Origin of the sequence: Halosimplex carlsbadense 2-9-1 (assembly GCF_000337455.1) — an archaeon.
In the GTDB taxonomy this organism is placed as follows: Archaea; Halobacteriota; Halobacteria; order Halobacteriales; family Haloarculaceae; genus Halosimplex; species Halosimplex carlsbadense.
Genome location: NZ_AOIU01000045.1, coordinates 57,672 through 112,915, shown reverse-complemented (window position 1 = coordinate 112,915; position 55,244 = coordinate 57,672). Strand labels below are relative to the sequence as shown.

Annotated in this window: 55 protein-coding genes and 2 tRNA genes (1 of these 57 only partly in view); 20 read left to right on the top strand and 37 right to left on the bottom strand. The window is 70.0% G+C overall.

Going from position 1 to position 55,244, the window contains the following annotated elements; genetic code table 11:
• Positions 1-163: 163 nt before the first annotated feature.
• The 11 genes from C475_RS20000 to C475_RS19950 all read right to left on the bottom strand — a co-directional run bounded on the left by C475_RS20000 (position 164) and on the right by C475_RS19950 (position 13,169).
• The gene (locus tag C475_RS20000) at positions 164-1,354 is read right to left on the bottom strand and encodes a DHH family phosphoesterase (protein WP_006885721.1); all 1,191 of its coding nucleotides are present in this window, start codon (positions 1,352-1,354) and stop codon (positions 164-166) included.
• A 150-nt stretch (positions 1,355-1,504) separates the two neighbouring features.
• A complete protein-coding gene (locus tag C475_RS19995; protein WP_006885720.1) occupies positions 1,505-2,413 on the bottom strand; it encodes an SDR family oxidoreductase in 909 nt (302 codons plus the stop codon).
• Positions 2,410-2,832 carry a DUF5791 family protein gene (locus C475_RS19990; protein WP_006885719.1) on the bottom strand — a complete coding sequence of 141 codons (423 nt, stop codon included), beginning with the start codon at positions 2,830-2,832 and terminating at the stop codon, positions 2,410-2,412. Before C475_RS19990 ends, C475_RS19995 begins: the two co-directional genes overlap by 4 nt.
• 83 nt (positions 2,833-2,915) lie before the next feature.
• Positions 2,916-6,065: a DUF7286 family protein gene (locus C475_RS19985; protein WP_152436550.1), complete on the bottom strand. Its 3,150-nt coding sequence runs from the start codon at positions 6,063-6,065 to the stop codon at positions 2,916-2,918.
• Positions 6,062-6,949, bottom strand: a complete 888-nt coding sequence (locus C475_RS19980) for a DUF7284 family protein (protein WP_006885717.1) — start codon at positions 6,947-6,949, stop codon at positions 6,062-6,064. Before C475_RS19980 ends, C475_RS19985 begins: the two co-directional genes overlap by 4 nt.
• A complete protein-coding gene (locus C475_RS19975) occupies positions 6,940-7,332 on the bottom strand; it encodes a DUF7285 family protein (protein ID WP_006885716.1) in 393 nt (130 codons plus the stop codon). Before C475_RS19975 ends, C475_RS19980 begins: the two co-directional genes overlap by 10 nt.
• Positions 7,310-7,786 carry a DUF7283 family protein gene (locus C475_RS19970; RefSeq protein ID WP_006885715.1) on the bottom strand — a complete coding sequence of 159 codons (477 nt, stop codon included), beginning with the start codon at positions 7,784-7,786 and terminating at the stop codon, positions 7,310-7,312. Before C475_RS19970 ends, C475_RS19975 begins: the two co-directional genes overlap by 23 nt.
• Before the next feature lie 34 nt (positions 7,787-7,820).
• Entirely contained in the window at positions 7,821-9,605 is a 1,785-nt protein-coding gene (locus C475_RS19965) for a hypothetical protein (RefSeq protein ID WP_006885714.1), read from the bottom strand.
• Positions 9,605-11,569: an ATPase, T2SS/T4P/T4SS family gene (locus C475_RS19960; protein ID WP_006885713.1), complete on the bottom strand. Its 1,965-nt coding sequence runs from the start codon at positions 11,567-11,569 to the stop codon at positions 9,605-9,607. Before C475_RS19960 ends, C475_RS19965 begins: the two co-directional genes overlap by 1 nt.
• Positions 11,570-11,990: 421 nt before the next feature.
• Complete coding sequence (locus C475_RS19955; protein WP_006885712.1) at positions 11,991-12,479, bottom strand: DUF7311 family protein; 489 nt, start codon at positions 12,477-12,479, stop codon at positions 11,991-11,993.
• 3 nt (positions 12,480-12,482) lie between these two features.
• Positions 12,483-13,169: a DUF7310 family coiled-coil domain-containing protein gene (locus C475_RS19950; protein ID WP_006885711.1), complete on the bottom strand. Its 687-nt coding sequence runs from the start codon at positions 13,167-13,169 to the stop codon at positions 12,483-12,485.
• 80 nt (positions 13,170-13,249) lie between these two features.
• Between C475_RS19950 and C475_RS19945 the strand changes: the two genes are divergently transcribed.
• The 4 genes from C475_RS19945 (at position 13,250) to C475_RS19930 (ending at position 16,507) form a co-directional block, all read left to right on the top strand.
• Positions 13,250-14,335, top strand: a complete 1,086-nt coding sequence (locus tag C475_RS19945) for a tubulin/FtsZ family protein (protein WP_006885710.1) — start codon at positions 13,250-13,252, stop codon at positions 14,333-14,335.
• A gap of 69 nt (positions 14,336-14,404) precedes the next feature.
• A complete protein-coding gene (locus C475_RS19940) occupies positions 14,405-14,695 on the top strand; it encodes a DUF5789 family protein (RefSeq protein ID WP_006885709.1) in 291 nt (96 codons plus the stop codon).
• Positions 14,696-14,842: 147 nt separating this feature from the next.
• Positions 14,843-16,006, top strand: a complete 1,164-nt coding sequence (locus tag C475_RS19935) for an inorganic phosphate transporter (RefSeq protein WP_006885708.1) — start codon at positions 14,843-14,845, stop codon at positions 16,004-16,006.
• A gap of 75 nt (positions 16,007-16,081) precedes the next feature.
• Entirely contained in the window at positions 16,082-16,507 is a 426-nt protein-coding gene (locus C475_RS19930) for a universal stress protein (RefSeq protein ID WP_006885707.1), read from the top strand.
• A 34-nt stretch (positions 16,508-16,541) separates the two neighbouring features.
• Here C475_RS19930 and C475_RS19925 read toward each other — a convergent pair whose 3' ends face one another.
• Both C475_RS19925 and C475_RS19920 read right to left on the bottom strand, forming a co-directional pair.
• Positions 16,542-16,982 carry a hypothetical protein gene (locus tag C475_RS19925; RefSeq protein ID WP_006885706.1) on the bottom strand — a complete coding sequence of 147 codons (441 nt, stop codon included), beginning with the start codon at positions 16,980-16,982 and terminating at the stop codon, positions 16,542-16,544.
• Between the two features lie 186 nt (positions 16,983-17,168).
• Positions 17,169-18,311, bottom strand: coding sequence for an acyl-CoA dehydrogenase family protein (locus tag C475_RS19920; RefSeq protein ID WP_006885705.1), 1,143 nt, complete (start codon positions 18,309-18,311; stop codon positions 17,169-17,171).
• Between the two features lie 135 nt (positions 18,312-18,446).
• On the opposite strand from C475_RS19920, the gene C475_RS24725 reads away from it, so the two are divergent.
• A complete protein-coding gene (locus C475_RS24725) occupies positions 18,447-19,391 on the top strand; it encodes an excalibur calcium-binding domain-containing protein (RefSeq protein ID WP_204366199.1) in 945 nt (314 codons plus the stop codon).
• A gap of 479 nt (positions 19,392-19,870) precedes the next feature.
• Here the strand turns inward: C475_RS24725 and C475_RS19910 are convergent, their stop codons facing one another.
• Positions 19,871-20,752 carry a winged helix-turn-helix domain-containing protein gene (locus tag C475_RS19910; protein WP_006885703.1) on the bottom strand — a complete coding sequence of 294 codons (882 nt, stop codon included), beginning with the start codon at positions 20,750-20,752 and terminating at the stop codon, positions 19,871-19,873.
• A 132-nt stretch (positions 20,753-20,884) separates the two neighbouring features.
• Between C475_RS19910 and C475_RS19905 the strand changes: the two genes are divergently transcribed.
• A complete protein-coding gene (locus C475_RS19905; protein ID WP_006885702.1) occupies positions 20,885-21,877 on the top strand; it encodes an aldo/keto reductase in 993 nt (330 codons plus the stop codon).
• Positions 21,878-22,090: 213 nt separating this feature from the next.
• Here C475_RS19905 and C475_RS19900 read toward each other — a convergent pair whose 3' ends face one another.
• Complete coding sequence (locus tag C475_RS19900) at positions 22,091-23,443, bottom strand: hypothetical protein (RefSeq protein ID WP_006885701.1); 1,353 nt, start codon at positions 23,441-23,443, stop codon at positions 22,091-22,093.
• Positions 23,444-23,533: 90 nt separating this feature from the next.
• Positions 23,534-24,394 carry a 3-hydroxyacyl-CoA dehydrogenase family protein gene (locus tag C475_RS19895; RefSeq protein WP_006885700.1) on the bottom strand — a complete coding sequence of 287 codons (861 nt, stop codon included), beginning with the start codon at positions 24,392-24,394 and terminating at the stop codon, positions 23,534-23,536.
• Positions 24,395-24,666: 272 nt separating this feature from the next.
• Between C475_RS19895 and C475_RS19890 the strand changes: the two genes are divergently transcribed.
• Positions 24,667-25,473, top strand: coding sequence for a class I fructose-bisphosphate aldolase (locus tag C475_RS19890; RefSeq protein WP_006885699.1), 807 nt, complete (start codon positions 24,667-24,669; stop codon positions 25,471-25,473).
• A complete protein-coding gene (locus tag C475_RS19885; protein WP_006885698.1) occupies positions 25,470-26,375 on the top strand; it encodes a class 1 fructose-bisphosphatase in 906 nt (301 codons plus the stop codon). The genes C475_RS19890 and C475_RS19885 overlap by 4 nt, the downstream gene beginning before the upstream one ends.
• Before the next feature lie 30 nt (positions 26,376-26,405).
• Here the strand turns inward: C475_RS19885 and C475_RS19880 are convergent, their stop codons facing one another.
• The gene (locus tag C475_RS19880; protein WP_006885697.1) at positions 26,406-28,853 is read right to left on the bottom strand and encodes a hypothetical protein; all 2,448 of its coding nucleotides are present in this window, start codon (positions 28,851-28,853) and stop codon (positions 26,406-26,408) included.
• Between the two features lie 180 nt (positions 28,854-29,033).
• Here C475_RS19880 and C475_RS19875 point away from each other — a divergent pair, with 180 nt between their 5' ends.
• Positions 29,034-30,893, top strand: coding sequence for an acyl-CoA carboxylase subunit beta (locus tag C475_RS19875; protein WP_006885696.1), 1,860 nt, complete (start codon positions 29,034-29,036; stop codon positions 30,891-30,893).
• A gap of 194 nt (positions 30,894-31,087) precedes the next feature.
• Here C475_RS19875 and C475_RS19870 read toward each other — a convergent pair whose 3' ends face one another.
• Both C475_RS19870 and C475_RS19865 read right to left on the bottom strand, forming a co-directional pair.
• A complete protein-coding gene (locus tag C475_RS19870; RefSeq protein ID WP_006885695.1) occupies positions 31,088-31,411 on the bottom strand; it encodes a hypothetical protein in 324 nt (107 codons plus the stop codon).
• Between the two features lie 250 nt (positions 31,412-31,661).
• The gene (locus C475_RS19865; protein ID WP_006885694.1) at positions 31,662-31,880 is read right to left on the bottom strand and encodes a hypothetical protein; all 219 of its coding nucleotides are present in this window, start codon (positions 31,878-31,880) and stop codon (positions 31,662-31,664) included.
• 703 nt (positions 31,881-32,583) lie between these two features.
• Between C475_RS19865 and C475_RS19860 the strand changes: the two genes are divergently transcribed.
• A complete protein-coding gene (locus C475_RS19860; protein WP_006885693.1) occupies positions 32,584-33,531 on the top strand; it encodes a nucleoside hydrolase in 948 nt (315 codons plus the stop codon).
• 199 nt (positions 33,532-33,730) lie between these two features.
• On the opposite strand, the gene C475_RS19855 is transcribed toward C475_RS19860, so the two are convergent.
• From C475_RS19855 to C475_RS25205, 3 genes are all read right to left on the bottom strand, one after another.
• A tRNA-Val gene (locus tag C475_RS19855) sits at positions 33,731-33,805 on the bottom strand.
• A gap of 166 nt (positions 33,806-33,971) precedes the next feature.
• Entirely contained in the window at positions 33,972-34,217 is a 246-nt protein-coding gene (locus tag C475_RS19850) for a DUF7120 family protein (protein WP_006885692.1), read from the bottom strand.
• 90 nt (positions 34,218-34,307) lie between these two features.
• Positions 34,308-34,973 carry a hypothetical protein gene (locus C475_RS25205; protein WP_193366326.1) on the bottom strand — a complete coding sequence of 222 codons (666 nt, stop codon included), beginning with the start codon at positions 34,971-34,973 and terminating at the stop codon, positions 34,308-34,310.
• A 470-nt stretch (positions 34,974-35,443) separates the two neighbouring features.
• Here C475_RS25205 and C475_RS19840 point away from each other — a divergent pair, with 470 nt between their 5' ends.
• From C475_RS19840 to C475_RS19830, 3 genes are all read left to right on the top strand, one after another.
• Positions 35,444-35,992, top strand: a complete 549-nt coding sequence (locus C475_RS19840; protein WP_006885690.1) for a type IV pilin — start codon at positions 35,444-35,446, stop codon at positions 35,990-35,992.
• 6 nt (positions 35,993-35,998) lie between these two features.
• Entirely contained in the window at positions 35,999-36,571 is a 573-nt protein-coding gene (locus tag C475_RS19835) for a type IV pilin (protein WP_006885689.1), read from the top strand.
• Positions 36,572-36,787: 216 nt separating this feature from the next.
• Positions 36,788-37,333, top strand: a complete 546-nt coding sequence (locus C475_RS19830) for a type IV pilin (protein ID WP_006885688.1) — start codon at positions 36,788-36,790, stop codon at positions 37,331-37,333.
• Positions 37,334-37,425: 92 nt separating this feature from the next.
• Here C475_RS19830 and C475_RS19825 read toward each other — a convergent pair.
• From C475_RS19825 to C475_RS24530, 4 genes are all read right to left on the bottom strand, one after another.
• A tRNA-Ile gene (locus C475_RS19825) sits at positions 37,426-37,499 on the bottom strand.
• A gap of 123 nt (positions 37,500-37,622) precedes the next feature.
• On the bottom strand, positions 37,623-38,198 hold the full coding sequence (locus C475_RS19820) for an FxsA family protein (RefSeq protein ID WP_006885687.1): 576 nt from the start codon (positions 38,196-38,198) through the stop codon (positions 37,623-37,625).
• A gap of 201 nt (positions 38,199-38,399) precedes the next feature.
• Positions 38,400-39,377, bottom strand: coding sequence for a magnesium/cobalt transporter CorA (gene corA / locus C475_RS19815; RefSeq protein WP_006885686.1), 978 nt, complete (start codon positions 39,375-39,377; stop codon positions 38,400-38,402).
• Positions 39,374-39,544, bottom strand: coding sequence for a hypothetical protein (locus tag C475_RS24530; protein ID WP_006885685.1), 171 nt, complete (start codon positions 39,542-39,544; stop codon positions 39,374-39,376). Before C475_RS24530 ends, corA begins: the two co-directional genes overlap by 4 nt.
• 121 nt (positions 39,545-39,665) lie before the next feature.
• On the opposite strand from C475_RS24530, the gene C475_RS24525 reads away from it, so the two are divergent.
• A complete protein-coding gene (locus C475_RS24525; protein ID WP_006885684.1) occupies positions 39,666-39,839 on the top strand; it encodes a hypothetical protein in 174 nt (57 codons plus the stop codon).
• 42 nt (positions 39,840-39,881) lie between these two features.
• On the opposite strand, the gene C475_RS19810 is transcribed toward C475_RS24525, so the two are convergent.
• The 3 genes from C475_RS19810 to C475_RS19800 all read right to left on the bottom strand — a co-directional run bounded on the left by C475_RS19810 (position 39,882) and on the right by C475_RS19800 (position 42,628).
• A complete protein-coding gene (locus C475_RS19810; RefSeq protein WP_049931050.1) occupies positions 39,882-40,529 on the bottom strand; it encodes a DUF6517 family protein in 648 nt (215 codons plus the stop codon).
• A gap of 78 nt (positions 40,530-40,607) precedes the next feature.
• On the bottom strand, positions 40,608-42,092 hold the full coding sequence (cysS, locus tag C475_RS19805) for a cysteine--tRNA ligase (RefSeq protein WP_006885682.1): 1,485 nt from the start codon (positions 42,090-42,092) through the stop codon (positions 40,608-40,610).
• A 62-nt stretch (positions 42,093-42,154) separates the two neighbouring features.
• Positions 42,155-42,628, bottom strand: a complete 474-nt coding sequence (locus C475_RS19800; protein ID WP_006885681.1) for a DUF7523 family protein — start codon at positions 42,626-42,628, stop codon at positions 42,155-42,157.
• A 134-nt stretch (positions 42,629-42,762) separates the two neighbouring features.
• On the opposite strand from C475_RS19800, the gene C475_RS19795 reads away from it, so the two are divergent.
• The gene (locus C475_RS19795) at positions 42,763-43,638 is read left to right on the top strand and encodes a CbiX/SirB N-terminal domain-containing protein (RefSeq protein WP_006885680.1); all 876 of its coding nucleotides are present in this window, start codon (positions 42,763-42,765) and stop codon (positions 43,636-43,638) included.
• A gap of 15 nt (positions 43,639-43,653) precedes the next feature.
• Here C475_RS19795 and C475_RS24085 read toward each other — a convergent pair whose 3' ends face one another.
• Entirely contained in the window at positions 43,654-43,812 is a 159-nt protein-coding gene (locus C475_RS24085; protein WP_006885679.1) for a hypothetical protein, read from the bottom strand.
• Between the two features lie 103 nt (positions 43,813-43,915).
• On the opposite strand from C475_RS24085, the gene C475_RS19790 reads away from it, so the two are divergent.
• On the top strand, positions 43,916-44,260 hold the full coding sequence (locus C475_RS19790; RefSeq protein WP_006885678.1) for an ArsR/SmtB family transcription factor: 345 nt from the start codon (positions 43,916-43,918) through the stop codon (positions 44,258-44,260).
• A complete protein-coding gene (locus tag C475_RS19785; protein WP_006885677.1) occupies positions 44,257-44,595 on the top strand; it encodes a DUF7521 family protein in 339 nt (112 codons plus the stop codon). Before C475_RS19790 ends, C475_RS19785 begins: the two co-directional genes overlap by 4 nt.
• A gap of 38 nt (positions 44,596-44,633) precedes the next feature.
• On the opposite strand, the gene C475_RS19780 is transcribed toward C475_RS19785, so the two are convergent.
• Complete coding sequence (locus C475_RS19780; protein ID WP_006885676.1) at positions 44,634-45,743, bottom strand: outer membrane protein assembly factor BamB family protein; 1,110 nt, start codon at positions 45,741-45,743, stop codon at positions 44,634-44,636.
• A complete protein-coding gene (locus C475_RS19775; RefSeq protein ID WP_006885675.1) occupies positions 45,740-46,765 on the bottom strand; it encodes a M48 family metalloprotease in 1,026 nt (341 codons plus the stop codon). Before C475_RS19775 ends, C475_RS19780 begins: the two co-directional genes overlap by 4 nt.
• A gap of 217 nt (positions 46,766-46,982) precedes the next feature.
• Between C475_RS19775 and C475_RS19770 the strand changes: the two genes are divergently transcribed.
• Positions 46,983-48,224 (top strand): DR2241 family protein, encoded by a 1,242-nt coding sequence (locus tag C475_RS19770; protein WP_006885674.1) that lies wholly within the window; start codon positions 46,983-46,985, stop codon positions 48,222-48,224.
• A 48-nt stretch (positions 48,225-48,272) separates the two neighbouring features.
• On the opposite strand, the gene C475_RS19765 is transcribed toward C475_RS19770, so the two are convergent.
• Both C475_RS19765 and C475_RS19760 read right to left on the bottom strand, forming a co-directional pair.
• On the bottom strand, positions 48,273-48,851 hold the full coding sequence (locus C475_RS19765) for a DUF7524 family protein (RefSeq protein WP_006885673.1): 579 nt from the start codon (positions 48,849-48,851) through the stop codon (positions 48,273-48,275).
• A gap of 50 nt (positions 48,852-48,901) precedes the next feature.
• A complete protein-coding gene (locus tag C475_RS19760; protein ID WP_006885672.1) occupies positions 48,902-49,096 on the bottom strand; it encodes a methytransferase partner Trm112 in 195 nt (64 codons plus the stop codon).
• A gap of 133 nt (positions 49,097-49,229) precedes the next feature.
• Here C475_RS19760 and C475_RS19755 point away from each other — a divergent pair, with 133 nt between their 5' ends.
• Positions 49,230-49,409, top strand: a complete 180-nt coding sequence (locus C475_RS19755) for a hypothetical protein (RefSeq protein WP_006885671.1) — start codon at positions 49,230-49,232, stop codon at positions 49,407-49,409.
• Positions 49,410-49,467: 58 nt separating this feature from the next.
• On the opposite strand, the gene C475_RS19750 is transcribed toward C475_RS19755, so the two are convergent.
• Together C475_RS19750 and C475_RS19745 are read right to left on the bottom strand one after the other, a co-directional pair.
• Positions 49,468-50,577, bottom strand: a complete 1,110-nt coding sequence (locus tag C475_RS19750; protein WP_006885670.1) for a glutamate-cysteine ligase family protein — start codon at positions 50,575-50,577, stop codon at positions 49,468-49,470.
• A gap of 223 nt (positions 50,578-50,800) precedes the next feature.
• Positions 50,801-52,186 (bottom strand): adenylosuccinate synthase, encoded by a 1,386-nt coding sequence (locus C475_RS19745; RefSeq protein ID WP_006885669.1) that lies wholly within the window; start codon positions 52,184-52,186, stop codon positions 50,801-50,803.
• A 294-nt stretch (positions 52,187-52,480) separates the two neighbouring features.
• On the opposite strand from C475_RS19745, the gene C475_RS19740 reads away from it, so the two are divergent.
• The gene (locus tag C475_RS19740; protein ID WP_006885668.1) at positions 52,481-52,786 is read left to right on the top strand and encodes a hypothetical protein; all 306 of its coding nucleotides are present in this window, start codon (positions 52,481-52,483) and stop codon (positions 52,784-52,786) included.
• 21 nt (positions 52,787-52,807) lie between these two features.
• Here C475_RS19740 and C475_RS19735 read toward each other — a convergent pair whose 3' ends face one another.
• Positions 52,808-55,244, bottom strand: the 3' portion of a protein-coding gene (locus C475_RS19735; protein WP_006885667.1) for a DUF7527 domain-containing protein. Its footprint extends 191 nt past the window's final position; the window shows 2,437 of its 2,628 coding nt (coding positions 192-2,628); its start codon lies off the right edge, out of view; it ends in the stop codon at positions 52,808-52,810.

The window sequence follows — 55,244 nt, the reverse complement described above, 5'->3', positions numbered from 1 at the left end:
GAAGCACCCGAGAATATCCCGGTCAGCGACCGCGAGCGGGTCGAGGGCTTTCAGCGGTTGCTGTCTCCGCCGAGTGCGGTCGAGACACCGGCGAGCGTGAGGCGGGGCTCGGATCACGACTGGCGAACTTGCCGCCAGCCGTCGAACTAGGCAGGAAAAACACCTAGATCTCGCCGGCCATGGCGTCGAACAGGCGGTCGACGAACTCCTCGCGGTCGAGCCCGTCGCCGGGGCCGAGGCCTTCCATATGCTCGACCGACAGTTGACCGCCGCCCATGCGGGCGTGGCCGCCGGCGTTGGCCATGGGGATCTCGTCGACGACGGCGCGCAGCGTCTTGCCCATGTGAACCCGGTCGTCGCGCGAGCGGCCGGACAGATGCAGCGTGTCGCCCTTCTGGCCCATCACGACGACGGCGGTGACGCCCTCTAGTTGGCTCAATTCGTCGGCGGCCTGGGGGATGGCGTCGGCGTTGGAGACTTCGCCAACGTCGGCGACGGCGAAGGCGTTGCGCACGTGGCGCTCGTTGATGGCGCGGGCCTTCACTTCGAGCACCTCAGCGTCGACCTGGGGGTTAGCGATGCGGTCGAGGCGGTCCTCGTCGATGCCGTCGTAGAGGTAGGCCGACGCTTCGAACTCGGCGGCCGAACAGCCCTTGGTCAGTTGCTTCGTATCGGACTGGATGCCGTAGAGCAGGCCGGTAGCGGTGTCGGAGGGGAGGACCCGGTCGTCGTCGTCGCCGAGTTCCGCCTCCGCTTCGGGGGCGACGGGCTCCCAGCCCTGCTGTTCGAGGTACTCGGCGAAGATGCTGGCGCAGGAGCCGTGGTCGGGGCGCACGTCGGTGAAGGTCGAACCGGTGCCGTCGCCGGGGTGGTGGTCGACGACGGCGAACGGGTCGACCGAGTCGGCGCCGGCGAACCCGCGGGGTTCGTTGTGGTCGACGAGGACCACGTCATCGGCGATGAGGTCGCCGGCGGTATCGACGCGGTCGAACTCCAGGTCGAGGACGGTCTCGAAGGCCCGGTTCTCCTGGTGGCGGATCTGGCCGGGGTACTGGAGGTGTGCGTCGACGCCGGTCGCTTCGGCGAATTCGCCGACGGCGAGCGCCGAGGCCATGGCGTCGGGGTCGGGATTGGGGTGCATCAGGACCGAAACCTCGTCGCGGCCGGCGAGGTGACCGACGAACTCCGCGCCCGGAGTTCGGCGTAGGCGCCGGATCCCCCACCAGAGCGCGACGAGTACGACGAGCAAGCCGACGACGGCGGCCGCCAGGACCAGCGGGTCCCGCTCGGCGACCGCCGCGGCGGCGTCCGCGGGCGCGACCGCCCCGACGCCACCCGCGGCTGCGTGTGGCATACCCGGCCTGTCGCCTTCGAGGGTCAAGTAGTTTCTCACTGTCTCACTGCTCGCCGGATCGGCGAAAATAACGGCAGAGAACGGCTGATAGGCAAAATAAAGACACGGCGTCTCCGTGACACCTCGGACACCGAATACGTTCGACCGGGGTCAGGCCGTCCCGTCGTCGTCCGCGAGATACGCGTCGACGGCCGCCCGGTACCCCTCCCGGTAGGTCGGGAACGCGAACTCGTAGTCCAGCCCGCGCAGCTTCTCGTTCGAGACGCGCTTGCTCGTCCGCAGTCGCCGCTCGACGGTCTCCGAGAGGTCCTCCGCGGCGAGTCGGTCCTCGATCGTTCGCTTGGGCGGCTCGGCCTCGCCGCACTGGTCGGCCAACCAGTCGGCGAACTTCCACTTCGAGACAGGCTCGTCGTCGACGACGTTGACGGCCTCGCCGCGGGCCAGGTCCGATTCGAGCAGGTAGCGCACCGCGCCCGCGGCGTCGTCGCGGTGGACCATGTTCAGGTACCCCTCCGTCACCGGCCCCTCGACGTACCGGTCCAGCCGATAGCGGTCGGGGCCGTACAGCCCGGCGTAGCGGGCGACCGTGCCGTCAACTCCGTACTCTGCGGGTCGCTCGACGGCGATCCGCTCGGCCTCGGCCAGTACTTCCGTCTTCGGGGTCGTCGGCTCGATGGGCGTCGCCTCGTCGACCCACTCGCCGTCGTGGTCGCCGTATACGCCCGTGCTCGACGTGTACACGACGCGGTCGGGCGCCGATTCACGGCCGCAGAAGTGGTCGATTGCGGTCTTCAGCCCCTCGACGTACACCTCGCGGGCGGCCTCGGCGCCGCGCCCGCCGCTGCTGGCCGCGAAGACGACGGCGTCGGCGTCGGGCACCGCCGTCAGCGCGTCGCCGTCGGTCACGTCCGCCTGCACGCCCGCGAACCCGGCCGACTCGATGGACTCGACGCCCGACTCGGAGCGGCGGACGCCGACGACGTCGTGGCCCGCGTCCGTCAGCTGCCGACCCAGTTCGGTCCCGACGTAGCCACAGCCCAGGATAGCGACGCGGGTCATCGGGCTTCGAGGAAGCGGTGGATCGCCGCGTACTCGGCGAGCGTGATCGGGTACCGCCCCTCCACCTTCTGCTGGATCTCCTTGGGGTCCATCTCGTCGTCCAGCCCCGCCGCGACGGCGTCGACGTCGACGACCGCGGTGGTCATCCCCATCAGGAGGATATCCAGCGCTTCCAGTTTGATCGTCTCGCCGTCCGGGCGGTCGGGGTCGGTCGCTAGCACCGCCGCGGCGGCCTCCAGCGTCAGCTCCGGCTGGTCCCCGGCGGCGATCGCCTCGACGACCTCGGGGTCGACGCCCGACCGCGAGACGACCGTGTCGATCCCCACCGATTCGACCGTCTCGGCCAGTAGTTCGCCGTACGCGCGCCGTACCTCCTCGGGCGACCGCTCGCCCACCGACTCGAATTCGCCTCTGAGCATACCCGCTCTTCGCGGTCGGCCTACAAGTCAGTGTCACTCTCCGTCGCGCCCCGGTTCGCCTCGGCCGACGGCGCGACCCGCGTTCACCCACCCCCGCCGTCGGCCTCGGTCCCGTTGATCGACAGCGGATACGTCTCGCCGGTCCACGGCCGTTTCCGTGGGTCCGGCCCCGGTTTCGGCCATCCCTTCGACTGTTCGATGGAGTTGCCGTCGATGTCGCCGACGCCGGTACCGCCGGCCGGGACGACCACCGTCACCGCCGTCCGGGTCGTGAACTTCACCTTCGACGAGCGACCGAGTACCTCTCCCCTCCCGTCGCCGTCCAGGTCCAGCGTCGCGTTCCCGCCGTCGCGGACGTACTGCAGCGACGCGTCGCCGACGGCGGGCGTCCGCCGCGGGACTTCGACGGCGAAACGGGCGTACTGACCGCGCACTGTCACCGACCAGACGTTCGTCGTCACGGCCCAGTTGCCCAGCGGCGGCGCCAGCGGCAGTCCGGCCGGGATCTCGGTCACCGACTCGTTGAGCCGCTCGGCCGCCACCTCGGAGACCTTCGACTCGACGGCCTGCCCGACCACGTCCTTCAGGCCGGCCGTGAGAGTCGTCACCGCTGGTCCGGACACCTTCCCCCGTTTCGCCTCCAGGGCGTCGTACAGGCCGGTCCGGAGTTGTACCCGCACCCGGTCGCGCCGTCGTGTCGTCCAGTCACCGTCGGTCCGCCGCGCCGCCGCGGCGACGATCGGCTCGACGACCGACCCGTTCGCCATCGCGAGCGCCCGGGCGTCCAGCGAGCGCCACCGGTCCAGCCCCGCCTCGACGACGGCCTCGTGGTCGGTCGACAGATTGCCGACGCCCGCCGACTCCAACTCCGTCGCCAGGTCGGCCTCGACTGCTTCGACCGTGTCGTTCAGTTTCACCCGGAGGCGGTCGCGACGTTCCCTGACGGTGGCGTTCGGGCGGTACGCCAGCGTCCGGTTGGCCGCCCGGAGCGCCCGCGCGGCCGTCGAGAGACGGCGCTCCCGGCTCGTCCCGCCGGGCAGGAGCGCGCTCAGCGCCACGTCCGTCGCGTCGGCGTAGGGGAGACTGAAGTAGTTCACGTTCCGGGCGGTCAGCGGGTTCGTCTCGTTCTCGACGGCCGCGACCTGCCCTGGCGTAACCGTCGCCAGCGTCAGATACGGCGGCGCGCCGTCGACGGAGTAGTCGAGGGCCGGCCCGTCGCCGCTCGGCCCGGTCCCGCTCGCTCCGCCTCCGCCGCCCGGGCCGGCGTCGCGCTCGTCTGCCCGCCGGGCGTCGTAGCTCGACCGCAGCCGCGACAGCGACGGCCCGCCGACCGTCCCGATGGCGCTCGCGAACGCGCTCTCCCGGTCCGCCCGCCGGTCCGCCCGCTGCTCCACCCGGTCGATCACAGACGAGAGGTAGCGCCCGCGGACGGCCGCGCGGGCCTTCGCGGCGACGCTGTCGTACGTGGCCGGCGCGTCGACGAGGTCCGCGCGTCGGTCGCGCAGCTTCGCGGCCAGCTTCGCGGCCGGCGTCGCCTCGTAGGTCCCCATCCGGCCCCGCGCGACCGAGACCGACGCCTCGCGGAGCGTCTGCCGCAACCGGATCAGGTCACGGGAGACCCAGCGGGACACCTCTCCGGGCCACTCGCCGTCGATCCGCGTCGGCGTCTCCGAGAGCGACCCCCGCGCCGCGCGACCGGCCAGCGCGTCCGGGCCGCCCGCGAGCCCGACCGCGTCGCGGACCCGCGGCGGCACGTCGGCGAGGTTCGGGCCACCGAACCGCCCACCTCGCTCGTGGACCGACGGGATCGGACGGTCGGGCGCGTGGGGGCTCGGCGCGTGACGACCGACGACGGCCACTCGGACGCGCTTCGTTTCGGTGGTCGTCCGGGTCGTCGAGTTGAACGAACCGTTGTGATACCACACCGCCCGCCGCTCGTGGCGCAGCCGGACGGTCCGGTCGTACGTCTCCAGCCGGTGGTACCCCGACAGGTCCGAGACGGTCGGCCCGCCCGTCGCGTTCGACACGCCGGCCACGTCGGTGTCGGTCGACTCGGCGCGGAACTGCCAGTCGTCGCCCGCCGGCGGACCCGGTCGGTCCGGCCTCCCGCCCGCGGCCCGCTCGGTCGCCGCGAGCGTCCGAACGTCGGCGCCGTACACCGAGTCGATCGTCCCGTTGATCTCGCCCTCGCGAACGAACTCGCGAAACGCTCTGTCCGCCGAGAGCCCGACGGAGACGGTCACCGTCTCGTTCGGCGGTGGCGCGTCGGTCCCGCCCGTGGCGAGTCCCGGAACGCCCGCGCTTTCGGTGGGGCCACCCGCGGTCCGGATCCCCTGCTGGAGGAGTTTGCTCGTGGAATCCTTGCTCGGGCCGTGGGCCGCGACCACCTCCTGTAGCCCGACGCGGGCGATCGCGGTTCCGAGCGCGTCGCGGCCGTCCGGGTCGCTCGCACCGAAGACCGACCGCTGCTCGTCGAGTACCGCCCCGTTCGTCGTCAGCTCGACGTGACGGTTCGCGACGACGTTCTCGACCGGCGCGCCCCCGTACTGCGCGTAGCCGCGCGCCCAGGCCACCGCGTAGAGACGGACGGTCAGCCGCTGGCCCAGCCCGGGTTTCGAGACGCCGCGTTTGAGCCGTTCCTGGTAGGTCTCGACGCGCTCGTGGACGGCCAGCACCGGCGTCGGGACGACCACCGAGAACGAGCGGCGTTCGGTGCCCACCGCGTGACCGTTCCGGGTCGCCTCGACGGTGACGTTCGAGAGCCAGACCCGGAGCTCCGTTCCGTCGGGACCGGCTCGTTCGACGCTCACCCGATCCATCGCCGCCCGAAGCGCCTCGGGCGTCGGCGTCGGTGCCAGCGACGCGTTCGCCCGCACCCCGCGGTGCGTGCGCGCGACCGTCCGCAACCGCTCCCGTGCGGCCAGGTATATCCGGATCTTCAGCGCGTCCCTGAACGCGGTGTCCGGATCGAGCAGTTCGCCCCATCTGTTGTTCGCCGGTGCCAGGACGGGGTCGCTGGCTGCGGCGACGCCCGCCTCGGCGACGGCCGTCCGGACCGCCGCGCGGGCGTCCGCGGTCGTCCGCTCGACGGCAAGGTCGACCGCCGGCTCGGGCGTCGGTTGCGGACGGTCGACCGCGCTGGCGAACAGCGCGCTCGATACCACCAGCAGGACGCCGACGAGCGCGAACGGGACGCGGCCGCGCGTCCCGACTTCGAACCCGTTCCGGCTCACTCCGACCACGTCCTGACGACGATTCGGACCCGACGCGCTCGCACCGCCGAAGCGGCCGCTGTCGGCGAGTCGTATCGCCGCTTCAGGTCCCTCGCCAGCCGCTCGGCGAGCGAGTCGGACAGCCGCCGGTTCGCCTCCGCCACCCTGTCGGGCGTGAACGGTGCGGGCGTATCGACGCCTAGCACGGTCGCCGCCTGCCGGTAGCGGTGCGCGACCAGCGCGCGGTCGGGTCCTTCACTGTAGAGCGCGTCGCGCGTCTCGCTCGGTGGAAACAGGTCGGCGACGACGGCGTCGGCCAGTACGGACGCGACACCGTCGAAGCCGTTCGTTCGCGCCGCCCGGGCGGCCGACCCGGTGAAGTTCGGGAGTCCGCTCGCGGCCGCGACGGTCGCGACCGACACGTCGGCGTCCCGGGGCGGCGCCTCACCGACGCTGAACGACGAACGCAGCGTCGCGTTCGGGTAGGGGCGCCAGGTCACCGCGACCTGTGCGTTCGCTTCTCGCGTGTGCAGGACGCGTCGGGTGGCGTTCCGGCTCCCCGTCCGCAGGCTCCCACCCATCCCGGTGAGGGAAGACCCGCCGAGCGACGGGTCGGCCACCGCGGCCGCCGCGAGCAACTCCGCGTACGTGCCGCTGGCCGTCCGGTCGGCGGTGACCGAGACGGTCTCGTCGCCGTCCAGCAGCGCCGACGACCGGACTCGCGCCGAACGGGTGTAGGTCGCTTCTGTCGTGGCGGTGGCCAGCAGGTCCGCGGTCTCCTCGGCCACGCGGTTCCCGTCAGGCGCGCGACGGTCGCCGACGCCCGCCAGCGTCCCGACGGCGACCCCGACCAGCAGGACGAACAGGACGGTGTCGAGTGCCGTACTCGACGCTCTCAGGTCCATACGCGCACCTCTAGCCGCCCCGGTTCGACTCGACCCGGATCTGTGCGGACGCTCACGCGCCGACGCGCGGTGTCCGCGGTCTCAGGGGGGGCCGGGCCCGCCCGCTCGATCCGATTTCCGACGGTGAGCGTGACGTTGACCCGGTAGCCGTCGGGACCGCGGTCGAGCGCGGCCGAGAGGCGGCCCGGTCGGGCGACGCCGCCGGCGGTCAGCGCGCGCTCGATCCGGTCGGCGGCCGTTTCGGCGTGGTCCCGGTCGAGCGGTCCGGGGAGGTTCGCCTCGAACGCGCCGACGTAGAGCGCCAGCGCGAGCGCGACGACGACCACCGCGACGACCGCCGCCAGCGGCTCGGTCTGGGCCTCACGCCCCGACGAGCGTCGCATTCGCGTCCCCCCAGGTCACCCGCCTGACGATCAGTGTCTCCGGGGCGGGCTGCCACGACGGTTCCCGCGTCCGGGTGCGGTCGAGGACTCGCGCGAACGTCGTCTCACTCCCGAAGGCGCGCTCGGGCGGGACGCCGCGGAGGACGCGCCGGAGCCGGTCGCCGTCGCCACCTGCAACTCGAACTACGGGGCCGTACGCGAGCGACGCGTGGGCGTCGCCGCCGGGGCCGCGCAGGCCGACCCGGTGAGCGCCGATCCGGATCCGCCGAGCGTCGACCGGGTGCCGAGCCGTCGCCTCGTGGGGGCTGGCGGCGACGCTGTCGATCGTGCGAGCGACGGGTTTGGCGTCGGGCGGCGGCGCCGTCGGGACCCGTAGCGCGAAGCCCAGGATCCCGGCGCTCACGATCGCGAGCCCGAGCCAGACGTACGTCGATTCCACGGTGGTATCGAACATGGGTCGGCCTGGTCGCTCACTCCGATTTAAACGTTCACACCAGCCACCCCGTTCCGACGAGGGCGGCGACGAAGACGGCCGCGGCGAGACAGAGCGCGCGGCCGACGCGGTAGCCGACCAGCGAGCGGTCGAGGCCCCGTTCTAACCCGGTCGCGAGCGTCGTCAGGACGACGGCGAGCGCCATCACGTACGCGCCGACGGCGAGTCCGAGCGCGACGGGCGAGACGGCGGTCGTCAGCGGGCCGTCGCTACTCATCTGCTCGGCGAGCGTGACGGTCGCACCGCCGACCAGCGGGCCGAACACCGCCGCCGTGTTCGCGAGCGTCGACGTGACCCGCTCCAGGTCGCGGCGGATCGTCCGCTCGACGTGCTGCAGGTCGTCGAGGTGATCGGCCATCGCGACGACCGCCGGTCCGGCCGGTCGCCCCTCCGAGGCGGCGACGGCGAGCAGCTCCGCCGTGCTCCGCGCGCGCTCGCTCGGAACCGTCGCGAGCGCGCCGTGTTCGCCGAGGAACGACTCGCGGACGCCCGCCCGGACCTGCCGCTGCTGGCGGACGGCGTCGGCGAACACCTCGCCCGTGGCCGAATCGAGCAACTCGACCGCGTCGTCAAGCGCGGTCTCGACCGACCGGCCTCGGTCCACCTCGCGACCGACGAGATACAGCGCGTCGGGCAGGCCGGACTCGACGGCGGCGACCCGGTCGCGGACGGCGGTCATCGGCCGGTAGGCGACGACCAGCGCGACACCGACCCCGACTGCGGGCGCCGCTACGACCGCCGTCCACGGCGCCGCGATCGTAGCGACGACGAGCCAGGCGCCCCCGCCCGCCGCCCCGCCCGCGACGAGCCCGGGCCACCGGCTGTCGGGCACGTCGGGGTGGGACCGGGAAACGGGCGCAGGCGGGAACGCGACCGGTCTGCGCGCGAGCAGCCACCCGCTGGCGACCAGCAGCGCCGCGGGCAGTATCAGGTCGTAGCCGACGACGACGGCTGCCAGCGGGACCTCCAGGCCGACGGTGCCGGCGGTCGGGAGCAACGCGACGAGCGCCAGCGGGAGGAGGACACCGAAGGCGTACAGCGCGGTCGCCGGCCCCTGGATCCCGGCCGCGAACTCGGCCATCGATTCGCGAGTCCCCGCCAGTGTCACGTCGAGCGCGCCGTCCAGCGCCCGCTCGCGTTCCTCCGGTTCGGCCGAGCCCGCCGACTCGACGAGCGTGAGCGCGCGCCGGAGCGCCGGGAACCACTCGGCCCACTCGTCGGCGAACGACGACAGCCCCGACCGCCCGGTCCCGCGCGCTCGCCGCACGTGCGCCGCCAGGCTCCGAGCGAGGCGACCGTCGCCCGTCTCCGCGGCGAACGCGGCCGCCGTCTCGGTCGTCGGCGCCAGCCGCATCCGCAGGACCGCGCTGCTGACCAGTTCCGGTGCGGCCCCGAGCGCGCGGGTCCGTCGAGCGGTCGCCAGCCCGCGGGGCAGGTACCGCGCGGCGACCGCGACCGGGACCCCGACCAGCAGCCCCGCGGCGACGGCGACCGACGGCGCTCCCAGAAGCAGGGTCAGCGCCAGCGCGACCGCGACGGCCGTGAGGACACCCCCACCGTCGCCTGCTCGGAGGACCGTCTCCGCGTCGAGGTCCCAGCCGAGGAAGTCGACCGCCTGCGCGAGTTCGGGGTCATCCCCTGGGTCCCACGGTGCGGCGGTCGCGAGCGCCGCGACGGCGGCGACGAAGCGGTCGTCGCCCTCGCGGGTCGCGCCGGGCCGGTTCGCCGGTGCCCGCGACGGCCGCGGCACCCGCTCGTCCGCGTCTCGGGCCCTCGGCATCACGCGCTCACCCGTTCGACGCGCGCCCGCTCGACCGTTTCGGGGTCTGTCCGGCCGGTCGTGGCGAGGCCGTCGAACCACTCTGCCCGGGCGGACAGTTCCGCTCTGAGGTCGGCGTAGCTCTCTTCGGGTCGCGCCAGCGCGGCGACCAGCCGGCTGTTGCCACGTTCGATCCGGTCGGTCGAGCCCAGTCCGTCGCCGTCGCGCTCGTAGAGCGAGACGAATTCGACGGCCTCGACGCCGCCGGGACCCGACTCGTCCGCCGTGCCTCCGCGCCCACCACCGGTCCGCTCCACCTCCTCGATCGCGCGGACGCGACGCTGGGTGCCGTCCTCGGTCTCGGCGGCCTCGAGCGTGACCAGCAGATCGGTCGCCGCGAAGGAGCTCTCGGGGACGCCCAGGTCGGCGACGACGCGCTCGCGGACGGCCGCGCCGCCGTCACCGTGGATCGTCCCGAGGACGGCGCCGTCGTTGGCGCCGACGCGCATCGCCTCGTACAGCGTCGCGGCCTCCTCACCGCGGATCTCGCCGACGACGAGCGCGCCGCTGCCGAGCCTGAGCGCGGTCCGGAGCGCCTCCGTCGGGCTCGTCCCGGCGTCGTCGAGCGAACTGCGGAGCGCCTGCACGTCGCGACCCCCCGACTGGAGGGCGTCGACCGGGAGTTCGGGCGTGTCCTCGATGACGACCGCGCGCGTCTCGGCGGGGACCTCCCACAGCAGCGCGCTCAGGCAGGTCGTCTTCCCGGCGCCGCGCGGGCCGGCGACGAGGCCGGCCGCACCCCGCTCGACCGCCACGGACAGCAACGCGGCGGCGTCGGCGGACATCGCCCCGTTCGCGACCAGCGCCGGGAGCGTCCAGGCCGCCCGGTCGCCCGCGCGGAAGGCGAAGGCGACGCCGTCGCTGACGGGGTCGGTCACGGCGGCCACGCGCACACGGCGGCCGCCGGTCGCGACGGCGGCGTCCAGCGTCGGGTCCGCGCCGGAGAACGCCCGCCCGCTCTCTCGGCGAAAGCGCGAGGCCAGCGCCGCGGCCCCCTCGTCGGTGAGCCGGACGTTCGTCCGCATCGCCTCGCCGTCGACGCGGACCCGTAGCGGCCGCTCCGCGACCGGCGCCGTGGCGAACACGTCCGAGACCCGCGGGTCGGCGAACAGATCCGCGACGACGCCGTACCCGCGGGCGTGCTTGCGGAGGACCGCCGCGATATCCTCGACCGGGTCGTCCTCGTCGGCGACCGCCCGGACGGCGCGACCCGGCGCTCGCTCGGCGCCCGCGACCTCGGCACCGGCGACCTCGCCGTCACCGACCTCGCCGCCGGCCAGTCGGTCGTACGCCGCCGACAGCGTCGCCGCCGTCGCCTCGTCGAACCGGGACTCGACGGGTTCGAGGTGATAGGTCGCCAGCGCGTCGGCGGGCCGCTCGTAGATCCGAACGAGGCCGCCGCCGTCGAGTTCACGCCGGTCGCGCAGCCGAGCGTCGCTCGGCGGCCGCGCGGCCACCCTGGAGCGGCTGACCGTCGGCCCGACGAACGGCCGGAGCGCGTCGTCGTACCCCTCCGCCCGCGCCGCGCCCGCGGCCAGCCCCGTCTCGGCCGCGATCCGTTCGACGGGCCCCGCTCGACCGGTCGCCTCGCGCGCGGCGGCCAGCGGGTCCCGCTTCGCTCGGTCGGCCAGTCGCTCCTCGCGGAACGCGGCGGCGTCGGCGAACCGCCCGGCCGCCGTCAGCAGCGCCGCGGCGTCGTCCTCGTAGGCCCGAACGGTCCCGTCGGCGCGAGTCACGACCGTCTCCGCGTCGCGGTCGGTCAGTGCCGTGACGACCGTCTCGCGACAGTCCGCCGACGACGCCAGTCGGCCGTCAGCGGGACACTCGCCCGCGTCGACGACCAACTGATTCCCCTCGAAGGCCGGGCGACAGCCGCAGGCGTCCTCGTCGTCGCTCCCGCGGAGTCGTGACAGCAGTGCGTCCATGGCCGCCGGTGGCCGCGCGCCCGTATTTCAACCTTCGCGCCCGATGGGCGGTGTTCAGTGCAGGTGACGGACGTAGCAATCCATCGTGGCGCGCGCTGTCGCGAGTCTCGTCTCGCGACAGCATCGTGCGAGGGATGAGCATCGGAGCGAACGCAGTGAGCGAGAAGCACAATCGGTTGGGGAGGCGTGTGGCTGTTTGCGGTGCTGTGCGGGCCGGGTGCGGCCCCTGGTGGACTGAAAGGGCGAGGCGCGCCGAGGGCTTTCATCGCTTGCTGTCACCTGCGGTCAGGCTATCTCCGAGGGAGCGCGCCGAGGGCGTTCATCGCTTGCTGTCCCCGGTGAGTGCAGTCGCTGCCGTTCGACTTCAGTCCGCGACTCGTCCAACCGAAACAACCGATACACCCGGAACACGAACAGAACGCTATCGGACGCGGACGACGGTCCGACCGTCGACGGCGACTAGCGTCAGGACCAGCCGAGTCTGCCCGTCGATTCGGAGCCGCTCGGTCGGGATCGGCCGGATACGGACGCCATCGACGACCACCGTGTGTTCCGTTCCGTCGACGACGCGCCACGTGAAACGGGTCGCCGCGGTCTCGTTGCGCCCACCTGATCCGAGTCCGCCGTCGGCATCACCGACCGAAAGCGGTGGACCGACGCCGAACCGCTCGACCCCGGCGCTGGCGAACCCCTCGGTCGGAAGGCCGAGGGAGACCGAGCGCCGCGCGGGGCCGGCGCCTGGCGGGAGCGCACCGTTGCCGGCCGCGAGCGCTCGGGCTTCGGAGACGATGCGCTCGACGGCGTCCCGGACGGCGGTGTCGCTCCGCTGGACGCCCGCGTACTCGACCGCCGGAACCGCGACGCCGGCCACGGCCACGAGCAAGACGACGGTGAAGGCGACCCTGACCACGGCCTACAGCGCGTCGCGGACGCGCTCGATGAACTGCTCGGTCCCGCCGTCGGACTCCGACTCCGAGGACGACCCCGCCGACCCGTCTCTCCGGGAACGGTCGTCGTCACGAACCACGCGACCGCGACGGTCGTCGCCGGACTGGGGGTCGTCGGGCTGGCCGCGGCCGGTGTGTCGGCTACCGTCGTCGTGAGCGGACCCGTTCGGATCGGTCAGGTCGCGGCCCGCGCTCGTCGCTCCGTTTCGACCCGCCGCCGACGGGTCGGGTGTCGTCCCGGTCGGTCCCGTCGACGACCGGTCGGACGGTGGTTTCGCGTGCGCGTCGTTCTGCGGTTCGCCGTGGCCGACGCGGTCGGGGGACCGGTTACCAGGGCGTTCCTCGGATCGGCCGCGGGCCGTCCCGTCGTTACCGACGGCGGCCTCGACGGTTTCGGCCTTGGCGAGGGCGGCGCTGGCGCGGCGTTCGACCTCCCGGTTGACGGCGCGGACGTTGCCAGCGTAGCCGCGGACGGCTTCGAGGCCGGCTTCGAGTTCGTCCAGACGGGATTCGACGCTTTCGAGCCGCGCTTCGAGGGTCTGGACGTCGTCGACGACGCCGCTGCGGTCGCGCAGCTCTCGCAGGTCGGTGTCGCCATCGGTCAGCGCGCGTTCGACGGCGTCGAGTCGCGCGTCGAGGTCTCGCTCGGACATGGTCGACGGTGGTCCCGTCACCGCACTTGAACCCTCGGCCGTACCCAACGTTGAATAACCACTACTCCGAGGGTAGTGATATGAAAGTCGTCCTGATTGGTGTCGGCCAGGCTGGGGGCAAGGTGACCCAGCGATTGGCCGAGTACGATTATGACATGGGGTTCGGCGCCGTGCAGGGGGCGATGGCGGTCAACACCGCCGAGGCGGACCTGCGGAATCTCGATATCGATACGATGCTGATCGGCCGCGACCGCGTGAAGGGTCACGGGGTCGGCGGCGACAACGAACTCGGCGCCGAGATCATGCAAGCCGAGGCGACGGAGGTGATGGACGGCCTCGACGCGAAGCTCTCCACCGAGGCCGAGGCCGTCGTCATCGTCGCGGGCCTCGGCGGCGGCACCGGCTCCGGCGGCGCGCCCGCGCTCGCCCGGGAACTCAAGCGCATCCACGACATCCCCGTCTACGTCACCGGCATCCTCCCGGGACGCGACGAGGGCGCCATCTACCAGGCCAACGCCGGTCGCTCGCTCAAGACCGTCGCGCGCGAGGCCGACTCGCTCCTGCTGATCGACAACGACGCCTGGCGCACCGCGGGCGAGTCCATGGAAGAGGGCTTCGCCGAGATCAACGACAACATCGCCCAGCGGCTCGGTCTCCTGTTCGCCTCCGGCGAGATAGATGCCGTCGACGAGGTCGCCGAAAGCGTCGTCGACTCCTCGGAGATCATCAACACGCTCCGCCCCGGCGGGATGGCCGTGCTGGGGTACGCCAGCGCCGCCGCCAGCGAGGACGCCGGCGAGAACGTCAACGCGATCACCTCCACCACGCGCAACGCGCTGTTGACCGGCACCAGCGTCCCGAACGTCGTCGAGGCCGAGACGGGCCTGCTCGTCGTCGCCGGCCAGCCCGAGCGCATCTCCCGGAAGGGCGTCGAACGCGCCCGCTCGTGGATCGAAGAGGAGACCGGCAGCATGCAGGTTCGCGGCGGCGACTTCCCGCTCGACTCCGAACGCATCGCCGCGCTGGTCCTGCTGGGCGGCGTCGAGCGCTCCAACCGCATCGACGAGTTCATGGAACGGGCCAAGGAGGCCCACGAGTCGAAAAACGACGACCGCGGCGAGGCCAAAGAGGCGTTCGTCAACGAGGAACTCGACGACCTGTTCTGACTCTCGGCTTCGCGTCTCCCGCCATCTGGAAGCGAAAGCTCTAATCGCCGGGCCGGGAAACTGACAGGCATGGCTGACGACGACTCCGAGGAGGAGGAACCCGCGGTCGAGCTCGGCGAGGGCGAACCGGTCGAGGGCGCGCCCCTCGCGCGCGTCACCTCGCGCCTGAACTGGGGCGCCGCCCACAGCGACATCGTCGAGCGCGAGGGCGACAGCACGGTCCGCACGCCCGACGGGCCCCGGGATCTGGCCGACGTGATGGACGAGATCGACACCCCCTACTTCGAGACCCGCCAGGAGTTCACCGAGGCGGTCCACGAAGTCGTCGGCACCGGGCCCATCCCGACCGCGAACGAGTGACCCGCGGACCCGTGCCGGTTCTTCTCTCCGACTCGGTGTGAGCGCGCCACGGTTCCACCTGATCCCGGGAGTCGAGGGCTTACCGTGTCGCGGTCGACCATAGCCGGCGCATAATTACGTTGCCGTGACGTGCTTTTCCCCCAGACGATGGTCCGGACCGTGCTCCTCCTGGGGGTGGTCGCGTCGGTGTTCGTCGGATTCAACATCGGGGGGTCCTCGACTGGGATCGCGTGGGGGCCCGCCGTGGGCGCCGGAATCCTCCGGAAGGTCACGGCCGCCGCACTGATGACATTGTTCGTGTTTCTGGGCGGCTGGACGGTCGGTCGGAACGTCATGGACACGCTCAGCGGCGACATCGTCACGACGGAGATCTCGCTCGGCGCGGGGGTGGCCGTTCTCTTTTTCATCGGGTTCGGGATCCTCGTCGCGAACGTCTTCGGAGTGCCCGTCCCGACCTCGATGACGACCGTCGGCGCGATCGCGGGGCTCGGCCTCGCGACCGACACGGCCAACTTCCAGACGATCGGGTGGATCGTCTCCTGGTGGATCGTGACGCCGGTCGTCGGGTTCTGGATCGGGGTGACCGTCGGCCGGTACGTCTACCCGGAGCTCAACCGGCGCGTCCGGATCGAGGTCTCCGAGGGACCGACGCTTGCACTCGATCGGAGCGGCGCGCTCCCGCGGCCCACTCTGGGACCGAACACGACCCGCGGCGAGCTCGCCGGGACGCTCGTCGTCCTCGTCATCGGCTGCTACATGGCCTTCTCGGCGGGCGCGAGCAACGTTCCCAACGCCGTCGCGCCGCTGGTCAGCAGCCGCGCGCTCGAACCCGACATCGCGATCGGCATCGCGACCGTCGCCATCGGGCTGGGCGGGTTCACGATCGCCCGCCGGACGATGGAGTCGGTCGGCTCCGAACTCTCCGATATCCCGCTGCTCGCGGCGCTCGTCGTCATGATCACCGCCTCGACGGTCACGACCGCGCTCTCGTACATCGGCATCCCGATCAGCCTCGTCATGGCGTCGGTGATGACGATCGTCGGCCTCGGCTGGGGGCGGGCGACCCGTCCCATCGCCGCACGTGACGCGCTCCGTGGCGACCTCGATGCCGAGATCGAACCGGCGGCGCTGGCGGCCGAGCCGGACGCCCCAGTGACGGAGATCGGCGAGGCCGAATCCCCGGAAGTACTCGACGCGGGCGACCTGTTCAACCCCCGGGCCATCGCCAAGTACGTCTCGATGTGGATAATCGGCCCGACGATGTCGACGCTGCTCGCGTACGTCTTCTTCACGCTGGTCCCGGTCGCCTGAGCGCACGACCCGCTGCCCACCGTGACCGCTCGCTCGACACCTCCAGTTTTTCCCTGCCCTGCCCGTAGGGGAGGTATGATCTCGCGTGTTCTCGTCCCGATGGACGGTTCGGAAATGAGTGAACGAGCGCTCGAATACGCCGCGGAAGCCTATCCGAACGCCGAGTTCACGGTCCTGCACGTGGTCGGCGAGCCCTCGCCGCTGTGGGGGAAAGCCACCGGGATCGCGGTCGCCGACGACATCGACGCGGCCGCGCGCGAGCACGCCGAACCGATATTCGAGCGGGCCCGGGCGATCGTCGACGACGCCGACGGGGACGCCACCCTCGACACCGAGGTTGCCCTCGGCCACCCCGTGCGCGCTATCATCAACGGGGCCGACGACTACGACACGGTGGTCATCGGCAGCCACGGCGGCACCGTCGCCGAGCGGCTGTTCGTCGGGAACGTCGCCGAGAAGGTGCTCCGCCGCTCCCCGGTCCCGGTGGTCGTCGTCCGGTGAGGGGCGGGGGAGATCGGTGGGTCGACACGTCGCGTCAGGCACGAGTATCGTCGGCTCCCTCTCCGGAGTCGGTCGCCTCGTCCGCGTCGCCGACCTCGTCCGCTCGCGGAGTGCCCTCGACGCGTTCGTCCAGTGATTCGACCCGTTCCTGGACCTCGTCGAGCTGGTCACCCATCGCCTGTTCGACGGTCTCCCCAACCGACTCCTCGACGGTCTGCTCGACGGACTCCTCGACCGTCCGTTCGACCGAGTCGCCGACCGTCTCCTCGACGGTCTCCCTGACCGTGCGGGTCATCCAGTCGGGGTCGAACCGGACCATCTTCCAGACGACGTGGACGACGTACGCCGCGAAGACGCCGACGCCGAAGGCGATCCCGACGTTCGTGTCCACGGTCGCGATCAGCACGATAGCGAGCGCGATCAGTCCTCCGTAGACCAGGTCGACGAGCGCGTCGGCGCGTGCGGGGTTCACCACGGGGGCCGGTCACCCCCGCGTTCCCACCCTTCGAGTTCGTTCGGCTGCCGGTTCCCCCGTCGGCTGGCTCTCCCCTCCAAGCGCATGGTTGTCCGCTCGTGTGTACGAGTCGCGGACGGATTAGTTCCGGCCCGCGGTCCGGTCCACCGGTCGACGAGTCGACCGCCGCCGGAGTCTCCGAGCCGCTCAGCCCAGCAACTGGTCGGCGACCGTGTTCCGCAGCACTTCGCTGGTCCCCTCGTAGATTTCGTTGAGCTTCGCGTCCCGGTAGTACCGCTCGACGGCGAAGTCCTTCGTGTAGCCGTAGCCGCCGTGGATCTGGACGGCCTCGTTGCACACCTCCCGAGCCATCTCGGAGGCGTACAGTTTCGCCTGGGCGGCCTCCTTGACGTAGCGGTCGCCGCGCATCTTCTTGTCGGCCGCGGCGTGCATGAGATAGCGCGCCGCGTTGATCTTCGTGTCCATGTCCGCCAGCTTGTGCTGGATGGCCTGGAAGTCGGAGATCGGCTGGTCGAACTGCTCGCGGTCCTGGGCGTATTCGAGCGCGTCGTCGAGCGCGGCCTGCGCGAGGCCGATCGAGCGCGCGGCGATGGTGATGCGGCCGCCGTTGAGCGTCTTGAGCGCCTGCACGAAGCCGGCGCCCTCCTCGCCGAGCCGGCGGTCGGCGGGGATCTCCATCCCGTCGAATCGGAGTTCCGCGGTCGGACACCCCTTGTCGCCGAGTTTGTGTTCGGTCCCCTCGACGTGGAACCCCTCGTCTTCCTCGGGTCGGACCACGAACGAGGAGATGCCCTTGCCGCCAGCCTCGGGGTCGGTCTTGGCGAAGACGACGACCGTGTCGGCCACGGAACCGTTCGAGATCCACAGCTTCCCGCCGTCGATCGTGTACGTGTCCCCGGATCGCTCCGCCGTGGTCTCCATCGCCGGCACGTCGCTGCCCGCGCCCGGTTCCGAGAGCGCGAAGGCACCGATCTCCTCGCCCTCGGCCATCGGGACGAGGTAGGCCTCGCACTGGGCCTCGTCGCCGAACTCGTAGACCATGTTGCACGCCAGCGAGACGTGGGCGGCGACGATCGTTCCGAGGCCGCCGCTCCCTCTCGAAATCTCGACCAGCGCTTCGGGGTAGGCGTGGTAGTCGAGGCCGGCACCGCCGTATTCCTCGGGGATCGGCATGCCCATCAGACCCAGTTCGGCCATCTCCTCGATCAGGTCGGCGGGGAACTCGTCGGTCTCGTCGATCTCGGCCGCCCGCGGGACGACCTCGTCGTCGACGAACTCTGCGACCATGTCGCGGATCTGGCGCTGTTCCTGCGTGAGGGCGAAGTCCATGGGGCGCTATAGCGCGCCTCGGCCCTTGACTGTTCGGCAGAACCGCGCTCGAACGAGTGTGCGTAGATATTCTGTCCTGGCCTCGTTTCGATTACGGTCAGCACTTTGATGTACGTATCCAGCAAACGTACCGCTGTGAATCGCGCGCTCCTCACGTCTCTCGTCTTACTTTTCCTGATTGCTCTTTCCGGCTGTTCGGGAGTAACTCCCGACGAGTCAGGACAAGCCAAGCAAGGGACCGCCGGAGTTACTCAGGATCCAGTTCCGTTTCCGAACGGAACGAGCGACCAGGAGATCACGAACGTGTCACGACTAGATTACGAGCACTGGAATGCGATCCGGCAAACGGACTACGTGGTCAAAGCGACGTACACGGGCGACTACAACCTCTACAATCCGGACGAGTATTCGTGGGTCCGGGAGAACGCGACCGCTCGAAGTAACCTCACCGAGAAGAGGCGGGTCTTGCAGAAGACCAGCGCCTTCGAAGACGGTGAGAGCACCAACCAGACGTGGTACACCGAGGACACGGTCAGCTACGTCCGGAACGGCGGAGTGAACCGTGACGGCGACGAAGTCGAACCGTACTATTTCGTCGACCGGGAGTTCAGCGACTACGGGTTCGTCAATTTCCATCACGCCCTGCTCGTACGGATACACAAGCAACCGGTATTCGACAACGTCTTCGTCGGGACGACGTTGGAGTACGTCGACACGTGGCGGAACGGTAGCCACGGGTTCCATATGTATTCTGTCTCCAACGAGACTACCGACACCACCGGGGAGGTCGTCGTTCGGAGCGATGGCCTCATCAAACGCCTCACGGTCGACACGACGGTCGACGGGAACGCAGCAACGTTTTCACGAACGATCGAACCGCGTGAGGACGTATCTGTCACGCCGCCACAGTGGAAGGGGGAGGCTGTCCGGGCCGACCGGGAGGGTGGTCCTTCCAGTGGCGAGTACGACTGTGACGACTTCTCTTCACAGGCCGCCGCGCAAGCTGTCCACGAGCAGTCCGGCGGAGCGCACGGCCTCGATGGCGACGGTGACGGGATTGCATGCGAGGCGCTTCCCTGATCGTGTACAGGACTCGATAGGGTCCCGGAGTGGGCTGGCAAAGCGGGGGATACTCGACAGGAATTATTGGTCGTTTCTGTGAATTGAGTGGTGGTCCCTGTCTGACCCGGCGTGGGACGAGCTTGCGTCGGGGTGACGACTGTCGAAATCGATCGGCGAACGTCCTCGGCGCGGTCGGCCGTTCGGTTCACCAGATCCGCACGACGACCGCACGGAGCCACGACCTTCCCAGCCGATTCGCTCGTTCGCTGCGCTCACTCGCTCTTCTCCCACGGCTCCGTCTCGCGGCCTCCGCAGTGCTCACGGGTCGCTCTGCTCCCCGTTCGCTTCGCGGTGGTCCCTCCGGTCACACCGCGCCGTGCTCCGCCACGCCCGACAGCGCGCGCCACTGCGGCTGTCGGTCGTACTCCACACCGAACAGTCACAGACGGCCGTAGTAGTTCGAGACGGCCGGGGTGGTTCGAGACAGCGGGAGTCGCTCACGACCGCGTCGCTTCGACGGACAGCTCCCCGTCGACGACGAGTTCGAGCCGTTCGTCCTCGCAGGGGATCGAAAGGGCGACTTCCCACGGGTCGGTCGAGCGGACGGTGAGATGGCGGTCGGTCATGGCCCACTCCAGTTCCCAGTGGGGTCGGCCGGTCACGTCGACGCCGTGGTCGTGGAAAAAGGAGACGACGGCGGGATGATAGAGGTGAGTGAGCCCGACCGACATGTACTGGGAGCTTCCGCAGTGGTCGCAGTGGCAGCCGACGAACACGTCGAGGCGACCGCTTCCCTCGGTCCAGACGTCCTCGCCGCGGACGAACTCGAAGTCGAGAACGCCGGCGCAGATCGGGCAGACGCCGCGGGCGTACGCGAGCATCTCGTGGCGGTTGTACTGGTCGACGCGGTCGAGGAGGTCACCCCTGTCGCCGCTCTCGACGGCGCTCGGCGGCAACTTCGTGTGGGCGTAGACGTGGTCACAGCCCGGACAGCGAAGCTCGAAGTTGCCCTCGTCGTAGTGCCCTTCGACGGGAGTCTCGCAGAAGTAGCAGTCGGTCCCGATCTCGAACGCGTCGAGGGAAGCGCGACGGTTGACGCTCCCAGCCCGGATGAGGCGATAGAGCGTGAGCCCTTCGGCACGCATCGTGTAGCCGTCCTCGCCGCGGTCGACGAACTGTCCGACCAGCTGCGAGAGGTGGTAGTTGAACTGCCCGCTGTCGATCTCCGGGTCGACGGCCTCGCGCAACTCGGAGAACGAGACCCCGTCGTGGGGCCGCTCGCCGAGCGTCCGGAGGATCGCCGCGCGCGTCTCGTTGCCGATGAGCGCGAAGGCATCCTCCGGATCGGCGTCCGCTGCGGCGTCGGTGTCCTCGGGCATACCCGACTCTTCCCGAGTCAGGTCGAAATAGGTTGGGACCGCTCCCGGTCCGGAACGCTCCGGCCTCGCCGCGAAGGGGAACCACGCGCCGGATCGGCCACCTTTTTCGCCCGAGCGACCCAGGGATCAGGTATGGACACACGCGAGTTCGGCTCCACCGGCTGGGACGTGACGGAGATCGGTCTGGGAACCTGGAACGTCGGCCCGTCCTGGGGCGAGGTGACCGACGAACAGGCCAAAGAGGCCATCGCCACGGCGCTGGACGACGGCGTCAACGTCGTCGACACCGCAGAGGTGTACGGACAGGGCCGCGCCGAGCGACTCATCGGTGAGGTGCTCGACGAACGGGACCCGGACAGGAAGATTTACGTGCCGACGAAGGCCGCGCCGGACGAGGACGGCGGCCACTCCGAGGACGGACTCCGGTCGTCCGTCGAGGGGTCGCTCGACCGGCTGGGCGTCGACTCGCTGGATCTGGTCCAGCTGCACTGCCCGGCGACGGAGGCGTTCTACGACCCCGAGAACTTCCGGGTGCTGGAGCAGCTCAAAGAAGAAGGGCTGATCGACCACGCCGGCGTCAGCGTCGAGAAGGTCGAGGAGGCCGACAAGGCCATCGAGTACGACGTCGTCGAGTCGGTGCAGATCATCTTCAATCCGCTGCGCCAGCGCCCGGCCGAGCGCTTCTTCGAGCGCGCGGCCAACGAGGACATCGGGGTCATCGTCCGCGTCCCGCTGGCGTCGGGGCTGCTCGCCGACGCCTTCGAAGGGCCGGAGGACTTCGGCGAGGGCGACCACCGACGGACCGCCGCCGAGGAGGGCGTCGACGCCGGCGTCGGCCGCAAGGGCGGCGAGACGTTCGCGGGCGCCCCCTTCGAGGACGGGCTCGCGGCCGTCGACGACCTGCGGCCGTTCGTCCCCGACGACGCGACGATGGCGCAGTTCACGCTCCGCTGGGTCCTCGACCACGACGCCGTCTCGACGGTGATCCCCGGGTCGACCTCGCCCGACCACGTCGCCGAGAACGACGCCGCGGCCGACCTCGATCCGCTCTCCCACCAGACCCACGGCGCCGTTCGCGACATCTACGAGGCCCACGTCGCCGACTACGTCCACCACCGCTGGTGAGCGACCGGTCTCTCCTCCGCAGTTCCGCCGCCGCTCCGAAATCTTCTTGAAGGCGGCCGTCCCCCGTCTCCTGTTCGGTGGGGAACGCTCGGGAGCGCTCCGTAGGTGCGTTTCAGCCGGAGATCACAGCCGGCGAGTCCCGCCGCAGTCGGTCGGATCTCCAGCCGAAAACGGCGGGTTCGTCGTTCGAAGTTTCTCCCCGCGCGACGCCACTCAGTCCGCGCTCGCGGGGCTCGCTCGACCGTCGGCCTCACTCGGGTCGCCGGTGTCGTCCGGTCCGCGACCCAGCAGGTACAGCGGGACGCCGAACGCGACGGTGGCGGCGGCCCACGGGACGGTGGTGAACGCCGACAGGACCAGCCCCAGCACCGGCGACGCCGACGGCGCGTAGAGGACGGCGCCGCCGAACGGTGCCGCCAGCAGCGAGAGGGTAACGAGCGCCGCGACCCCGCGGTCGCGTCCGTGTGCGCGGCCGAGCGGGAACCAGAGCACGGCGGGGACCGACAGCAGGGCGGTCTGGAGGGCGACGATCGAGACGGTGCTCGCGGCGACGGCCACGAGCACCGCCGCGCCGAGGGTCCACGCGAGCGCGCCGCGAGCGGACAGGGAGTCCGCGTCTGCCGCGAGATTCCCGACCAGCGCGTACAGGACGGCGAAGGTCAACACCGTCTCGGCGACGGCGGGCGCGACCAGGTCGAGCCAGAAGATCGACCCGAAGGCCGCCAGGACGGCGACGGCGCTGGCGCGTGTGAGCACGTACCCGAGCCGTGACGGGTCCACGGTCGGTAGCTCGTCACCCCAGCGCCGCACGACCACCAGCAGGGCACCGAGTCCCAGGGCGGGCGCGAGGCCGAGGACGAGCGCGCCCGGCTCCGCGAGTCCCACGCCGAAGGCGACGAATCCCACGGTCGTCAGCGCGCGCGCACCGGGTCCGTCACTCGGCGCGAACGCCAGACGGGTGTCGCTCCCGAATCCCGGTTCGTCGTCGGTGGGGCGCCAGACGACCGCCCCGTCCTCGACGGTCCCAGCCGGCGGCGCGCGGCTCACGACCGTGCCGTTCGGCCCCTCGATCCGGAGTTCGTCCGCTTCGAGGTCGAGCCCCGACCGGCGGGTGCGGGGATCGAGCAGGTCCACAAGAACGACACCGCCGAGGCTCTCGTGGGCCACGTCGGGCTGATCGAAAGTCACGACGAGCGTGTCGTTCGCGACGCTCGTGTGCAGGTTCCGCGGGTCGTCGACGACGGTTCGGCGGTCGAGACTCGCCCGGACGACGCGCTCGCGGAGCGTCGCGTTCGCGGCGAGCCGGTCGGCCGAACGGTCGTCGACCCGGACGCGTGCCGCCCAGTGACCGGTCCCGGACTCGTCGACGCGGATCGTCGCCGCGCCGTACTCGGCGGTGAGCCGGATGCCCTCGTTCTCGGCGGCGTCGGCGAGTCCGTCCCCGCAGACGCCGCAGACCGCTTCCGGCGGCGGCGCCGCGGTCGCCGGTCCGACTGCGACCGCAGCGAGCGACGAACAGACGAGGAGCGCGGGGACTGCGAGGAGAGCGAGACGACGGGCTGTCATCACTTCGCACCTCACCCGCCGGTCCCAAGTGGGTATCGGAGGGTCAACCGGGGATTGTACTCTCCCGTCCCGTCTCCGGCCGGCGTCGCGCTAGTCGTACTCGTAGAATCCCGTCCCGGTCTTCTTGCCCAGGTCGCCGGCTTCGACCTTTCGTTTGAGGAGGTAGGCGGGCTGGTAGCGGTCGCCCAGTTCCTCGTGGAGCGTCTCGGTGGCGTGGAGACAGACGTCGAGGCCGATGTGGTCGGCGAGTTCGAGCGGTCCCATCGGGACGTTCGTCCCGAGTTCCATCCCGCGGTCGATGTCCGCTTTCGCGGCGACGCCCTCGTCGTAGGCGCGGATCCCCTCGTTGATCCACGGCATGAGGATCCGGTTGGTGACGAAGCCGGGCTTGTCGTCGGCCTCCCAGGTCTCCTTGCCCAGCGCCTCGGCGAACGCGTGGGCGAACTCGACGACTTCGGGGTCGGTCTTCTCGCCGACGACCACCTCGACGCCTTTCATCACGGGGACCGGATTCATGAAGTGGAGCCCGACCACGTCGGCCGGCCGGTCGGTGGCGGCGGCGATAGTCGTGATCGAGAGCGTGCTGGTGTTCGTGGCGAGGGTCACGTCGTCGTCGGTCACGTCGTCGAGGTCGCCGAACACGTCGCGCTTGACCTCGATGTCCTCGACGACGGCCTCGATCGCGAGATCCGCGTCGGCGAGGGCGGCCAGATCGGTGGTCCCCGTCACGCGCTCGCGCATCCGTTCGGCCTCCCCTTCCGAGATGGTCCCCTTCTCGACGAGGCGGTCGAGCCCGCCGACGAGGGTCTCGATTCCCTCCTCGACGAGGTCGTCTTCCACGTCGCGCAGGACGACGTCGTAGCCTGACTGGGTGGCGACCTGCGCGATTCCGCTCCCCATGGTGCCGGCGCCGACGACGCCGACGGTGTCGACCGCATCGAGTTCGCGCATACCCAATCTGGGTCCGCCGCCGAGGTAAGCCTACTCCCGACCGGTGACCGGTTCCGCCAGACACCCCCTCGCTCGGCGGCCGCAATACATGTCGAGTACTGCTCAGGTACTCGCCGCGTCGACCGACTGCACCTCCCGGATACTTCGAATCGGCCGATTCCGGCCGTCCGAGCGCGTGCGAACACTACGCACGACCGAATCGTTTACTCGTCCCGTAGTAAATCGTGTCAGAAAGAAGATATATACGTTCGGTCCGTGTACGCTTGTTCGTAATGCGACCCATCGCAGACGCTCCGGTCACCCGGGACGGGAAAGTCCTCGTTTTGGCGTACGACCACGGTATCGAGCACGGGCCGGTCGACTTCGACCCCCAGCCCGAGAGCGCGGACCCGGAACACGTCTTCGATGTCGCCACACACCCAGCCGTCACCTCGCTGGCCGTCGGTAAGGGCGTCGCGGAGGCCTACTACCCTTCCTACGAGGACGACGTGTCGCTGCTCGCCAAGCTCAACGGGACGTCGAACCTCTGGATGGGCGAGCCCGACAGCGCCGTCAACTGTTCCGTCGAGTACGCCGCCGAGGAACTCGGCGCCGAAGCTATCGGCTTCACCGTCTACCCCGGCGTCAACGGCGAGGTCGAGATGTTCGAGGAGTTCCGCGAGGTCCAGGAGAAGGCCCGGGAGTACGACCTCCCGGTCGTGATGTGGTCCTACGCCCGCGGCCAGGCCGTCAAGAACGACACCGGCGAGGAGACTATCGCGTACGCCGCCCGCCTCGGGCTGGAACTCGGCGCCGACATTGCCAAGGTCAAGTATCCCGGCAGCAAGGAGGCCATGGAGACGGTCACCCGGATGGCCGGCCCGACGAAGGTGCTCATGTCCGGCGGGTCGAAGACGAGCGACCGCGAGTTCCTCGAGAGCGTCAAGAGCGTCATGGACGCCGGCGGCGCCGGCCTCGCCGTTGGCCGCAACGTCTGGCAGCGCGAGGACCCGATCGCTCTGCTCGACGCGCTGGAGGAAGTCATCTACGAGGAGGCCTCGGTCGACGAGGCCCTCGATGCGACCACTCCTAAACCATGAGCCAACAACTCCCGCCCTCGGCCGACTGGATCGGGCACCCGACCGTCGACGCCGTCTTCGACGTGGTCCGGGACACCGCCGCGGAGGTCCGCGAGGCGCTGCCCGAGCGCCGGGCGTACGTCGAGGGCCACAACCCCAGCGGCGAGAAAGTCCGCGCCGCCGACGAGTACGCGGACGAGCTGTTCTGCGAGCGCCTGCTCGCGCTCGATTCCGTCGGGAGCTACGCCTCCGAGGAACGACAGTCCGCCCGGGAGGCCGACGACGGCGGCGAGTACCACCTCGCGCTCGACCCGCTGGACGGCTCCTCGAACCTCACCTCGAACAACCCGATGGGTACCATCGTCAGCGTCTACGACGAGCCGGTCCCGACGGGCGGCGACCACCTCGTCGCCGCCGCGTTCGTCCTCTACGGCCCCAACACCACGATGGTCGTCTCCGACGGCGACAGCGTCGACGAGTACCTCATCGAGGGCGCCGCCGACGAGGGCGACGACGGCCGCAAACTCCTCCGCGAGGACCTCACGCTGCCCGACGATCCGACGGTCTACGCCTTCGGCGGCCGCCGCCCGGACTGGACCGACGGCGTCACCGCCGCCGTCGAGGACCTGGAAGCCGATCGGCTGAAGCTCCGCTACGGCGGCGCGTTCATCGCCGACGTGATGCAGGTGCTCACCCACGGGGGCGTCTTCGCCTATCCCGAACTGACGGACTCGCCCGAGGGCAAGCTTCGCTACTGCTTCGAGTGCGCGCCCGTCGGCTTCGTCGTCGAAGCCGCCGGCGGCCGCGCTTCCGACGGCTACGGTGACCTCTTCGGGACCGACCCCGACCGCCTCCACGCGCGCAGCCCGGTGTATCTCGGCAACGAGGAACTTGTCGACCGGGTCGAAGCGACGCTGTCGTAACCGGGCTGTCGGAGGGACGGACCGCCTCTCTTACCCGTCCGCGCTCTCGCCGCCGACTTTTCCGAGGACGAACCGCAACAGTACCACGACGAGCCCGAGCCCCAGCAGGCCGCCGAGGCCGATCCCGATGAGTCGGAGCGGGAGGACGGACAGCACCGAGAGGAACGACAACAGGCCGCCGCCACCGCTGACGACGACCGGGCCCGCTTCGGTGCCGTCGACCGCCAGCGTGTGGTTGCCGGGCTCCGCGAAGTCGGCCGTGAGTTCGAGCGACCGGTTCTCGCCGGGCGGGACCACCGCCGTCCGGTTGGCCACCTGCGAGGTGTTCCCCTCGTGGATCGCTCGGAGGTCGGCGGTGTACGTGGCCGACGCGTCGCCCCTGTTCTCCAGGGAGACGTTGACGAGGACGGACTCGTTGACGGTCACGGCGGTCCGATTGACCGTGAGGTTGGTGACGACCACCTCCGGCCCCGGTTCGTCCGCCGCGTCGTCGCTCGCGTCGTCCGCACCGCTGTCGGTCCCGTTCGCGACCGTTTCGTTGCCCACACCGGCGTCAGTTCCGTTGTTCGCGGGGGCGGTCCCGCCCCCTTCGTCCCCGTCGGCCGCGCCGGGCTCGGTCGCCAGCGAGAACACCGACAGCCCCGGTGAGTCGACGGCGTACCGGACGCTGGACCCGTTCGACCCGGTCGCGGCCGTCTCGACAGACGACCAGTTCCCGTCCGAGAGCCGGTAGACCGAGAGGTTCGCGGGGTCGAGCCCGTGTGCGTCGAGGTACGCCCGGCGCAGTACCAGGTCGTAGGCCACCCCGTCGACGGCCGCGTCGGCCACGGAGTGCTGGACGGTGACGGTCGCGCCGACCCGCGAGTCGCCCGGCCCGCTGAGGGCGCCGTCGGCCCGCTCGCGAGCGACGACCGTCGCCGTGAGGTTCGTGTCGGCGGCCACGTCGAGCCGCAGTCGCTCGACCGAGACGTTCGCCGTCCCGACCACCGTCGAGGCGTTCCCGGCTGGGACGGCGACGGTCGTGCCGGCGCTCGCGCGCCTGACGCTGACCGACGAACTCGCCGTCCCCGGCCGGCCGTCTTGAAGCGGTTCAACGCTGACCGCCGGCCACGGGGACTCGTCGGCCGCGTCGTCCTCGTCGACGAACGTCTCCCGGGTCGTCCCGTCGACGGCGAAGCGCTCGGTGTGTTCCTCGCCCTTCGCGTCGGTCGCCCGGACGATCACCGTCGTGCGGCCGGGTGCGATCGACACTTCGCGGTCGAACTCGACGCGCTCGCGCAGGCTGCCGGCGTGGACGACCTGGTAGTCGACGGTCCCGCCGGTCGTCGCGTTCCGGGTCTCGACGACGACCCGCTCGGTGACGCCCTGGAAAGCGACACCGCTGAGAAACAGCCGCTCGGTGCCGACGACGACGGTCCGGCTCCGGTCGACGGCGACGGTCGGCGCCACGTCAGCCTGCGAGACTCGTTCGAACGTGACCGTCTCCGAGACGGACTTGCCGGCGGTGTCGGTCGCCGTGACTGTCACCTCGTAGGTCCCGGTGTACAGCGGGTAGATCGAGTCGTTGAACGCCAGCGAGTAGCGGTCGTCGTCGAACGGTCCGGAGTACGACGGCCTGGCCTGGTAGGTTCCGGTCACGTTCCCGGAAGGATCCCGGACCGTGACGTTGACCCCGCCCACGCTCACGTCGTCGGTGACCGTCCCCGCCAGGAAGATCCGGTTGTCGGCCGTCTCGTTCGGGAACGGTCGCAGACTCAGCTCCGGCTCGGCGTCGTCGGTCACCTCAACGGAGAACTCGTACGGCCTGAAGTTACCGAACTCGTCGGTGGCGGTCAGCCGAATCCGGTTCAGCGTCCCGTTGTTCCCCGCCGGCCCCAACAGGAGGTCCACGGAGAAGTTCTCGTCGACGTTCCGCAGGGTCTCCGTCGTCCGGTGGCCGTCGTACCACCGGACGATCCGCAGCTCCGTGACCGAGGTCTCTTCGATGATGTTGCCGGCGATCGTGGCGCGGGTGCCGTTGGCCGACCCGTCACCGATCGGCTTCCACGGCGCCGTCTCGTACGGGCTCGTCAGGTAGACGTGGGGCGGCTCGGCGTCCTTCCGGACGGTGAACGACGTGGCGTTGACGCTGCCCGCGTCGTCGGTGACGATGACCCGCACCGAGTTGCTCCCGTCGCGCAGGTCCGGCCTGACCGTCTCCGAGACGCTCGTCCCGTTTACCGGGATCGAGGTCGCGAGGTCGCCGTTGACCCGGACGACCACCTCCGACAGAGCCGTCCCGGCGGACGCGGCGTCCCCGACGCTCGCGTTCACCGTGATCTCGACGTCCGACCCCGACTCGTAGGTGTCACCGTTCGACACGTCCGTCGATCGAACCGTGACGTCGACGGCGGGTTTCTCGCCGACCGCGTCGGCGACCGCCGGCGCCGCGACCGACGCGAGGACCAGAAGCACGACGGAGACCCACCGGAGGCGCATTGGCGCGACCTTCGCCGTTCACCTACTTAACCGGTCGCCCGAAGCTATCAACTTTGAAAGCTCTACCCCTCAGCCGGGTGTCCGGAAATTACTGCTCTCGACCGGGTCTATCGGCCGAACCGGGCGAATCACCGTCTGACGGGGGAGCATACTTTACCGCTCGCGTGCGACCAGTGAGGCATGCGAGTTCGAATCGCCCAGGACGCGAGCGTCGAGGAGGCCGAAGCGATCGCATCGGCGCTCGAACGGACGGTCCCGGGGGACGGGCGCGTGGAGGTGTACGTCGGCGACGCCGACGAACCGGCCGTCGTCAACGAGTTCGACGGCCCCACCTCCGGAAGCGGCGAGTCGGGGGGCGGCGCGGCCGACGAGGACCTCGGTCCGACCGCCCGCGAGCGGGCCCTCCACGAGGAGATCGCGGACATCCGGCGGGGCGGCCCGGACAAATACCGCGAGCGCCTGGCCGAGCAGGGAAAGCTGTTCGTCCGCGACCGGCTGGAGTTGTGGTTCGGCGACACCGACCCGGTGCCCGGGGAGGCGGCGGGTGTCGACTACGACCGAACCGCCGACCCCTCGGGGTTGCGGTTCGAGGACGGGACGTTCGCCAACTTCGACGCGTGGCACGACGACTCGCCCGAGACCGACCACGCGGACGACGGCGATGGGGACGGGACCGGCGACGGCGACCGACTGCCCGCAGACGGCCTCATCACCGGCGCCGCCGAGTTCGAAGGCCGGGACCTACACTTCATGGCCAACGATTTCACCGTCAAGGCGGGATCGATGGCCGAACACGGCGTCGAGAAGTTCCTCCGGATGCAACAGCGGGCGCTGAAGACCGGCCGACCCGTCCTCTATCTGATGGATTCGTCAGGCGGGCGGATCGACCAGCAGACCGGCTTCTTCGCCAACCGCGAGGGCATCGGCAAGTACTACTACAACCACTCGATGCTGTCGGGGCGGGTCCCGCAGATCTGCGTCCTCTACGGTCCCTGTATCGCCGGTGCGGCCTACACCCCCGTCTTCGCCGACTTCACCGTCATGGTCCGGGACATGTCGGCGATGGCCATCGCCAGCCCGCGGATGGTCGAGATGGTCACCGGCGAGGAGATCGACCTCGACGACCTGGGCGGGCCGGACGTACACACTCGCCACTCGGGCTCGGCGGATCTCGTCGCCGAGGACGAACACCACGCCCGCGACCTCGTCGCCCAGCTGATATCCTACCTCCCGGACAACAGCGACGAGAAGCCACCGAAGACCGAGAGCCGCCCACCGGCGAAGTCGCCCGAGGGGATCGACGGCGTCGTCCCGCAGGAGCCAAACAAGGGCTACGACATGGAGCGGGTGATCGAGCGGGTCGTCGACGGGGACTCCTTCTTCGAACTCCAGCCGGAGTACGGTCCGGAGATCCTCACCGGCTTCGCCCGGGTCGACGGCCGGCCGGTCGGCGTGGTCGCCAACCAGCCCGCTCGCCGAGCGGGCGCGATCTTCCCCGACGCCGCCCGCAAGGCCGCCGAGTTCGTCTGGAAGTGCGACGCCTTCGACGTTCCCCTGTTGTATCTCTGCGACACGCCGGGCTTCATGGCCGGCTCGGGCGTCGAGAAGGAGGGTATCCTCGAAGCGGGCAAAAAGATGATCTACGCCACCTCGGCCGCGACGGTGCCCAAGCAGTGCGTCGTCGTCCGGAAGGCCTACGGCGCCGGCATCTACGCGATGTCCGGGCCCGCCTACGACCCCGAGTCGACCATCGGCCTCCCGTCGGGCGAGATCGCCATCATGGGCCCCGAAGCGGCGATCAACGCCGTCTACGCCAACAAGCTATCCGAGATCGACGACCCCGAGGAGCGCGAGCGCCGGGAGCGTGAGCTCCGGGAGGCCTACCGCGAGGACATCGACGTGCACCGGATGGCCAGCGAGGTCGTCATCGACGAGATCGTTCCGCCGAGCGACCTGCGCGAGCAACTCGCGGCCCGCTTCGCCTTCTACGAGTCCGTCGAGAAGGAACGACCGGACAAGAAACACGGCACGGTGCTGTGAGCGGGCGGGGACTTCACCCCGGTGCCTCGCCCTGCGACGGTTAGATCCGGGCGTCGAGACGGCGCTGGCGGTGGCCGCAGTGACGACACTCGTAGAGCCGCCGGGGGGCGGCGGCATCGTTCAGGACGGTCCAGTCGCGGTCCCGGCCGATCAATGGCCCGCTGGACCCGCAGTTCCGACAGCGCATCGGCACGTCAACCACCACCTCCGTGGCGTCCGCCCGACCCGCTCAGCCGCCGACGGACCGCTCGGGCCGCGACGACCATCGCGGGGGGTCGGGACTCCTCGGCGACGACTCGCCCGGTCATCGCGCGGTGGTGGCCACGCGCCTTCAGGAGGCAGAGCAGCCCCACCGGCGCGCCGCCGACCGTCAGCGTCAGCGAGGCCCCGACCAGTCCCCAGACGAACCTGGCGCGGCGGTTGCGCTCCGGGTCGGCGTCGTACCCACAGGCTCGACAGAGCGGTGTCGCCGGGACCAGCCGACCACAGTGGCGACACCGTCCCAGCTCGGGAGTCACGGACTCGTCACCTCCCGGGACGTGACGGGCGGTCGCTCGATCCGGTCGGCCAGCGGACTCGTCGGTCGCGTTCGCACCCTCGCGCGGTCGTGTGAGCGTGACATGGTGGTCTCCGAGACGCCGGAGGCGTCCACACGACCGAACGCCTGGGTCCCCAAAGAAAGGGGAACTCCGTCAACCCCGATCAAGCCGAATTACGGCGAATTAACCGCTCGGATCGGAAACTTCGCGGAACGTATCGGTTCGAGAGTCAGTCGTCCGCGGGGTCGTCGAGCAGGCCAAGGTCCTCTGCGACCAGGTCGCGGACCTGGTCGGCGAGCGCCGGGTCGACGCGGGCGACCTGTTCGCCGTCGTGGAGCCCATCGTTGTGACGCTCGACCGCGTCGGCCACGTCGTCGATCGCGACCGCCGTCTCGGTCTCGCACTCCGAACACACCACCGGAACCGTCGGGTCTGTGTCGCTTGCCATCGGTTCTCGACCCCCACTTGACCGCCCGCCGTCATACATCCCTCGGGTCGGGCCCGCGACCGATCCGTGGACGGCTACTCGGAGAATTACTGCCACCGGCCACACTCGTGGACGGCCAGTCTGCCAACGGGCGTGGTGGCGCGCGCTGTCGCGCGCTCTCGTGCGCGCGACGTAGCCGTGCGAGGGATGAGCGAGTGACCGGAGGGAGCGAGTGAATCGGTTGGGGAGGCATGTGGTAGTCTGCGGTGCTGTGCGGGCTGGTCGCGGTCCCTGGTGTCCGCGCGACAGCGTTCGCGCGGGCTCGGGAGAGCTTGCTCTCCCGGTGGACTGAACGGGCGAGGCGCGCGTGGCGGCGCAGCCGCCACGGCTTGCGGCGGTCGGCGGAGCCGACCGCCCTGCTCGCGTTTACGTGGTCGCCTGAGTGACCCCTACCCGAACGGCCGCAGGCCGTGAGGGTATGTCGCTCAGCGACCGCGAGCGGGGCGAGGGCTTTCATCGCTTGTTCTCTCCTGCGGTCGTTCTAACTCTGAGCGAGCAGGGCGAGGGCTTTCGTCACCTGATTCTCACTCTGGGAGAATCAGTTGCTAGCGAGCGGGGAGAGGGCTTTCATCGTGCACGATTCGCGCCACTCCGGTACGGTCGCCACCGAATTACTCCAGCCACCAACCCTCAGGGGCTTACGTCCGGGGCGCGATGTCGGGGTATGCGACGCGTCATCGTGGACACGGACACGGCCGGCGACGACACGCAGGCGCTGGCGCTCGCGGTCCTGACCGACCGGCTGTCCGTCGAGGCCGTCACGGTCGTCGCCGGCAACGTCCCCTTCGACCGCCAGGTCGAGAACGCGAAGTACACGCTCTCGCTCGTCGACGCGGCCGACACGCCGGTCTACGAGGGCGCCCGCTCGCCGCTGGTCAAGTCCCACGAACACGCCACGGAGATCCACGGCGAGGGCGGGCTCGGCGGCGATCTCCACCCCGAGACCGGCATCGACTCCGCCGCGGGATTCGCCCCCGAGGAGATCGTCGCCCGGTGTCGGGAGTCGCCGGGCGAGATCACCCTCCTCTGTATCGGCCCGCTCACGAACCTCGCGCTCGCGCACGCCCGCGAAGAAACCATGCTAGACCTCGTCGACGAGGTGTGGGTGATGGGCGGGGCGGTCGAGTCCCGGGGGAACGTCACACCCGCCGCCGAGTTCAACGTCTGGGCCGACCCCGACGCCGCCAAGCGGGTGACCGACGCCTTCGACGTGACCCTCGTCGACTGGGGTCTGTGCCTGCGCACCGCGCTCGGTCCCGACCGACTCGAAGACATCGACGCGATGGACACCGACCTCGCCGACTTCTTCGGCGAAGTGACGAAAGTCGTTCGCGACCGGGGCGAAGCCGACGGGCTCGACGGCATCACCCAACCCGACGGACTCACCGCGGCGCTGCTGGCCTACCCCGAACTCCGCGAGCGGGTCGAAACGCACCCTGTCGAGGTGGACGAGCGCGAAGGCCTCACTCGGGGGTACACGAGCGTCGATTTCGAAGGTGTGACCGGCGAACCCGCCGATACCGCGGTGGTCGAAGCCGCCGACGGTGAGCGGTTCGCCGAGGTGATGCTGCGGATGTTGCGGGAGCGCGATCCCGACGGCGTCTTCGAGTGATGCTCCCCCGGGCCGGCGCGTCGCTCGCGGACCTGCTTCAGTAGAACTGGGTTGGGGCGGATTTGAACCGGATGCAGACGCGCTCGCTCACTCCGTTCGCTGCGCGCGACTGCCAGGGTTCAACTCCGCGAAACCAACGACAGACGGCACGAGGGCGAGCGACATGGAAGTCGCTCGTGGAGTTGTGCCGTCGAAAGAATGGGTTGGGGCGGATTTGAACCGCCGGCCTCCTCCATGTCAAGGAGGTGTCATAACCAACCTAGACCACCAACCCGCGCTTGCCTGCTACACTCTCAAGTTGAGGAGGGGGACAATTGAAGGTTTCGAAGACGGCCCGCGAGCGAGGGGCGATCCGCGGGAGGGCATCCGGGTCCAGCCGGTATCCGAGCAGGATACCGGTGGCCGGTGTCGACCGAACCCGGGCGGCGCCGTCGCGGCCCTCAGAACGAGAAGTCGTCGTCCTCTTCGCGCATCCCCGGGTCTTCGGCGGTGTCCCACATGTCGTCGGCGAACTCGTCGGCCATGTCCGTTTCGGCGACTTCCTCGCCGGTGTCGCGGGTGTAGGCGTCCAGTCCCATCGAGAGTAACTCCTCGACGGCGGCCTCGCGGCTGACGAACTCTTCCTCGGTCATGCGTTCGAGCTTCGTGAATACGTCTTCCGGAAGTGATACTTCGACGGTGGGCATGGGTTGTCGCTTTACACTCGGGAGTGAAGTGCTTTGAGTATTTGGGCTCTGGGCGCAGATTGGACCCGGCGCCCGAGCGGTGTCGCTCGCTTACTGGCCGGCAGTGATCGACAGTTCGACCGTGGCAGTCCCTCCATCGCCGCCGCTCATCGAGTCGGTCGACTCCGACCCGCCGCTCATCGAGTCGGTCCCCATCGACTCCGTCGCTGTCGAATTCCCACCCATCGAATCGGTCGGTTCGGGCGTCGGCTCGGGCGTTGGCTCGGGCGTCGGCGTCGGCTCGGGCGTCGGCGGCTGGGCACGCCCCCTCTCGGAGTTGTCGAAGGTGAGGAAGTAGGTCCCGGAGCTGACCCCGGCCGACGAGGACCCTTCCGTGTCCTCCTGGATCGTGTGGGCGGAGTTGTAGTTCACCTGGTACCCCTGCTCGAAGTAGCTGAACTCGCCGTCGCGGACCATCAACACGTCGATAGCGGGACCGCTCGTCACGGTGAACTCGTAGCTGAGCGCGCCGCCGTCCGGGAAAGCGAGTTCGTACGCCTGGTACTCCCCCACGGGGATCTCGATCGTCTCGCCGATCTCCTCGAAGATGTCGTTCACGTCTGTGTTATCCGGGAACGGTCCCGAATCACCGTCGCCACCGCCACCACCACCGCCGCCGTCGCCACCACCGCCGCCACCGCCGCCACCACCGCCGCCGCCGCCGCTGGAACCACCGTTTCCACACCCTGCGAGCGCCGAGAGACTTGCTGCACCCATTGCCAGAACTGCACGACGTGTTCGAGCCATGGGGCCAGATACCGCCTTCCATTACAAATATGTGTCGACCACTAACACACGAGCCGGCGGAGGCGAGCGAGGAGACGGTCGCGCGGGTATGGTCACATTATCGACGCCCGGCCGAACGGTACCGCGCGCGTTCGGGGTCGACCACGGTGGCACGTGCCCACCGGGGTCCAAACCGGAGACTCCCCGGCGTCGAGTCAAATGTCGTATATTTCACGGGGAAATGGTCGGTATATGCCCATGTCGGCAGTTTTAGCGGTTCCCGTGCCCATTCTCAGATTCCGTTACTGCCGTTCAACCGGCGCTTGAACGGCGAAACCTCCGGTTGAACGGGAGATTCAGGGGAAACGCAACCACGGGTTTATGTGGGTAAGCGGAAACTACTCGATAGCATCTCGCAGGGGTGTGCGTGTCAGCGCGCCAGAAGAGATGCGGTGAACACAATGGATATCAAGCAACTCTTCGACGACGACGACGCGGTGTCGCCGGTTATCGGCGTCATCCTGATGGTCGCGATCACGGTGATCCTCGCGGCCGTCATCGCGTCGTTCGTCCTCGGTCTCGGGAATCAGGCACAGCAGGGCGCACCGACCGCGACGATCGGATTTGACTACGAGCAGACCGCAGATTCTCCTAGCTCGCCATACGGGCCGAGCGCGGGGTGGCTAAAAGTGTCCCATGACGGTGGTGACACTATCGCGAACGAAGAACTGTATATCCGTGGCGATGGCTTCATCCCGGAATCCGACTGGGACTCCGGTTCGGGTTCGACAAATATTGAAGACGCGGATTACGATGCAACCGTAGACACCAGCGTGACCTCCGCTGGATCCTGGCCAGCCGCGGCTGGGTCCGGTGATGACAGTGCAGTTGTCTCCGGAGACTCCGTGGATGTCGGTGTCGAGAGCGACTACGAGATCAGCGTCGTCTACCAGTCCCAAGAGGGCGACACTTCCTCGACGCTCAACGAGCAGGAAGGTCCTGACGCCTAACTAACGATGGATCTGAAAAACATCATCACTGACGACGACGCGGTGTCGCCGGTTATCGGTGTCATCCTGATGGTTGCGATCACGGTGATCCTCGCGGCCGTTATCGCGTCGTTCGTCCTCGGCCTCGGGAATCAGGCGCAGCAGGGCGCACCGACGGCGACGATCGGCTTCGACTACGAGGAAGTCGACGATACGACAGATACCGCGCTGCCGGCTGGATTCCTTCAGATCAGCCACGACGGTGGCGATACCGTGGCTAACAATGAACTCTATGTACGCGGGAGTGGGTTTGTCAATGACTGGGATACCACTGACGGCGACGACGTGGAACCCGATCTGGGAAGTTGGTCGTCTGATGTCACCAGTGTCGACGACATAACTTCCGGGAACGACCGGTTCATCGGCGAACCTAATACTCAGTGGCCTGCCATCGCTGGTTCCGGTGACGACAGTGCTGTCGTCTCCGGTGACTACATCTACGCAGGTGTTCGTAGCGACCACGAGGTCAGCCTCGTCTACCAGTCTCAGGAAGGCGACACGTCCTCGACGCTGAACGAGAACGAAGGCCCCGACGCCTAATCCGGTCACTTCCTTTCCGTTTTATTTTCACCGCGTAGCCGCGGCTCTCATCGACGAGAATCACCCGGTCCATCGTCGCGGAACGCCAGGCCGCGCTTGAACGTGGGAAATGTCTACTGAGCGGCCAGTGCGCGCGAGAACGGCGTGGTACGCTTATTCGCGTATCCGAGAACCGTCCCGATAGCACTGCGCACGCACGCGGGTGCTGGTCGAACCATGCACATCAACGGGATTCTCTCGGACGACGACGCGGTGTCGCCGGTTATCGGCGTCGTACTGATAGTCGCGATCACGGTGATCCTCGCGGCCGTCGTCGCGTCGCTCGTCCTCGGGTACGGGAACCAGACCGGGCCGCAGACACCGACGACGAGCTTCGACGACCGGTACACGCCGACCCCCGACCACGCGGGGTCGGGGTACGCGACGATCGCCCACCAGGGCGGCGACCCGATCGTCGCCGGGGGGCTGTACGTCCGCGGGTCGGGCTTCAACGCCTCGGACACCGCTCACGGGAACGTCCAGTCGTCGGACTCGCTGGACGTACAGGACGAGTTCTCCGAGGACGGCCAGACGGTGCGGCTCCACGTCAACGAGACCGGGTTCTGGCCCGACGGGCGCAGTTCGGGCGAAGACAGTCGGATCGTCTCCGAGGACTCGATCAACGTCCCCGTCGACCGCGACTACGAACTCGTGCTGGTGTATCGCTCACCGCACGACCGGTCGTCCTCGATCGTCTACGCCGCCGACGGCCCCGGCGCGTGACCGTCCGCTCCGTTCCACACGACGACCCACCGCCGACCGTTACGACCCGATCGACGCCTCGCCGTCGGCTGACGAGCGTGGAGAAACTGAAGTGGGCCAACGCGGATTTGAACCGCGGACCTCCCGGTTATCAGCCGAGCGCTCAACCTAACTGAGCTATTGGCCCGTGCTGAACGCATTCATACGTTTCCGATGGGGGACTTTAACAGTTACCCTTCGGCCTCGATAGCCGCGCCGTGTGGCGGTTCTATGGTACGGTTCCACAGGGGGCCGCCGAGGGGGTCGCCGCTCAGTCGAACCCGCGGCGGTCGTCGCGGTCGCCTTTTTCGAAGTCGATGTCGTAGGCGTCCTCGTCGAGGTCGTAGGCGTCGCCGTCGGAGGGTCCCGCGGGGCCCGGTCCCCCGGCGTTCGGACCCTGGCCGCCGACGTTGGGGCCGCCCTCGCCGCCGAAGGGGAAGCCGCCGATGTAGACGTTGCCGGTGGCGAACCCGCCGCTCTTGTTGTCCATGTAGGGGACGAGTATCTTCTCGCGGACGAACCAGCGGACCGGCGCGCGGGTGAACGGGACGAGCAGCAGGATGCCGATCGCGTCCGTCACCAGGCCGGGCGTGAGCGTCAGCGCACCGGCGACCAGCAGGAAGGCGCCGTCGAGCAGTTCGTCGGTCGGGAGTTCGCCGGCAGCGAGCCTCTGCTGTATCTTGCGGATGGTGTGGCGGCTCTCGGCGCGGACGAGCAACAGCCCGAGGAGGGCGGTCAGGACGACCAGGAGGACCGTCAGCGGGGCGCCGATCTGTGTCGCGACGAAGACGAGAAACAGCGAGTCCAGCAGCGGCACCAGCAACAGCAACCCCAGATACCGGAGCATACCCCGGCTTGTTGCCGACGACTCAAACACTTTTCGAGCGGGGTCTCCCCGGTCTTCGGCGTCGCGTCGTCCCGGGTGTGTCGACTGCGGGCAACGGTGAGCGACGAACGGCCCGGCGCGTTCGCGGTCGCTGTCTCCGAACGCCGGAGCGTCTCGGGAGTAGGCGAGCCCACGGCTGAACGTCCCTTCGGAGGCCGTCGCTCAGATGTAATCCTGGCCGCGGAAGTACGACAGCATGATGAGCGCCACCAGCAACATGCCGACCATGACGGCGGGGTAGGCGAGGGGCCAGCCGAGTTCGGGCATGTTGTAGGGACTCTCCCCGAAGTTCATGCCGTAGATGCCGACGACGAAGGTCAGCGGGATGAAGATGGTCGCGACGACCGTGAGTACCTTCATGACCTCGTTGGTGGACTGCGAGAGGGTGTTGAGGTAGATGTCGCGCGCCCCGGAGGCGAGGTCGCGGTAGGTCTCGGTGAGGTCGACCAGCTGGACGAGGTGGTCGTACACGTCGCGGAAGTACTTCTCGCTCTCCTCGTCGACCTGAGCGGGGTCGCCCCTGGCGAGGACGCCGACAGCCTCGCGGGTGGGCCAGGCGAGCTTGCGGAAGGAGAGCAGTTCGCGGCGGACGCTGTTGATGGCTTCGAGCGTCTCGATGTCCGTCGAGGTGGTCACGGCGTCCTCGACGGCCTCGATGTCGTCTTCGATCTCGTCGAGCAGCGCGAAGTACTCGTCGACGACCACGTCGATGACGCGGTAGGCGGTGAAGTCGGCCCCGCGGTGGAGGAGTCGCTCGTCGCCCGAGCGGACGGCCTGCCGGACGCGGTCGACCGGGTCGGCGGGGCCCGGGGAGAGCGTAACCAGCCAGTCGCTGCCGACGAAGACGCCGACGGGCACGTCTCTGATCTCCTCGTCGAAGGTCGTCTCGCCGCCGCGGAGGGTGGCGCGCTTGACGACGACGAGCGTGTAGTCGTCGTACTCCTCGGTCTTGGGGCGGACGCCGTTGCACACGTCCTCGACGGACAGCGGGTGGATGCCGAACGCGTCGGCGACTCGCTCCATCTCGACGTGGTCGACGCCGGCGGCGTGGACCCAGGTCGTCCCGTCGGCAGCGCGGGCCGCCCGGAGGTCGTCGTACTCGGTGACCTCGTCGGCGCGGTAGACGAGCGCGGTCGTCACGGCTCGTCCTCCGGTGACTTCGAGCGACCGATGGCCGCCAGCGTCACCCCGACCATGACGACGGTCACGGAGATCGACCGGCCCGGGTAGGGCGCGGCGACGCCGACTGCGTACCCCGCGGTCCCGACCGCCGTGAGCGCGAGCCCCATCGGGAGTGCCGCTTTCATGTCCACCCCCGATGACCGCGAACGACAAAAGCGTATGCCGGCCGGCGGCCCAGGCCCCTCCCTCGCCTCGCCGCGCTGGCGGGACAAGACACTTACCGAACCCGTCGGTGGGGGTTGCTGTATGGTCCACTGCCCTGAATGCGATGCGGAACTCGCCGAGAAAGAGGACGTCGAGTTCGTCGACATGGACGCGAAGATGGCCGGACTGTTCCGGTCCTCGAAGCGGTTCTACGTGGTCGGCTGCGCCGACTGCGGCGCCGCGATCGGCAGCGGTGTCGCCGGCGGCGGCGGATAGTCCCGGCCCGAGACGACCCGAGCGCGCCCGTCGACGGGCCCGTCAGGCCGGCGGATGGCGGAGGCCGGCCAGAAGCGCGTCGACTCGCGAGCGCTCTTCGACCGCTTCGGGGTGGACGGCGACGACGGTGACGAAGTCGCCGTCGTGTTCGACGGTCGCGAGGTGGATCGTCGCGTTCGTCCGCACGCCGCCCATCGACCGGGTAGCGGCGTACTCAGAGACCGTCCGGGACTCGCCGAGGAACTCCACCGAGCGGTTCGACTGGAACTCGACACTCGAGAGGCCCGACGAGGCGCCGACGAACCGACGGACGAGCCGCTCGTCGGAGAGCGACCCGATGGGGTTGACCGAGGTTCCCGCGACCGTCGCGGCGGGCGACGTGAAGACGGTCACCCGCGCGAAGTCGCCCTCGATACCCTCGGCCAGCGCGACGCTGCGGTTGTACCGCCGGAGCTCGCTGGAGACGACGACCTGCCGGGTCTGGCCCCCCACAGTGACGTTCTGCGTGCTGTTGGGCGAGCCGCTTGCCTCCAGTCGGTACCCCGTCTCCTCGAGTGTCGCGTCGTCGGGCTCGGTGGCGTTCGCGGCGAACCCGAGCGGTGCGTCCCCCGTTAGGAAGCCGACACAGCCGGCGGTCGCCAGCAAGACAACGAGCGCGACTCCGATACCGACACGGCGAGATCGTAGCATGTGACCGACGTTGTCGCGGCGGGGAATAAACCCGCCGACGAGGAACCGGACGGCGGCGACCCGCGCCCCAATCGGGGCCTACTCGAAGCGGTAGGTCGGGCCGTCGTCGCCGTCTTCGACCGCGACGCCGACCTCGTCGAGGCGGTCGCGGAGTTCGTCCGCACGCTCGTAGTTGCCGGCCTCGCGTTCCCGTTCGCGCAGGTCGAGCACGAGTTCGGCCAGGTCCTCGGCGACCCGAACCTCTCCGCCCTCGGCCGTCCCCAACGAGAGCCCGAACACGTCGCCGCCCAGGGCTTCGAAGGCGTCGATGGCTCGCTTGAGTCCCGGGAAGTCGTAGCGGTCGCGCTCGTCGACGTGGGCGTTGACCGCCGAGGCCAACTCCAGCAGCGCCGCCATCGCCTCGCGGGTGTTGAGGTCGTCGTTCATCGCCGCTTCGAAGTCGACGCGGGCCGACTCGACCGCCTCGCGGAGGGCGGGGTCGGCGGCCGTCGCGTAGGCGTCGACGCTATCGGCGGCCTCGACCGCCCGCTCGTAGCCGCGTTCGAGCTGTTCCCAGCGCTCCTCGGCCTCGGCCAGCGTCTCCTCGGAGAAGGTCGGGTCGGCCGAGTAGACGGTCGAGACGAAGAAGGTCCGCAGCACGTCGACGCCGAACTCCTCGATGGCCCCGCGGGCGGTCGTGAAGTTCCGCAGGCTCGAAGACATCTTCTCGTCTTCGACCTGGACCATCCCGGTGTGGAGCCAGTACTTCGAGAACCGCTCCCCCGTCGCGCACTCGCTCTGGGCGATCTCGTTCTCGTTGTGCGGGAAGACGAGATCCGACCCGGCGACGTGGATGTCGAAGGTGTCGCCGAGGTGGGTCGTCGACATCGCCGAGCACTCGATGTGCCAGCCCGGCCGCCCCTCGCCCCAGGGCGACTCCCAGGTCTGGGCGCGCTCGGCGGCCTCCTCGGCGGGAGCCGCCTCGTCGTGGCGGTGCTGGGCGATGTCGGTGGGGTCGACGCCGCCGGCCTTCCACAGCGCGAAGTCGGCGGGGTGGCGCTTCTCGGCCAGTTCCGCCTCGTCGCCCTGGACCTCCGACGCCTCGACGTCCTGGTTGGAGAGCTTGCCGTAGTCGTCGTCGGCGGTCACGTCGAAGTACACCGACCCGTCGGACTCGTAGGCGTACCCCGCCTCCACGAGCGTCTCGACCATCGCGATAATCTCGTCGATATGCTCGGAGACGCGGGGGTAGACGTCGGCGCGTTTGAGGTTCAGCGCGCGCATGTCATCGACGAACGACTCGGTGTAGTGGCGGGCGACGCTCTCCTCGTCGTCGCCGACTTCGCCGACGCGGGCGACGATCTTCTCGTTCACGTCGGTGAAGTTCTCGACGTGGCGCACGTCGTAGCCCAGGTACTCCAGCCACCGGTGGACGACGTCGGTGTGGGTCCACGTCCGGGCGTGGCCGACGTGGGCCGGGTCCGAGGTCGTCAGGCCACAGAGATAGAGGGTGACCTCGTCGTCGTCGACCGGCTCGAACTCCTCGCGCTCGCCCGTGAGCGTGTTCGTCACCTGGAGCGTCATTACCGGCTTCTACGCGGCCCGGCGTTTCAAGTTGGCGGATAGGCGGCGAGCGGTGGCCGGCCCTACGCGGCGAGCGCGTCCTCGACCGCTCGAACGGCGTCGGGACCGTCTCGTCGGCCGACGACGACGACCAGCGACCCGCCACCGAACGCCGCGGCCTCCACGGCCACCTCGGCGGTCTCCAGCCGCCCGAGTACCTGCCGGAGCGCGGCGGCGTCGGCCTCGCCGCCGGCGGTGATCGCCGTGAGTGACCCTTCGTCGGGAACGAGCGCGAGGTCGCTCACCGCCAGCAAGGCGTCGGCCGGGTCGCCCTCGCCGAGCCCGCTCTGCATGCTCACCGGCGGCGACTCGCCCGGTCGTTCGTAGTCGGGCAGGTCCTCGGCGAAGCGACGGAGCGCGGCGACGACCGAGTCGGTCTCGCCGTCGACGTCGAGAAAGCGGGCTGCGGCGGTGTAGTTGAGCACGCCGGCCCGGAGCGCGTCGTAGAGGAACGGGTGGCGTCGGACGGCCTCGCGGGTGTCCGCGGCGAGTGTCATACCCGCCGGATCCACCCGGACCGCGAAAAATCCCACGGGCGAGCGCGGTCGGGGCCGAGTCAGGGCGGACAGCGCTGTCGACGTTGGCGACGCCCAACGACACCCCTTTGGGGGACTCGTCCGTACCTGCGGACATGGAAGCGCTCGTCATCGTCGCCCACGGCTCGCACCTCAACGCGGGGTCGAGCGCACCGACGTTCGACCACGCAGACACCATCCGCGCGACCGCCGCCTTCGACGAGGTCCGCGAGGGGTTCTGGAAGGAGGAACCCTCCTTCCGCGAAGTTCTCCGGACCGTCGAGAGCGACGAGGTGTACGTCGTCCCGCTGTTCATCTCGGAGGGGTATTTCACCGAGGACGTCATCCCGCGGGAGCTGCGCCTGGAGGAGTGGGACCCCGATGCCTGGGACTCCGACGGCACCAGCGCCACCCACGCGACGCTCCGCCCGACCGACGTGGACAAGACGGTCCACTACTGCGGCCCGGTCGGCACCCACGAGGCGATGAGCGACGTGATCGTCCGCCGCGCGGAGTCGGTGACCGGCGACCCCGAGGTGGGCGACGGGTTCGGCCTCGCCGTCGTCGGCCACGGCACCGAACGCAACGAGAACTCCGCGAAGGCCATCGAGTACCACGCCGACCGCATCGCCGAGATGGACCGGTTCGACGAGGTGAAGGCGCTGTTCATGGACGAGGACCCCGAGGTCGACGACGTGACCGACTTCTTCGAGAGCGAGGACATCGTCGTCGTCCCCCTCTTCGTCGCCGACGGCTACCACACCCAGGAGGACATCCCCGAGGACATGGGGCTGACCGACGACTACCGCGACGGCTGGGACACGCCCGCCGCGGTCGACGGCCACCGGATCTGGTACTCCGGCGCGGTCGGGACCGAGCCGCTGATGGCCGACGTGGTGCTCGAACGGGCGGCCGACGCCGGCGCCGACGTGGCCGACGCGGTCGAGCGCGTGCGGGCGGAGACGGGCAGCGCGGAACCCGCGGACGACTGAGCGGGTAGCGACCGGTCAGGATCCGTTGCCGTCCGCGTCGTCGTCGGCGAGCGCCGACCGGATCTCCCGCAGGGAGTTGATGCCGTACAGTCCGAGCGCGAGCCACGCGATCGAGAACACGACGCCGAGGACGGCGAACGCGAGCCCGAGGGTGGTTTCGTCGATTGCGACCATCACACTCGGTCCTACCGCGCCGAACCAGTTAAGGGGGTAGCCACGGCTTCACTGGATGAAGTCGAGCCACTGGCTTGACACTCCGGGAGGACGGTGGATACGTGTGGATGAGGACACCGACATCGACACCGTGGCGTCGCTGCTCGGCGACGACTGCGCGCGGACGATCCTCGAAGCCACGGCCGCCGAGGCGCTCTCGGTGGAGCAACTCGCCGAGCGCTGTTCGGTGTCCGGACCGACCGTCTACCGGCGCCTGGAGACGCTGCGCGAGCAGGACCTCGTCACCGAGCAGACCCGCGCCGGCGAGGACGGTCACCACTACAAGGTGTACCGCGCGACGCTCGACCGCGCCGTCGTCGACCTCACCGACGAGGGCTTCGAGATACGGCTCTCCCGCCGCGGACGGATGGCCGACCGGTTCACCGAGTTCGTGGAGGACCTGAGATGAGCGCGCCGCTGCACTTCGCGGCGGACGCCAGCGGGTTGATCCCCGGGATCACGACCGCCGTCATCGCCGTCCTGGGGTTCGCCGTCGGCTACGTCGCCTACCGCGGGTACCGCCGGAACGAGAGCCTGCCGATGCTGTTCGTCGCCGCGGGCTTTCTCGTCGCCTTCTGGACGCCCGGCGTCCTGTTCGGCGGGTTCGCCGCCCTCGACGCGGTCGCGACGTTCGCGCCCGGACTGCGGTCGACCGTCCGCACCGCGCTGGCGCTGGCCGCCGACCTGGCGACGATCGTCGGCCTCTGCTGTATTCTCTACGGACTGTGGATGCCCCGGCGGTGATACGGGGAGCACTGTGGGACGATGGGGACACGGCCTGCTCAGTCGCCGATCTCTCGGTGGTGACAGACCAGCTGCCCGTCGGCGGCGACGAGCACGCCCGAGTCGGCGAGGAACGGGCCGGCCGAGAGGGACCTGTTGCCCACGCGCCAGCGCAGGCTTCCGTCGGCGGGATCGAGCGCCGTGAGTCCTCGCGAGGAGTCGACGTACACGCCCTCGGAGTCGGCGGCCACCCGGCCCTGATAGTCGGTCGGGTCGCTGGCTGGGCGGTTCCGGCTGGAGTCCGAGTCGTCGGCCGTCGACCACCGACGGCCGCCCGACCGGTGGTAGGCGACCACGTCGAGGTCGGAGACGCCGTAGACGGCGTCCGCGGTCACGGCGAACTCCGTGATCGATCCGTCGCCGATCCGGCGGCTCTCCCCCGAAGAACCGTCGAGGGCGACCAGACTGCCTCTCGACGACGCGAAGATCTGCCCGTCGACGACCGAGAGTCTGTGAGCGTCGATCCCGGGCTGGCGCCAGCGGCGGCGGCCGCTCGGGTCGAGACAGTGGACAGTTCCGCCGACCCAGCAGACGACCGCCTCGGTGTCGGCGGCGAGTATCGGGTCGAATCGGTCGTCACCGCCCCCGCGTTCCGCGTCCAGGTCGATCCGCCACCGTTCGACGCCGTCGGAGCAGGCCACGAGCGCACCCGTCTCTGTGAGTCCGTACGCCCACTCGCCGGCGACCGCGAGCGCGACGAGGGGGTCGCCCGCCTCGAACTGCCACCACCTGCCGTCCGCGCCGTAGCGGACGATCGCCCCGTCGAAGCCGACCGCCGCGCCGCCGTCGCCGACAGCGTGACAGGAGAGGTCGCCGCCGAGGTGGTCGCTCCACAACTCGGCGCCGTCCTCGGTCGAGTAGGCGGTGATCTGGCCGCCGCGGGTCCACTCCTCGCGGTCGATATCGAAGCTCATCGTCGAGTCCGCGACGGTCACGACCAGCCCGTCGGTCACGTCGAGCGCGCTCGTCGGGAAGCCGGCGAAGTTGCCGCTCTCTCGCCAGCGGATGTCGCCGCCACCCGGTCGGTAGCCACAGCCCGCCAGGGAAGCGCCGAGACCGGCCCCGAGCGCGGCGCCGACGCCCCGGAGAAACCGCCGCCGCGAAGTCACGCCTGCTCACCCGCCAGCTCCCCCAGCCGTTCGATCCGCTCCTCCGTCGAGGGGTGGGTCGCCGGGAAGATATCGGACGAGAGCAGTTCTCGGTCGTTTCCGAACTGGTAGGTGTCGACCGGGGCGACGTAGAGGGCTTCGAGGCCGCCGTCTATCTCGCGGAGGTCCCGGTCGGGCGCGTCGCTCATCTCGTCGTCGACGACTCGCAGCGCCGAGGCGAGCGCCGCGGGGTCGCCGGTGATCGCGGCGGCGCCGCGGTCGGCGGCGTGTTCGCGGTACTGCGAGAGCACGCGGAACAGGAGGAAACTCGCCAGCCAGAACAGCGCGGAGATGGCGAGCGTGACGAGCGCGCTGACGACCAGCACGGCGATGGCGACGACGACGCCTTTCGCGCCGTCGCCGTCCACGTCGTCGAGGCCGCCGCCGACGTAGAAGACGCCCTTGAGCACGTAGAACGCGGCGATGGCGACGAGGTAGGTCAGCGACGGGAGGAAATAGGAGATGGACATCACGGCCACGTCGCGGTTGCGGACGTGGGCGATCTCGTGGGCCAGGACGGCGTCGAGTTCGTCGTCGTCGAGGGCGTCGAGCAGTCCCTCGGTGACGACGACCGTCGCCCGCGAGGGGCGGGCGCCGACGGCGAAGGCGTTGGGGACGGCGGATCGGCTGACGGCGACCCGCGGGGTCGGTGCGCCCGCGACCTGTGCGAGGCGGTCGACGCGGGCGACCAGGTCGGGGTAGTTCTCGCGGCCGACGCGGCGGGCGTCGACCGACCGCAGGGCCACCGAGTCGCCGAAGACGAACTGCGCGAGGAAGCCGACGGCGACGGCTCCGACGACGACCAGCGGGTTCGCGTAGAAGCGGCCGTTCCAGGGGTCGTCGGTGGCCCAGGCGAGCAGTTCGACGCCGACGGTGTTGGCCGCGAAGACGAACGCGTAGACGAACGCGACGGGCAGGACGGCGACCAGCGCCAGGGCGAGCCCCATCCGGACCGTCAGTCCGCGGTCTGGTTCCCACTCCATGGGGGTCACCTCGGTGGTCGGCCGCGGTCCCGTGACGGGCGCCGAGCGTCTCGTGGAGGGCGAATTCGCATCGCTCGACCGATCTGTCCGACTGCGATATACGCTTTCCGGTGGTCGGACCAGTACCGGCAGCGGACGGTGACGGCGACCGCGGCCCGCCGGCGGGCCGCGGCCGCAGACGGCGGGGTTTATTCCGAGTCGGTCCCTCGCTTCGCGTATGAACGCGCAGGTGGACCCGGCGCAGGTGGAGGCGGTCGCCGAGGCCGCCGCGGACGGCATCGAGTTCGACGGGTTCGCGGTCGAGACCGAGGGCGACGGCTACGTCCTCGCCACCGACGAGGGGTCGAAGCGGGTCGTCCACGGCGACGACCTGAGCGACGCCGCGGCCGACTACGCCGCCCACGTGACCAACTGGTACTTCTGGCACGCCGAGGCGCCCCAGGCCGACGAGCGGTGGGCCTTCCTCCGCTGGCTCGAACGCGCCGGCGACGAGCGAGTCCCCGACCGCTACGACGCCCTCGAAGCTGGCGTCACCCGCGAGTGGGGCCAACTGCGGATCACCGCGACCGTCGACGACACCGGGAGCCGCCGCTACGACCTCCGCCACGTCGACGACGCCGACAGCGACCCCGCCGATCTGGCGGACCACGACGACCCGCTGGACGCCCGGGAGATAACCAAACACGACGACCGCGGTCGCTATCGCCCGCTCAAGACCGCGCCGACGCTACAGACCGGCTGGCGGTTCCCCGATCTGGGCCCGGCCGACCTGGCCACCGCCGTCGAGTACGTCTACCCGGCGACGGTCGCCAACTGGTACCGCGAGCGCGAGGGCGACCTCGACATCTCCCACTGGCGGGACACCGTCGACCGCCAGACCGGCATCTACGGCGTCGTCAGGACCTGGGACCGCGGGGAGGGCTACGAACACGTCAACTGGGTCGCCGAGGCCTGCTGCGACGACTCCCAGTGTCTCAAACGCCGGGAGTGGCAGTACGACGAGGAGACCGACCTCGACGTGGACGGCGGTGCGTCGTCGACGCACCGGGACGGAGGCGGTGAAACCGCCAGTGGCGGGGACGGCGAGTTCCCCTGTCGCGAGCCCTGCTCGGTCGTCATCTCGGCGGCCCGCCGGTGGACGAAACTGGAGGGCGAGCAGTCCCGGACCTACGAGTTCGAACTCACGCCCAGCGAGAAGGAACAGGTCGAGGAAATCGTCGACGCGGTCGCCGACGGGCGGACCGAGGCGATCCGCGAGGCCGACGTGAAAGACGACGCCAACCGCTACCGCGCGCGATTCCTGCGCGCCAAGCGCTTCGACGACGAGGGGAACCTCTCCGGCGTCCCGACCGACCCGGACGAGGGCGACGACGGCACCGAGGGCGGTACCGACGGTGTCGAGGATGCGGACGAACCGTCGGCCGACGACGCCGAGGAAGACGAGGAAGCGAGCGAGTAGGCGCGCGACCGGGTCACGACGGGTTCCGGACCGCGCGGTCTCTGACGGTTATTCCCCGGCGAGCGCGATGTAGACGGCTGCGAGGACGCCGACCAGCACCGCGAGCGCGCCGGCGACGACGACGACCTCGTCGACGAGCAGGGCGAGGGCCGCGGCGACGCCGAGCGCGAGGACGCCGAGCGCGAGGACGACCAGCTGGGGGCTGGCGGCGAGCGCGGCGGTCGCGGCGCCGTTACCGCCGGCGTCGGGTTCGCGGGGCTGGGGTTGCGAGAGCGACTCGTCGACTTCGACGGTGGACTCCTCCTCGTCGGGCTCGGTGATCCGGACGGTGACGTAGCGGGTCTCGGCGCCGTAGGCGGAGGCGATCTTCAGCGTTCCGGTCGCTTCGCCCGCGCCCTGGACGCTGACGTGGACCGCCCGTTTGCTCTCGCTGTCGACGAAGTGGTTGCCGGCCTCGACGGTCGCGATCTCCGAGAGGTCGTCGTCGAGGTGGATGTGGACGTGGACCGACCCGCCGTGGTTGACCACGCCGATGTCGAACGACCCGTCCGTCTCGAAGGCGTCGGGTACCTCCAGCGCGTGGAGCGAGTCCCGGCTGACGTGGACGGGCAGCGTATCCCCTGGCACGTCCCTCAGTCGGCGCGGCCGATAGAAAAAGGTACAGGGCCGTACCGCGCTCAGGCCGGCGCTTCGTCGCGCATGTCCGGCGGCAGCAGGTTCGGGATCCCGTCCTCGATCGGATACGTCTCGCCGCACTCCGTGCAGGTCAACGTCCCCGTGACGATCTCGCCGTCTTCGCGCTCGGTCGCGTCGAGTTCGAGGTCGTGCTTGTCCAGCGGGCAGCAGACGATGTCCAGCAGGTCCTCTTTCATACCCGTATCTCCGGAACGGGTACAAAAAAGCGTGCCGGACGGCTGGGACCCGTCCTCGAACCCGTGCCGCCGCGCTCGAGGGGCCGGGAGACGCCGGCAACAACACTATCGCCCCCGTGGCGGTAGTGATCGTATGGCACACGTCGCCGAAGAACCGAAACGATACGTCTGCGAACGCTGCCAGGTCGTCCACGCGGGGACGCCGATCCACGAGTCCGGCGGCGACCACAGCTTCGAACCGCCGGGGTCCTGCGGCGGGTGCGACAGCTCGTCGTTCGTCGAGTTCGGCGACTGGGTCCACCACCACGCGTGAGCGGGCGGCGGCCGGGCGGTCGCTCGTCGCGCCGGCGCGGTCGGGTCCCGGCGGACGGTCAGTCGCCGGTGAGCGGGCCGACCCGGCGAACGTCGGCCGCGAGCCGGTCGGCGTGTTCCAGCCTGATGTCGCGGGCCGCCTCGGGCGAGACGGTCGCCCGGCCGTCGATCTCGTGGGCCACCGGGTCGTAGGCGTCCACGTCGAACCCCATCCGGTCGAGGTAGCCCCGGATCGACGCCGAGGCGAGGCCGTCCCGGATCGCGTCGTTGACGTAGCCGATGACGGCGTCGAACTCCGGCAGGACGATCTCGTCGCGACCGACCCGGCCGCGGTCGCCCTCGATCCGCACCTCGACCTCGTCCAGACGGCCGACGAGGGCGGCGAGCCGGTCGGCCAGGCGGATCACGTCGCTCGGGAGGGCGGCGTCGGGCGAGCGCCACTCGACGGTCGAGAACGCTTCGCGGAACTGGACGGGCGTCCAGACGGCGCTGTCGGGGTCGAAGTGCTTGGCGACTGCCCGGCGGTCGACCCCGGCGTCGATGGCCGCCGTCTCGAAGTCCTCGTAGCGCCGCTCCAGCCGCCGGGTGTACTCCTCGCGGTCGGCGACGTAGGGCCACAGCCGGCCCTGGTGGGGCAGGTCGTCGTAGGCCATCCAGCGGTAGAGCTTCGAACGGGCGCCCGCAGCGAGGCGTTGGCCCCGGAAGTACGGCGAGGAGTTGGCCAGCGCCAGCGCCGGGTCGAGCGCGACGAAGGCGTTGTGCTGGTCGACCGCGGCCCCCGGCCGCTGCTCGACGTGGACGTGCGTGCCCGCGCAGTGGCGCACGTACTCGAAGGCCGACCCGACGACCTCGTTCTGGATGCGCGTGCGCTCGGCCGGTATATCGGCGATCTCCTCGGCGTGGATCGGTGTCGCCAGCGGGACGAGTCCCTTGCCCACCTCGTCGGCGCGGTCGAGGACCGCTGTCACGCGCTCGCGGAGTTCGTCGCGCAGGGCCCTCGTCGTCTCGCAGGGTGTCGTCTTGATCTCGAGCAGCGGCTCGACGAACTCGCGCTCGGCGCCGGGGGACGCCTCGACGAGCGACCCCGGCGTCGTCAACCGCCCCCGTTCGTCTATCACCCAGTACTCGACCTCGACGCTGCGTCGTATCGGTGAGTCGTGTGCTGACACTGTGATCTCGTCTGACTCCGGCCGCGGCCCACCACCGCTCAGCCGCTCGATACATTGCCGTCCGGTACTCGGGCGAGGTACCGTGTGTCTTTGCTACACATACACATGCCAGTGCGACGGAACAAGTAGCTTTCGCGGAGCGGAAAATATTGCACGACTCCGATCGCCGGTGGCGGACAGTGGGCGCCGGGCGGCGAGCCGGAGAGTCCCGGACCGATCGCGGTTAGAAGGGGTTCTCGCGGACGACCGTCTCCTCGCGGCCGGGGCCGACGCCGACGGCGTACACCGCCGCGTCGAGTTCGGCTTCGAGGTACTCCAGGTACGTCTTCGCGTTCTCGGGCAGCGCGTCGTAGCCCTCGGCGGCGACGTCGGCCCAGTCGCAGTCGTCCCAGCCGTCGAAGCTCCGGAATTCGGCCTCGCAGTCGGCCCACTTCTCGGTCGTGGCGGGCATGGTGTCGAGTGCCTCGCCGTCGAGCCGGTAGGTGTGGCCGACCTTCACCTCGTCCAGGCCGGCCAGGGTGTCGATGTGGTTGACGGCCAGGCCGGTGAAGCCGTTGACGCGGGCGGCGTGGCGAAGCATCGGCACGTCGAGCCAGCCGACCCGCCGCGGGCGGCCGGTGACCGTGCCGAACTCGTGGCCTTCCTCGCGGATGTAGGTGGCCAGTTCCTCGCGTTCGGTCTCGGGGTTCTCGGGGTCGCCGTCGTAGCCCGGCGTGTCGCCGGGGACGCCGCCGAGTTCGGTCGGCATCGGGCCGCTGCCGACCCGCGAGAGGTAGGCTTTGACGATGCCGACGACCTCGCCGTCGCCGACGGCGCCCGGGGCGACCCCGGAGCCGACGGCGGCGCCGCCCGCGGTCGGGTTCGAGGACGTGACGAACGGGTAGTTGCCGTGATCGATGTCGAGGACGGTCCCCTGCGCCCCCTCGAACATGACGTTGTCGCCGGCGGCCAGCCGGTCGGCCAGGAAGTCGCCGGCGTTGACGGTCATCTCCTCGCCGGCGAGGCGCTCGCCGTAGCCGGCGAATTCGTCGTAGAGGGCTTCGAGATCCAGCGCCTCGGGGTCGTCGAGGTCGTCGATAGCCAGCCCGTACACGTCCTCGACGAGCGCGCGCTTCTGAGGGACGGCGTACTCCAGACGCTCGCGGAGCACGCTCTGGTCGAGCAGGTCGCCGACGCGGACGCCGCGGCGGCCGGCCTTGTCCTCGTAGGTAGGGCCGATGCCGCGACCGGTGGTGCCGATCTCGTCGTCGTCCTCGCTCTTGACTTCCTCCTCGATGCCGTCGAGGAGGCGGTGGTACGGGAGGATGACGTGGGCGCGTTCGGCGACGCGCACGTCGGGGTCGAGGCCGCGCTCGCGGAGGGCGTCGAGTTCGTCGAACAGCGTGCGGGGGTTGACGACACAGCCGTTGCCGAGCACGTTGACCTTGCCGCGGATCGCGCCGCTCGGCACGAGCGAGAGCTTGTACTCCTCGCCTTCGTGGACGACGGTGTGGCCGGCGTTGTCGCCGCCCTGGTAGCGAACGACGACGTCTGCCTCCTCACCGTAGACGTCGACGATGCCACCCTTCCCCTCGTCGCCGAGCTGCGAACCGACGATGGTGACGGTCATACACCCGAGATTCCGTGGGCCGGTGTAAACAGATTACGGTCCGGCGGCCGCCCCGCTCGACGGGGCCACGACACCGACCGCGGCGGCCCCAGCGCGGACTCCCGCACGCTTCGCCCCGGTGACCGACCGCCCCCGTGACCGGAATCGTTAACTGCTACCACGGTCAAGCCCGAAACTGGTAGCTCGTCGCGTGGCCGTCCGAGCGTAACGCGGCACCTGAAGCCGGTTCGCTTTCCTTCGATCCCCGGGCCGACAGCAACCTTTAAAACCCTCAAACACAAGTTAACAATTGCCATGATAGACAGACTTGAGAAGGAAGTAGACATGCTGGAGCGGCATCTGCAGGTACTGCGGATGGTGATCCAGAACGAGCCGATCGGGATCGTCAAGATGTCCAACGAGACCGGCTACCCGCACCACAAGGTGCGGTACTCGCTGCGCGTTCTCGAGGAGGAGAACCTCATCGAGCCGTCGAGCCAGGGCGCTATCACGACCGAACAGACAGGGGAGTTCGTCGAGGACCTGGACGGCAAGGTCGACCACATCATCGAGAAGCTCGAAGGGATGAAAATCGAGGAAGCGGCCGAAGTCGAGAACTGATTTTCGGAGTCGTCGCCCGTTCTACAGCTCGGGGACGGCCAGGTGGAACTTCTCTTCTCGCGCCTCGACCAGACAGAGGTGATACCCCTGTTTGCGGGCCAGCTTCACGAAGCTCTCGCGCTTGTCGCGGCTGAGCAGCCCGCCGCTGGTCGCGTCGGCGGCGGTCTCCAGCGCCTCCGGCTCGAAGAAACTCGACGTGACGAGGAAGGAGGCGCCGAGCGACGCCGTCGACTCGCCGACGTGCGAGGAGGCCGTGACGAGCGCCGACATCATGCTCTCGCTGGCGGCCTGGCGGGAGTCGTTCATGTTCGCGGTCAGCAGGGCGTTGCCCATCCGGTCGCGCATCACCACGTCGAACGACTCCTGGCTCCGGCGCTCCTGGCCGTCCTCGGTGTATTCGGTGGTGACCGTCCCGTTGAGTTCGGCGCGGTCGATCTGCGGGATCGCGTCGTAGAGGTCCTGTAGCGCCGACACCTTACCGGTGTCGCGGATCTCGTAGAGCAGGTTCTCGATCACCCAGGTGACGAATCGGAACTGCATCGTGTCGCGGAGGAACTCGTCGAACGGCCGGCCGCCGACCGAGGCCGTCGCGCTGTCGAACTGGGTGTGGTACTCAAGCCCGAGGTTCTCGCCGACCTCCTGGCGGCTCGCCTCGCCGGCGTGGGCCGTCTCCAGCGTCGCCTTCCCCTTGGACTCGTAGCGGACGAAGAGGTTGGTCCCGTCGAGCGCCTCGCCCGGGCTCAACCGCTGTTCGGCGTCGACCGCCGCGCCGAACTCCTCCTCGATTTCGGCGAGTTGCCCCTCCAGCCGCTCGACCTCGGACTGCAGGTCGGCGACCTCCGACTCCAGCCCGTCGCGCTCGCGCGTCAGCTGGTCGCGGTCGGACTCGACGCGCTCGACACGGGACTGCAGGTCGTCGCGCTCGGCCCGCACCACCTCCAGCTGCGAGCGCAGCTCGTCGCGCTCGGACTCGGCGGCCGCGAGGTCGGCCTCCAGGCGGTCGATCTCGCTCTCGCGCTCGGCGAGTTCGTCTTCGAGGTCGGCCACCCGCTCGTCGGTCCGTCCGACCCCCGACTCGCCCGCTCGCGAGTCGGGCGGCGCGGCCTCCGCCGTCCGCGACTCCGCCGACGCGGCCTCCGAGTGCGTCTCCGACGCGCCCGTCGGGGCCCTCTGGTCCCGGTCCTCTGTTCGGCCGCTCCCCCGGTCGTCGGGCTCGCGGGCGGGCGACGCGGACCCGTCTTTGACCGCCGACGCCGCGGCGGTCTCGGTCGAGCCCCCGGCCGGCGAGTCGTCCGGTGTCGACGCCGCCGCGGCGGCCCCGTCGTCGGACTCGCGGGTCGTCGTCCGCGAGGGGTCCAGCGAGGGGATCGAGTGCGTCTCCAGCTGGCCCGGGGTGGTGGCGCCCGCCGCCGCGCCACCGGAGTCGCCGCTCCGGCCGACCGCGCGCGACTCCTCGGCGGGGCCCGTGTCGGCGGTCCTGTCCGGCGAATCGGTCGCACCGCCGCCACGGTCGCGCACCGCGTCCCGACTCGACTCGCTCGCGTGTGCGTCGGTCGGCCGCGACTCGGTCGACTCGCGTCCCCGGCCGCCCGGTGACTCCGTTCGGTCGGCACTCGCTCCGGACCCGTGGTCCGAACCACGATCCGTCGCCGGCTCGGCGGTCCGCGAGGTCGATCCGCGCTCCGGGGTCCGGTCGTCGCCGGCCCCGTCTCGGTCCGTACGGTCGCTCCGTCGCTCCGAGGGGTCTGGCCGATCCCCTCGGTCGGTCTCCCGGTCAGAGGGCGTCCGCTCCGCCTCGTCCCGGTCGGTCGCGCGTCCGCCGGTCTCACCCACTCGGTCCGCGTCGGTCGCCGGCGACCGCTCGCTCTCGCGTGCGCGGTCGGATCCCACCGACCCCCCGGTTCGGCTCCGGTCGCCGGAGCGGTCGGCGGGTCCGTCTCCCGTCTCGGTCGCCGCGGTGTCGGTGCCCGAGCCGTCGCTGGCCCCGCTCGCGTTCGCGGCCCCTTCGCCGGGTCCGTTCTCGGTCACTGCGTCCGAGTCTCGGGGCCGTTCGTCGACTGTCTCCGGGGTGCCAGCCGTCGCCTCGTCCGAGACCGGGTCGGCGTCGGCCGGTCCGGGTTCCGCGGTCGAGTCCCTGTCCGCGGGCTCGGAACCGGCGGAACCCGACTCGGTGGCCCGCGACGTGTCGTCCGGCTCCGCACCTGCGGTCGGCTCCGCGGAGGCGGTGTCTTCGGCCGCGGCGGTGTCCGGATCGGTCCCGGCGTCCGGGTCGGGTTCGTCGACCGCGGTCGTCCCTCCGGCGGCGGCCACCGCGTCGGAGTCGGCGGTCCCGGCGGCGTCCGTACCGTCGTCGACGTCGGGAATCTCGACGGGGTCGAGCTCCGCCGGGTGGACAGCGAAGATGCCGACCTCGTCGTCGGCGCGCTCGAACGCCTCGTCGTCGGTGAGCAACTGGCCG

What these genes read in the sequence shown, in the direction of transcription:
- C475_RS19905 (WP_006885702.1), top strand. Translation starts at nt 20,885, where the DNA reads ATGGACACACGCGAGTTCGGCTCCACCGGCTGGGACGTGACGGAGATC.
- C475_RS19945 (WP_006885710.1), top strand. Translation starts at nt 13,250, where the DNA reads ATGAAAGTCGTCCTGATTGGTGTCGGCCAGGCTGGGGGCAAGGTGACC.
- C475_RS19760 (WP_006885672.1), bottom strand. Translation starts at nt 49,096, where the DNA reads ATGAAAGAGGACCTGCTGGACATCGTCTGCTGCCCGCTGGACAAGCAC.
- C475_RS19910 (WP_006885703.1), bottom strand. Translation starts at nt 20,752, where the DNA reads ATGCCCGAGGACACCGACGCCGCAGCGGACGCCGATCCGGAGGATGCC.
- C475_RS24085 (WP_006885679.1), bottom strand. Translation starts at nt 43,812, where the DNA reads ATGGTCGCAATCGACGAAACCACCCTCGGGCTCGCGTTCGCCGTCCTC.
- C475_RS19960 (WP_006885713.1), bottom strand. Translation starts at nt 11,569, where the DNA reads ATGGACGCACTGCTGTCACGACTCCGCGGGAGCGACGACGAGGACGCC.
- C475_RS19775 (WP_006885675.1), bottom strand. Translation starts at nt 46,765, where the DNA reads ATGGAGTGGGAACCAGACCGCGGACTGACGGTCCGGATGGGGCTCGCC.
- C475_RS19885 (WP_006885698.1), top strand. Translation starts at nt 25,470, where the DNA reads ATGAGCCAACAACTCCCGCCCTCGGCCGACTGGATCGGGCACCCGACC.
- C475_RS19860 (WP_006885693.1), top strand. Translation starts at nt 32,584, where the DNA reads ATGCGACGCGTCATCGTGGACACGGACACGGCCGGCGACGACACGCAG.
- C475_RS19840 (WP_006885690.1), top strand. Translation starts at nt 35,444, where the DNA reads ATGGATATCAAGCAACTCTTCGACGACGACGACGCGGTGTCGCCGGTT.
- C475_RS19875 (WP_006885696.1), top strand. Translation starts at nt 29,034, where the DNA reads ATGCGAGTTCGAATCGCCCAGGACGCGAGCGTCGAGGAGGCCGAAGCG.
- C475_RS19895 (WP_006885700.1), bottom strand. Translation starts at nt 24,394, where the DNA reads ATGCGCGAACTCGATGCGGTCGACACCGTCGGCGTCGTCGGCGCCGGC.
- C475_RS19920 (WP_006885705.1), bottom strand. Translation starts at nt 18,311, where the DNA reads ATGGACTTCGCCCTCACGCAGGAACAGCGCCAGATCCGCGACATGGTC.
- C475_RS19740 (WP_006885668.1), top strand. Translation starts at nt 52,481, where the DNA reads ATGATAGACAGACTTGAGAAGGAAGTAGACATGCTGGAGCGGCATCTG.
- C475_RS19770 (WP_006885674.1), top strand. Translation starts at nt 46,983, where the DNA reads ATGAACGCGCAGGTGGACCCGGCGCAGGTGGAGGCGGTCGCCGAGGCC.
- C475_RS19795 (WP_006885680.1), top strand. Translation starts at nt 42,763, where the DNA reads ATGGAAGCGCTCGTCATCGTCGCCCACGGCTCGCACCTCAACGCGGGG.
- C475_RS19965 (WP_006885714.1), bottom strand. Translation starts at nt 9,605, where the DNA reads ATGCCGAGGGCCCGAGACGCGGACGAGCGGGTGCCGCGGCCGTCGCGG.
- C475_RS19835 (WP_006885689.1), top strand. Translation starts at nt 35,999, where the DNA reads ATGGATCTGAAAAACATCATCACTGACGACGACGCGGTGTCGCCGGTT.
- C475_RS19935 (WP_006885708.1), top strand. Translation starts at nt 14,843, where the DNA reads ATGGTCCGGACCGTGCTCCTCCTGGGGGTGGTCGCGTCGGTGTTCGTC.
- C475_RS19850 (WP_006885692.1), bottom strand. Translation starts at nt 34,217, where the DNA reads ATGCCCACCGTCGAAGTATCACTTCCGGAAGACGTATTCACGAAGCTC.
- C475_RS19930 (WP_006885707.1), top strand. Translation starts at nt 16,082, where the DNA reads ATGATCTCGCGTGTTCTCGTCCCGATGGACGGTTCGGAAATGAGTGAA.
- C475_RS19940 (WP_006885709.1), top strand. Translation starts at nt 14,405, where the DNA reads ATGGCTGACGACGACTCCGAGGAGGAGGAACCCGCGGTCGAGCTCGGC.
- C475_RS19995 (WP_006885720.1), bottom strand. Translation starts at nt 2,413, where the DNA reads ATGACCCGCGTCGCTATCCTGGGCTGTGGCTACGTCGGGACCGAACTG.
- C475_RS19830 (WP_006885688.1), top strand. Translation starts at nt 36,788, where the DNA reads ATGCACATCAACGGGATTCTCTCGGACGACGACGCGGTGTCGCCGGTT.
- C475_RS19755 (WP_006885671.1), top strand. Translation starts at nt 49,230, where the DNA reads ATGGCACACGTCGCCGAAGAACCGAAACGATACGTCTGCGAACGCTGC.
- C475_RS19745 (WP_006885669.1), bottom strand. Translation starts at nt 52,186, where the DNA reads ATGACCGTCACCATCGTCGGTTCGCAGCTCGGCGACGAGGGGAAGGGT.
- C475_RS19890 (WP_006885699.1), top strand. Translation starts at nt 24,667, where the DNA reads ATGCGACCCATCGCAGACGCTCCGGTCACCCGGGACGGGAAAGTCCTC.
- C475_RS19800 (WP_006885681.1), bottom strand. Translation starts at nt 42,628, where the DNA reads ATGACACTCGCCGCGGACACCCGCGAGGCCGTCCGACGCCACCCGTTC.
- C475_RS19785 (WP_006885677.1), top strand. Translation starts at nt 44,257, where the DNA reads ATGAGCGCGCCGCTGCACTTCGCGGCGGACGCCAGCGGGTTGATCCCC.
- C475_RS19880 (WP_006885697.1), bottom strand. Translation starts at nt 28,853, where the DNA reads ATGCGCCTCCGGTGGGTCTCCGTCGTGCTTCTGGTCCTCGCGTCGGTC.
- C475_RS19970 (WP_006885715.1), bottom strand. Translation starts at nt 7,786, where the DNA reads ATGTTCGATACCACCGTGGAATCGACGTACGTCTGGCTCGGGCTCGCG.
- C475_RS19990 (WP_006885719.1), bottom strand. Translation starts at nt 2,832, where the DNA reads ATGCTCAGAGGCGAATTCGAGTCGGTGGGCGAGCGGTCGCCCGAGGAG.
- C475_RS24525 (WP_006885684.1), top strand. Translation starts at nt 39,666, where the DNA reads ATGGTCCACTGCCCTGAATGCGATGCGGAACTCGCCGAGAAAGAGGAC.
- C475_RS19980 (WP_006885717.1), bottom strand. Translation starts at nt 6,949, where the DNA reads ATGGACCTGAGAGCGTCGAGTACGGCACTCGACACCGTCCTGTTCGTC.
- C475_RS19820 (WP_006885687.1), bottom strand. Translation starts at nt 38,198, where the DNA reads ATGCTCCGGTATCTGGGGTTGCTGTTGCTGGTGCCGCTGCTGGACTCG.
- C475_RS19950 (WP_006885711.1), bottom strand. Translation starts at nt 13,169, where the DNA reads ATGTCCGAGCGAGACCTCGACGCGCGACTCGACGCCGTCGAACGCGCG.
- C475_RS19900 (WP_006885701.1), bottom strand. Translation starts at nt 23,443, where the DNA reads ATGACAGCCCGTCGTCTCGCTCTCCTCGCAGTCCCCGCGCTCCTCGTC.
- C475_RS20000 (WP_006885721.1), bottom strand. Translation starts at nt 1,354, where the DNA reads ATGCCACACGCAGCCGCGGGTGGCGTCGGGGCGGTCGCGCCCGCGGAC.
- C475_RS25205 (WP_193366326.1), bottom strand. Translation starts at nt 34,973, where the DNA reads ATGGGTGCAGCAAGTCTCTCGGCGCTCGCAGGGTGTGGAAACGGTGGT.
- C475_RS19975 (WP_006885716.1), bottom strand. Translation starts at nt 7,332, where the DNA reads ATGCGACGCTCGTCGGGGCGTGAGGCCCAGACCGAGCCGCTGGCGGCG.
- C475_RS24530 (WP_006885685.1), bottom strand. Translation starts at nt 39,544, where the DNA reads ATGAAAGCGGCACTCCCGATGGGGCTCGCGCTCACGGCGGTCGGGACC.
- cysS (WP_006885682.1), bottom strand. Translation starts at nt 42,092, where the DNA reads ATGACGCTCCAGGTGACGAACACGCTCACGGGCGAGCGCGAGGAGTTC.
- C475_RS19810 (WP_049931050.1), bottom strand. Translation starts at nt 40,529, where the DNA reads ATGCTACGATCTCGCCGTGTCGGTATCGGAGTCGCGCTCGTTGTCTTG.
- C475_RS19865 (WP_006885694.1), bottom strand. Translation starts at nt 31,880, where the DNA reads ATGGCAAGCGACACAGACCCGACGGTTCCGGTGGTGTGTTCGGAGTGC.